Source organism: Nocardia sp. NPDC050799 (assembly GCF_040654015.1).
In the GTDB taxonomy this organism is placed as follows: Bacteria; Actinomycetota; Actinomycetes; order Mycobacteriales; family Mycobacteriaceae; genus Nocardia.
The window spans coordinates 1-57326 of sequence record NZ_JBFAHF010000030.1 but is presented as its reverse complement, the minus strand read 5'-3'; the positions used below and the strand labels follow the sequence as shown (position 1 = coordinate 57326).

Genomic DNA, 57326 nt, shown 5'->3' with positions numbered 1-57326 from the left:
AACGGCTGCGGCAGGCTTGGATCGTTCGGCACTCCAGCCCGGACCATCGAACCCAACTCGGCGCGCTCCTGCCCAGTTTGATCAAAGATGCCCAGGATGCCGCACGGGCCCGGGGGGACGGCCGCAGGCAGGCCCGCCGCGTACTCGCCGGCGTTTATCAACTGGCCGATTTCTATGTGGCGTATCAACCAGCCACGGAACTGGTCTGGATGGTCGCCGACCGCGCCCTGTCCGAGGGATACGCCGCGGACGACCCCTATGTGATTGCGTGCGGAGCTTGGGCGATGACCCAGGCGTTGCGTGACTCGGGCCGCTGGGAGGAGGCGATTGCGCTGGCCCGCGACGCTGCCGAGCAGTTGGTCCCGTACCTGGATCGTGACGGCACTCCGGATGATTGGCGCGGAATCCACGGCGCGCTGTACGCCGAAGTCGCTTATGTGCACGCCCGGCGCGGTCGGCACGGTGACGCCTGGGCGAACTGGGAGAAAGCCGATCAGACGGCAAGAGCACTCGGTCCGCGCTATCGGCATGTGCAGACCTCCTTTTCCATGCCAGTGATGGCTGCGCACGCGACGACTCTGGGGGTCGAATTGCGCAGGCCGGGCGAGGCAGTGCGGTCCGCACATTCGTTCGATGCCGACCGGATCGCCTCCGTTCCCCGTCGCAGCAGGCATTTCATCGAGGTTGCCCGAGCCCACTTCCAGCGAGAGGAGCCGGTCGCCGCACTGGCCTTACTGGACAAGTCGGCACGCACTGCTCCAGAAACCATTCGCTACAACGGGTATGCACGCCAGATCCTGCACTCGCTGGTGGAGAAGCCGCCGTCGGGTATGCGCGCCGATGTGAACGATCTGTGCGAACGGGTCGGGGTCACCCCCGCGGCGTGAGGGACCGGCCACCATCGTCCGACCTACGCGTTGACGGTGGATGAATTCGGTGCACCGGCGGCGGTAACCGCCCAGGTCATCTCGGATTCGAAACGCATACCACTCGCGCGATCCGGGCCGATCGGCAACCATTGGACAGGTGATCTGCCCGCACTGCGCGAAGAGTCTGCTGCGCCGCGAGCGCACCGGACGGCGGTGTCCGGCGTGCCGGCGGGAATTCGCGCTGGAGCCGAAGGAGAGCCCGGCGCGGATGCACGATCTGCGGATGCGTCGCCTGACCGAAAAGCTGAGCGACGAAGGCAATCTGCGCTACACCCCCACCCAGCTGTGGTACGCGGCCACGCGCCGGGATGTGCCGAGTGTGGACCGCGGTTACCACGCGGCGCTCGGTTGGATGTGCGGAATCATCGTGGTGGGCGGGTTCATCTGTGTGGTCAGCGGTTTCGTTCCGGTGCGACCGGGCATCGGCGCCGGGCTGCTGCTGCTGATCGTGATCCCGCTGCTGCTGATCTTCGCGAAACCGTGGTTCCGGCAGCGGACGACGGTGCGTATACCGGTGACGCGGCGGGAATTTCGCACGGGAGTGTTCGATCGCTGGGCACAGATCTACGGCGGGCCGCCGGCCGGAATGGTGGCCGAGGACATCCCGTTGCCCACGGTGCCGACACCGCGACTGGCCCTGCTGTGCGCAGACCGTTCGGTACTCGCCTGTCTCGCCGCGAACAACGCCGCCGAGCTATGGGAGATGGCACTGGCCGATCGAGTGGACCGGTTGCCGCCGGAGGTGCCGGTCCTCGTCCTGCACGACGCCGGTCTGCCCGGTGTCGGATTCGGAGCGCGCGCCCGCAATGCCTTGGGCGCCCGCGTGGTCCTGCTCGGACTGTCCGCGAAATCGGCGCTCGCGGCCCGCTCGGCGGTGCGGTTACGGGAGCGGCCGGATCCGGCGGCGCCGCCTGTGCCGGAGTGGGCCGCCGGGTCGGCGGCAGAACGCGACTGGCTGGCCGCCGGCTGGTGGTCACCGGTCGGGGCGCTGTCGCCCGCGGCACTGCTGGGCGTGGTGGCGCGCGGGGTCGAGCGGGTACAGGAGGCCGGTGACCCGGACCGGCAGCGCGCCCGGGAGATAGGTTTCCTGACGTGGCCGAGCAGTTGACACCGGCCCGGTGGACACAGCGGGTATTCGATCGGCTGCTGCCGATCGCGGCGTCCCGGGCCGCCGCGCCCAGCGGGATCCGGTTCACCGAACGCCAGCTCTACTACGAACTCTGCCGGCTGCTCGCCCCGGTGCCCCCGCTCCCGCGCCGGGTCGCGTTCACCGTCCCGGCGCCGCTGTCCTTCGCCACTTTCCGCACCGCGCTCGCCCGGCACGGCGAGATTTCCGGCCTGCTCACACCGGCACCACCGCGGACGGCGACCCCGGGAGCGCACACTCCCGAACCCGACCTGTTCGACTACGGCCTGCCGCGCCTGCTGATCTGCGAATCGCACACCGTCGCGCATATGCTGCGCGCCAACGGTCTGCCGATGGAATCGGCGACACCGGTGCTCAGCGCGGCCGAACTGCCGCTACACCCCGGTGTGACGGCGATGCTCGCCCGCGGCTCGGGTGACGTCTACGTCCTGCACGAAGCGAGCGCGGCGGGTCTCGCGTTTCCCACCCGGCCGGCCGAACTCACCGGGATTCCCGCGGGGCTGCGCGTGCTGCCGCTCGGCCTGCGGCCCCGGCAGGCCATGGGACTGCACCTGTTCCACATCGACCCCACCGTCGATTCGGGACGACCACCGGACACCTCCTCGCCGCCGGATGCGTCGCGACCGACATTCGATGGCCGAGGATCGGTGCCGCTGGGTCCGGAGGTCGCACCGCCGGAAGCGACCGGCGTAGAACCGCCGACTCGGCTGCTCGCCGAGGATCACCCGGACAACGAGCCGGGCCCCGGTTTTCTGGACGAGCGGGAACAAGCCTGGCTGCGTCGCGGCCGGACAGTCGAACTCGACGCGGTCCGGCCGGCTGTCCTGCTGCGCTCGGTGCATCGGCTGGTCCGCGGCGTACGCACCCCGCCACCGCCGCTGGTGGAGCTGCGGCGTGCCCGCCGCAGCGGGTTCCTGACCTGGCCCGCCGCCTGAGCACCCGCCGCACGAGAGGAGGCCACTGTGTCCCGATACCAGCAGCTCGCCTATACCGATGAGCTGCTCGCCGACGACACTGTGCACCGGCGCTACGCCGACGGCAGGCAGGAGTGGCGGCGACGCGGCCCGGGCGCCACGGTCACCTGGCGGGACGACCGGGGTGATTCCGGGGTCGACGAACCGCTGGGCCGAAAGATCGTCAAACGCACCCTGCGCGACGGCTCGGTCCGCTACGGACGCGAATCCGGTTACGGCCGGACCCTGTGGAGCGACGGCGTATTGACGGTCAACCGCTCCTCCTTCGGCGGCAGGCTCGGCGCGATCCTCGCCGGCGTCGCCGGTGGCGCTCTGCTCGGCGCGCTGGTACTGCCCCCGATGTCGCTGACTCCGGAGGAGGAAGGGGAACTACGCAACCAGGCGGCGCAATCCAGCAGCGGTAGCGGTGAAACGGGCGGCGACTACGGCGATTGGGACGACGGATACGGTGACGACGACGATTTCGGGTGAGTACTGAATGTCTCGATGGTGTGCGTTCCTGACCGGCGACGACCCGTCCACTCATCTGCGGGCCGTCGGTGGTGAGCCGGTCACGGCCCGCGGCGGGCACGCCCTGGGCCTGCTCGACGGGCCGGGCACCGCGCGCGGGCCCTTCGTCGCCGGCGAGCTGAGCGCGGTCGGTGAGGTCACGCTGTTCAACGCCGACCGGCTACGGGCCCGCCTCGGCGCGGCGGCCCCACCGCCCGGCCGGTCCGACGGTGACCTGCTCCTGCGCTACTACGCCCGGTTCGGCGCCGCGGGCCTCGCCGCCGCCGAGGGTATGTTCGCCCTCGCCATCGCCGACGGGCCCGATCTGGTGCTCGCGCGCGATCATCTGGGCGCCCGCACCCTCTTCCACGCCCGCGCGGCGGCGGGCTGGGCCGCCGCGACCTCGTTACGTGCCCTGAGCCGCTGGCCCGCGTTGCGCACCGGTCTGCACCTGCCCGCGGTGCGGTCCTTCCTCACCTTCGCGTACCTGCCCGGGCGCGAGACCCTCCTGCGCGATATCCACGAGGTGCTTCCGGGTCGCTGTGTACGGTTGCGCCCGGACGGCACCTCCGACGAGTACACGTTCTGGGAGCCGCGCGAGACCGCGGACGAGCGGTCCGTCGACGAGCACATTCTGGCGTTACGTGCTCTCCTCGAGGATGCCGTCGCCCGGCGGCTGCCCCCGGGTGAACCCGTCGGCGTGCTGCTGTCCGGCGGAATCGACAGCAGTCTGGTCACCGCGCTCGCCGCGAAATCGCACGATCAGGCCGTGCGCACCTATTCGATCGGTTTCGGCGGCACCGCCCCGGACGAACTCGGCTACTCCGGGCTCGTCGCGGCGCACTGCGGTACCGAGCACCGGGTGCTCACAGTGCCCGGCGAGACGATCGCCGCCCGGCTGGCGGATACGGTGGGCCTGCTCGACTGCCCGGTCGGTGATCCGCTCACCGTGCCGAATCTGATGCTCGCCGAAGCGGTTGCCGCGGACGGTATCCGCGTCGCGCTCAACGGCGAGGGCGGCGATCCGGTGTTCGGCGGCCCCAAGAACCTGGCGATGTTGATCTTCGAGCTGTCCCGTGACGACCCCGATCCCGACGCCCGCGCCCGCGCGTATCTGGACAGCTACCGCAAATGCTACGGCGACCTGCCCACCCTGCTGACCCCGGAGACACTCGCCGCGCTGGAGGGGGCGCCGTCTCCGGCCGAGCACATCGCTTCCTACCTGCGCCAGGGCCGGATGACCAGCCTGCTCAACCAATTACTGCACACCAACCTGCGCACCAAGGGCGCCCACCACATCCTGACCAAGGTGGAGCGGCTCACCGCCGCCAGCGGGATCGAAGGCCGGGCACCGCTGTTCGACCGCGCCGTCGTCGACCACTCCTTCGCCGTCCCGCCCACCGCGAAGCTCGCGGGCAGCAGCGAGAAATGGATCCTCAAAGAGGCCGTACGCGATCTGCTGCCGCCCACGATCGTCGACCGTCCCAAGAGCGGTATGCGAGTACCGGTGCAGCAATGGCTGGACGGCCCGCTCCGCGATCTCGGCAACGACCTGCTGCTCGGCCGCGCCGCTCGCGCCCGCGGACTCTTCCGGCAGGACACCGTGCGCGCCTGGCTACGCGGCGAGGGAGCACTGCTCCCCCGGCAGGGCGGCAAACTGTGGCTGGTGCTGTCGCTGGAATTATGGCTTCGTTCGTTCGACGTGGGGCCGTGACCGCCGTCCGCACGTCCGGTACCGAGGAGTCAGCCCGATGACCGAGCCGCGCATCAAGAATCATGCCGACGACGAGAACGAGATCCACGATCTCACCGAATTCCAGGACGCGGGCCGCAATGTCGTGACACCAGTAGCGCGGTTCGCGCCCGAGGTGGCCGGGGTGGTGGTGGACGCCTTCGCGCAGATCGTCCGGACCGCCCGGGCCACCCGGGCGGCGAACACCCCCGACGCCCAGGGCATCGTGCGCGCGCAGACTTTCGAAGAAGGTGATGTCTACCTGCTGGAAACCCCCTTCGAAGGGTTCTTCGCCGACCGCTACCTCATGGATTTCTACGACGCCGCCGAACGCGGCATCTGCTCGCGGATGCACCTGCACACCGGACTGCGCTTCGTCCGCATGATGACCGGCCCCGGCACCCATATCCGGGTCGGCGCGCTGTCGCCCTTCGTCGTCACCGACGTTCCCGGAGTGACGCCTTTCCGGCCCGAGTGTTTCACCGACGACCTGCCCGACACCCCGCCCGGCGTGCACCGCACCCGTTACAACCTGATCGTGCCGCCGTGCTCGTTCGTCGATATGCAGATCCCCCGCGGGGTCAGCCACCAATTCAATGCCGTCGGCCCGCACGCGGTGATCGATTCGGTGCACCCGGAGGAGTCCCTCGAGGTCCTGCGCGAGGGTATGGCGGGCTACAAGATGATGGCGCAGACCGTATTCCTGGCCCGGGAGCTACCGGATGCCTCGACCTGCACCGAACTCGTAGCCGGCGATTCCTGAGCCGGACCCGGGCCGCGGCGGGTGCCGAATTCCGAACCGGCGGGTCGTTCCGGCGCTCAGGTTTCGTGCCATCCGGCAGGTATTTCTACTACCTGATCACCGCCTCAGCACCAGAAACCTACATTCCAACAACACAACCCAAGCCGCTCGACATCCATTGGGGCATCTACTCAGTCCACAAACGGGTTGATGTGAGGGCGTGGTTGGCAGCCAACGCAGTCGAGTTGGTGTTTCTACCCACGTACTCGTCATGGCGCAACCGGATCGAGTGTGAGTTCGCCGCGCTGCGGTAATTAGCTCTCAACGGCACCGACCACCGCAGCCACGGCGAACAGGACGCCGCGATCGGCAACTACGTCCGCTGGCGCAACCAACACACCGGCCTATCCGCGACTTCGCAGTCGGTTCCAAGATCCGGCACCCGGATCACCTAACCAACGTTGCCTGAAGCGGCACCAGCGCCGGATTTCGTTGCGATGTTCCCGGCCCCTGCCTCTGAGCGACTGTAGTGCTTTGAGGAGTTGCCGGGAACACCCGTTCTATCGCACGGATATGTCCGGGTCACCCAGGGACATCCGGGTGGCCGGACAAACCCCTCATAGACATGTCATGCTCCACAATGTAGCTCACGAAGTCTCGTTGACTCATCGTGAGCGCACGCAGATCGATATCGTGTGGGAAAACCGGGACCCGGCCCAGATGATATTCGGCGGCACCGGCGAGAAAGGTTCTGGTCACCGCATCGGATCCCGCGTACATCTGGGGTCCCTGGAAGAGCTTGTAGGCGACATCCGCCCACGCTTCCGTTGTGAACTCGCCGGGTCCGGCGAGTTGTCGAAAAGCGTCCTGGATTATCCGTGATCGATCGGTCTCGGTAGCCGTGCTGGTGATAACGTCCCCGGGACGCGACGAATACTGCCATGCACTGATATCAAAGCCCCGTGCGGCATACCGCTCCGCCATCTCACGGCTGATTTGTTCAAGGCGCTCTTTGCGGGCGATCCGGTTCCCGTCGACAAATGATCCGTCGGATAGACGGACCGTGTTCTGAAAATCGTTTCCGGTGACGCCCTCGGTCTCGAATCGTGCCAGAGCTCGCTCACCGGCCTCTGCATAAGCTCTACCCAGGGGCGTCGGTTGCCCCCCGACCCACTGCCCTGTCAGTGGCTCCCGCACACCTCCTTCGGGGGGAATATTGAGTCCGAACCAGTCACGGTTCGGCTCGTCATCGGTGATCGGTTTTTTCAGCCTGTCATTATCGGGAAACAGCGGGCTCCTCTTCGACCGTTCCTCTACCAGGCGCCAGTACTCCGCCGACCAGTCATTCGGTGTCGGCCGTCTGCCCAACGCGCGCAGGTTGCCCACCATAATGTTTGCGGCGTCGGCTTGCCATCTGCTGAACTTTTGCCGCTCCGCCACCTTGGCGGCCGCCTCTTCGGTGAAAGGCGAGGCGAAGTCCTGTACACGGCCCGGCAATGGAAAATCCTTCTCCGAGACGCCGCCACCGCGGACCGCTGCGTTCGTAGGTGTGGGGCCGTGCCGCTTCGGGTCGAATGCGTGTTTTAGTCGTGCGACCCCCGATCTGTCGGCATTGTCGTGTGTCCCGCTCGCGGTGGTGAGGGCTTTCGCGCCGATGCGGTCGCCTCGGAGAGTATCGGCGAGGTGCCCCGTTACGCGCTGTACCTGGAAGTCCAAATGATCGGTTGCTCGGAGAAGGGCGCGAATGATATTCGTGTTCCGCACGCGGTACTCATGCTTTCATTGCTCGCCGGTGATCGTCACCGCTACGGGGAAACCGCGGTCAGATTACTATGCACTGCGGCAGAAGTTGACTAAAGACAACAACTTTCGCTGATGGCGTGGTGCTGCCCGAGGTGCCCCCGAAGGAGGGGCGCCGGTTGCAGAAGATCGCCAAAACCAGCAAGCAACCGATCAGGACCCGCCGCGCAATGCGGCCGCGGTTTGCCCGGGCCGAGCCTTTCCCACACCTGTTCGAATGGACTCGGGCGAGATCCCCTGTCCGGAGTTTCGATGCTATCGGCGCCTTTCATTCGGTGCTGGCGAAGTGACGCTCGAAACCGGCCGCCGGTTCCGAACATCGCCCAACAGCACCAGCGAACCACTCCCACACTTGCGCAAGGCGCGGCACAGCAAGCAACCTCCCGGTCCTGCCGGAAACACCGAGATTTGCGTCCCCGGCCGACGAATCCGACGATTCTGGCGCAACCTGTCCCTGTGTGCCACGCTCCCGATCGCGGGCTGCGGAGCCCAGCACTGCTGGTGGCAACAGGCCGAACAGGCGCCGTCCGGATCAGCAGGAGCGATCGGTGACCTGATGGGTCGGTTGCGACGTGTCGGTGCCGGTGCGCCATGCGGTTTCGAGGGCGCGCAGGAAGTCCTGCGAGGTCCGGCCGCCGCTCAGCAGGAGTCGCCTGTCGAAGACGAACGAGGGGACGCCGCCGATACCGAGGCGGAAAGCTTCCGCCCGGTCATCGTGTACGGCTTGCGCGAAATTGTTGCCACGCAGCATCTCTCGCGTCCGATCGGGGTCCAGTCCCGCTTCACCGCCGAGCCGGACCAGGGTCTCGAAGTCGCTGAGAACAGCCCCCTCCGCGGTGTAGGCGCGCATGAGGCGTTCGAGCACGGACTCGCCGCGGCCGACGGTCTCACCCAGTTTGACCAGGCGGTGCGCGTCGAAGCTGTTGACCGGCAAGGCCCGCTCGAGGCGGTAGTCCAAGCCTGCCCCTGCCGCGAGCTCACTGACGCCCTTCAAACGCTCAGCGGCCTGCTCGCTGGTCCCACCCAGATCCTGCCGCGACCGTTCGAGCAGGGTGAGGCCCGGCTCGCGCGACAGCCCGGGGTCGAGTTCGAAGGCATGCCAGTGAATCGCTACCCGCGCGCGGTGGCCGAACTGGGACAGCGCCGTCTCCAAGTTGCGCTTGCCGATGTAGCACCACGGGCACACGAGATCCGACCACACATCTATCTCCAGCACGTCCTCTTCCATCTTCATGTTGTGAGAATAGGTAAGTGACCTACTCGAAGTAAGTAGCCACTTCTGGGTAAGCTCAGGTCATGGAGGTAAGTTCGCAGGTGGATCATGCTTCAGAGGACTCCGTCTTCCGCCGCGACTGCCCGAGCCGCGACGTTTTCGAACATCTCACCGGCCGGTGGGCGCTGCTGGTGCCGGCGGCCCTGCGCCCGGGCTCGGTACACCCGGTGGAGTCGATCGAGGTCCTGTGTGAAGGGATGGCGGGCTACAAGATGATGGCCCAGACCGTGTTCCTCGCCCGGGAACTACCGGAAGCCGCCACCTGCACCGACCTTACGCCCGGTGGGTCCTGAGCGGGTTCCGGAATCGGTGCCGTATCAGGAAGAAACCGGATCCGACCGGCACCGGCGCTGCGCTACGCCCGCTGGGCCGACGCGGGGAATCGACCCCGGCGTATCACCTGATCACGATAGCCGGTCGCTCGATTCTCGGACCTGATCGCCGTACGCGGACGATCTCGGGACTCTGCGCTTCCGATGTGGTGCCGTATGTTCGGTCGGGATATGACGACTCTTCTGCTGGCGATGGCGGGGCTGGCGTTCCTCGACTCGCTCGACGTGCTGCTGATCGGAGTCACCACCGCCGTCATCATCGACAGCCGGCTCGCCCGGCGTTCGCCACTACCGGGCGGACTGGCCTTCCTCGGCGGTGTGTTCGTGCTCACCACCACCTTCGGCCTGGCCACGGTCCTGGGACTGAACTGGCTCACCGAACTCCTCGACTTCCGGCTCACCCCCACCCTGCGCTTCTGGGGTGAACTCGCCGCCGGCACTGTGCTGCTCGCCCTGGCCTGCGTGCGCACCACCGGCACCGCCGACCCACCGGAGTGGACGATCACCCTGCGCCGGCGCCCGGCGATGCTCGCGCTGGCCGGAATGGCGATCGGCTTCGCCCAGGCCCCGACCGCCATCCCCTATCTGACCGCGCTGGCGATGCTGTCCTCGCACCGGCCGCCCCCTTCGGGCTGGCCGGTCATCGTGCTCGTCTACTGTGCCCTGGCTCTGATTCCACCGCTGCTGGTCCTCGCGCTGGCACTGCGGCGCACGCCGCGTGCCCAACGGATCTACCGGCGGGTGGTGCGTGCCCTGGCCCGCTTCGGCCCCCTCACCGTCCGGATCCTGTTCGCCGTGCTCGGCGCCGCCCTGATCATCTACGCCCTCGTCTACGCCAGAGCGGAACTACCGCACTGAGCTCGCTCCGCACCTCACCGGGCCGTGCTTCGCCGCCGTATTCTCGTACCCCCGGCCGAGCGGCGGAAAGACATTGCTCCGGTACAGAGCGGGCGCACGCCGATCACCGCACCCGCGGACTGCCGGACCCCGTCGACCCCGGGCCGGGCCGGGCCGGCTCGACGACCGGGAAGGATGTGCGGGTGAGGTGCTCGGAGATCTCCCAGATACGGTCCGCGTCGTCCGCACCGCGCAGCCGGGAATAGAGGACCTGTTCGGCGGGTGGGCCGGACAGGTGCCGGAAACCGCTGGGACCGTACAGGCGGGCGCCGCCCGCGTCCGGTGCGGTCGCGGCCACCAGAGCCGGGAGCAGGGCTGTTTCGACCGTCCCGAAGAGAACGCCGCGCCGGGACAGCGCACGGATGGCACGGACCGCGACGGTGTCCTGTGCCCGCCCGACCTCGGGACGCGCGGCCAGGAGACTGGTGGGAACGACGCCGGGATGCGACAAATTGCTGATGATCCCCCACCCCGCGGCCCGGCTCCGCCGATCCAGTTCGAGCCCGAACAGGCCGAAAGCGATCTTGGACTGGCTGTACGCGCGGCGGCCGTTGTAGGAGCGTTCCCAGTTCAGGTCGCCCCAGTTGATGGCGTTCTCGTTTGCGGCGACACTGATCTGCGAGGTCACGCGCGCGCCTCCCGCGCGCAGCAGGGGCAGCAGATGGGCGACCAGGGCGAAATGCCCCAGGTGGTTGCTGCCGAACTGCAGCTCGAAGCCGTCGGTGGTGGTCTGCCGATCCGGTGGGGTCATCACGCCGGCGTTGTTGACCAGGATGTGGATCGGCCGGTTCTCGCCGCGCAGGGTGTCTCCGAGCGCGGCCACCGAGTCCAAGGACGACAGGTCGAGGTCCCGCAGGGATACCGCCGCGTCCGGATGCCGCCGCTCGATCTTCGCGATCGCCGCGTCGCCTTTGCGCCGGTTGCGGACGGGCATGACGACTTCGGCGCCTGCGGCGACGAGGCGGGTGGTAAGGGCCAGCCCGACGCCGTCGCTGGCGCCGGTGACGACGGCGAGCTTCCCGGAGAGGTCGGGAACGGTGATGTCCGGTCGTGTGCGTGCCATGTGCTGCTCCTGATTTCGGTGGTGGATGTGAACTCAGGTTGCGCGCGCACCACGGTAATATCCACGGCCTCCCGATCCCAGGCAGACGAGGCCGGTACGCCGTCACTCGAAGGGGGGATCGACGATCCCAGGTAGCGATGCGGCACCGAGGGCAGACTGAACAACACCGGATCGGAGGAGGAAAAAGTCGTGATCGATCGAGCGGGGCTCGCCGAGTTCCTCCGCCGCCGCCGGGAATCACTCCAACCAGAAGACGTCGGTCTCCCACGCGGGCAACGGCGTCGAACCGCCGGTCTGCGCCGCGAGGAAGTCGCCACGCTCTGCCACATCTCCACCGACTATTACAGCCGGCTCGAGCGGGCACGCGGACCGCACCCGTCCGAGCAGATGATCGCCTCGATCGCGCAGGGCCTGTATCTGTCCCTCGACGAACGCGACCACCTCTTCCGCCTCGCCGGGCACAACCCACCCGCGCGCGGCGCCACCAGCGAACACATCAGTCCCGGCCTGCTCCGCATCTTCGACCGGCTCCCCGATACCCCCGCCGAGATCGTCACCGAGCTCGGCGAGACCCTCCGGCAGACCCCGCTCGGCGTCGCGCTCACCGGCGACACCACCCGATACACCGGCCCGGCCCGCAGCATCGGCTACCGGTGGTTCACCGACCCCGCCACCCGGGCCCTCTACCACCCGGACGACCACGCGCTGCACTCTCGTGTCTTCGCCGCCGGGCTACGCAAGATGGTCACGCTCCGGGGGCCCGGATCACGGGCCGCTCACCTCATGGACCTTCTGCTCGACCGCAGCGACGAATTCCGCACCGTCTGGAACCGGCACGAAATCGGCATCCACTACAACGGCGTCAAACGCTACGCGCACCCCGAGGTCGGCGCCCTGGAACTCACCTGCCAGACACTTCTGGACCCCGAGCAGTCCCACCTGCTCCTCGTCTACACCGCCGTCCCCGGCAGCGAGAGCTACGAGAAACTTCGGCTTCTCTCCGTCATCGGCGCCCAGCAGATCATCCCGGGAACGCCTCCGGCCGGGTGACCGACCGGAACAGCGGGATACGCGGTGCGTCCGCCGGCTGCTCGGTTCGCGTTCTGTCCAGAAATCGCAGAAAGCGGATATGTTCGGCGAACAATTCGCCGACCATGTTCTCGCCCCGCGCAGGCATACAGGAGAATGAGCGGGTGCGGAAGGAAAGTGTTTCACAGGGGCCGGGGCCGATAGCGCCGGCGCCGCGGCGAACTGGCAGTTTCCGGTTCTGGCTGGCCGAACAGCGCTGGGAGTGGTCCGACGAGGTCTCGGCCCTGCACGGCTACGCCCCCGGCGAGGTGGAACCGACTACCGAGTTGCTGCTGGCGCACAAGCATCCCGAGGACCGCGGGGGAGTCGCCGACACGTTGGCGATGGTGGTGAGCGCCGGTGCGCCGTTCAGCAGCCGCCACCGCATCATCGATACCGCCGGCGAGGTGCGCCACGTACTGGTCGTCGGGGATCAGATGCTCGACGCCACCGGCGCGGTGACCGGTACCACCGGCTATTACATCGATATCACCGACACCCTCGGCGAAGAGCGCCAAGACGCCCTCGACGCCGCGATACCCGGGATGGTCGCGGCCCGGGAACTGATCGAGCAGGCCAAGGGCGCGGTGATGATGATCTACGGGATCTCGGCCGAACAGGCCTTCCGGGTGCTGATCTGGCGGTCGCAGGAGACCAACACCAAACTCCGCGATCTGGCCGCCAAACTGGTCGCCGCGGTGGGCGAGTTCGGCGGCGCCGAAACGCCCACCCGCACCCGCTTCGACCACCTCCTGCTCACCGTCCACGAACGGCCCGAGCCGTGACCGAGGGTGGAAGTCGCGCCGGGGTTCGGCAGTGGAACACCCGCTGAGCGGCGTCCGGACGCGAAACGGCCCCCACCGGAGTGGGGGCCGTTTTCCCTCGGGTCGGGGTCGCTACTAGTCGCTCTGGAAGTAGCTCAGCAGACGCAGGATCTCGACGTAGAGCCAGACCAGGGTGACCGTGAGGCCCAGGGCCACACCCCAGGCGGCCTTCGGCGGGGCCTGGGCGCGGATGAGCTGGTCGGCGGCGTCGAAGTCCAGCAGGAAGCTGAACGCCGCGATGGCGATGACGACCAGGCTGAAGATGATGGCGATGGGGCCGCCGTCACGCAGGCCGAAGCCGCCGTCGGTGAAGAAGCTCGCGATCAGGTTGCCGACCACCAGGACCAGGATGCCGATCATGGCGCCGATCAGCATCCGGGTGAAGCGCGGGGTGACCCGGATGGCACCGGTCTTGTAGACGACGAGCATGCCGGCGAACACACCGAAGGTGCCCAGGATGGCCTGGCCGATCATGCCCGCGCCGCCCGCGCCACCGAAACTGATATCGGTGAACATGAACGACAGGGCGCCGACGAAGACGCCTTCGGCGACCGCGTAGGAGAGCACCAGCGCCGGGTTGTCGGCCTTGTTGCCGAAGGTGGCGACCAGCACCAGAACCAGGCCGATGAGGCCACCGCCGATGACGAACAGCGGCGCGAGGCCACTGTTCGCGCTGGTCAGCAGGTAGGTGACCAACGCGGACAACGCGAGGACACCCAGCGTGATACCGGTCTTGGTGACCACATCGTCGATGGTCAGCGACCGGGTCGGCGCCTGCGGGTAGGGCTGCTGATACTGCTGCGGGTACTGCTGCTGGTTGCCGTACTGGTAGCCCAGCTGTCCCGCGCCGGCGGCAGCCGAGCCGAAGCCCGCGTAGCCGGTTTCCTGCCGCGGCAGATTCTTGAATACCGGATTGCTTGTGGCGCGCACCGCAAATCCCTTTCTCGGAGTTCGTTGGCCATACCGGAGCACGACCGTCGGCTCGAGCTGTTACTCGATATCCAACTGTCCGTCCAACGATCACGACCCCCGGTGGAGTTCCCGGGCGGGACGACAAGACAGACAAACCGGACCTTACCGCCGGTCGGGCCCGGATGGACCACGGACCGGAATACCGGCCGACCGACGGATGCCGCACACGACCTCGCCGAATACCGATACCGGCTGCTCACAGCGTGTCGAACCCCATTACGCGGGGTCTCACCTATCACCGGCACGCCGTACCGGTGGCGTACGTCTCCGCCGTGGCGGCGCGCTACATCACCATCACGAGGATCACAATGATGATGAGCAGCCCGATCAACAGCCCGATGGTGACGGCCACGGTCGGACTGAGTTGCCGCGAAGCGGGCCGCGGGGCAGGCGCCGCGACCGCGGCGGGCCGTGGCGGCTGCGGCTGCGCGCGCCGGGGCAGGGGGCCGGAGCGAGGGCTGCGCAGGCCGGCGGCGGAGTTGCGGGCCGCCCAGGCCGGAATGGTGCCGTCCTCGGTGCGCACCGGCGCACCGAGGATATTGCCGGCGGCGCCCGGCCCGAAAGCGGCGGCGAGGATCTCGTCACGCGCCTCGGCCATGGTGGGGCGGCGCTGCGGGGCCGGTTCCATCATGTGCAGCAGCGCCCGGGTGAGCACGCCGCTGCGACTCGGCGGAATGATCTGCGCCATGGCGGCGCGCTCCACGATGGCGCCGGTGTCGTCGTCCATCCCGAACGGCGGCTGCCCCTCGATGGCGGTGTAGAGGGTGGCACCGAGGGAGAACACATCGCTGGCCGCGGTGGGCTGGGCGCCGCGCGCGACCTCGGGCGGCAGATAGGCGGGCGTACCGGTGATCATTCCGTCCGGTTCGTCGGCGGCCTCGGCGATATTTCGGGAGATACCGAAATCGCTCAGCTTCGCCATCCCGACCCCGGGGCCGCGATCGGCGACGAGAATATTGCCCGGTTTGATATCGCGGTGCACGATGCCGACATGGTGCGCGGCGGCCAGCGCATCGGCGACCTGGGCGCCGATCTGGGCCACCTCGATCACCGGGAGGGCGTTCACCAGTCCGAGCGCCCGGGCGACACTGCGCGAGGGCAGATGCTCCATCACCAGCCAGGGTTCACCGGCCTCGATCACCACGTCGTAGACGGCGATGGCGTGCTCGTGGGACAGCTTCGCCGCGACCCGCCCCTCGTGCACGATCTGATCGCGGACCCGCCGGGCCTGGGCCTCGTCCATACCGGCGGTGGACAGCACCTGCTTGATGGCGACCTCGCGGTCCAGCAGCCGGTCACGGGCCTCCCATACGGCTCCCATACCGCCACCGCCCAGCTTGGACTGCAGGCGGTATCGGCCGGCCACCAGATAGTCGGGGCCGACGATGGGACGGGGACGATCGATCATGGGTGTGAGACTAGCCGAATTCGGTGGTAGCTGGCCGGATTCGGAGCCGGACCGCGCCACACGTGGCTTCGTTCACCCCGGTGGGGTCGCCGCGGTGCCGGAGGTACTTCCGGGGGCGGGTTTCAGCCGATAGTCTGTCGAATGTATGTTCGAACCAGGAGTTAGCTGGATCGGTGCCGGCCACTTCGGTGCGACCGGCCGTCCGTCCGGCGTCCGTCGCGGAAGTGGGTGAAAGTATGACGGCACGGCCACCGAAGGCGAGCGGCGCCCAACTGCGGCAACTGGCCCAGTTGCGGCGCGCCCGGGCGGCGGGCGGCGGCTGCGTACCCGGTCCCCCGGCCGCGCCACGCGGCGAGCACGGCCTGTCCGCACCGGTGGCGCCGGCGACGGGCCTGCGGCGGGAGACCCTGCCCGTGCCCCCGGCCCTGGCGCCCCTGCTGCCCGAGGGCGGCCTGGTCAAGGGCAGCGTGGTGGCCTACACCGGCGCCGGATCGTTGCTGGCCGGATTACTCGCCGCCATCACCGGACCGGGCGGGCACGCGGCCACCGTCGGGCTGCCCGGGCTCGGTCTGCTCGCCGCCGCGGAGATGGGTGCCCGGCTGGATCGGATCGCGGTGGTCGCCGACGCCGGCCGGGATCCGGCGGAAGTGGCGGCGGTATTGCTCGACGGTATGGAACTGGTGGTGCTCGGCCTCGGCGGCGCCGCGGTCCCCCCGGCCCGCGCCCGGGTGCTCACCGCGAAGGCCCGCGGAAAGAACGCCACCCTGATCGTCACCGGCGGCTCCTGGCCGGCTCCGGACCTGAACCTGGAAGCGAAGGTATCCGGCTACACCGGTCTCGGGACGGGCAGCGGGCGTATCCGTTCCATCAGCCTCGACGTCGAGGTCCGCGCCAAAGACGGTGTACCGCACCGGGGCCGGTTGGCCGCCCGCCCACTCGCCGGCCGGGTGGAGTGGATCGCGCCGGCCGGCACGGAAGCCGGCGAGGGCCGCGCCCCGGAACGGCAGGAGCGGTCGGTTGCCTCCTGACCGGCCCGCACCGGGCACCGCCCGCGGCGGTCCCCGGGTCCTGGCGGTGTGGTGCCCGGACTGGCCGGCGGTCGCGGCGGCGGCGAGCGCGGGGTTGCCACCGGAACTACCGGTGGCGGTACTCCACGCGAACCGGGTGGTCACCTGCTCGGCGGCCGCCCGCGAGGCGGGAGTGCGCCGCGGTATGCGCAAACGCGAAGCCCAGGGCCGCTGCCCGGAACTCGTGGTGGCGCAACAGGACCCGGACCGTGATGCCCGGCTGTTCGAACCGGTCGCCGCGACCGTGGACACCCTCGCCTCCGGCGTGGAAGTGCTGCGCCCCGGCCTGCTGGCCCTGTCCGCCCGCGGTGTCGTCCGCTACTTCGGTTCGGCCGAGGCCGCGACCCGCCGTGTGCTCACCGCGCTGGCCGCCGCCGGGGTGGAGGCGCGGGTGGGTATCGCCGACGAATTACCCACCGCGATCGTCGCCGCCCGGCACGGGACCCTCGTGGCCCCGGGGGGCGACGCCCGGTTCCTGGCCCCGCTGCCGATCACGGAGCTGGCGGCCGAACCGGACCCGGCGGCCGCGGAACGGGCCGCACTCATAGATCTGCTGCACCGGCTGGGCCTGCGCCGGATCGGGGATTTCGCCGAGCTGACACCGGCCCAGGTGACCTCCCGGTTCGGCACGGACGCGATCCTCGCGCATCGCGCCGCCCGCGCCCTACCGGAACGGCCACCGGCGCCGCGCCGGCCCGCACCGGATCTGGAGGTCCGGCTCCTCTGCGATCCGCCCATCGACCGGGTCGACCGGGCCGCGTTCGCCGGCCGGCTACTGGCCACCCGGCTCACCGCGGCGCTGTCGGCCGCCGCGCTGGCCTGTACCCGGCTCGAGATCCGCGCCGAAACCGAGACAGGGGAAAACCTGTCCCGGGTCTGGCGCTGCGCCGAACCGCTGACCGCCGACGGCGTCGCCGACCGGGTGCGCTGGCAGCTGGACGGCTGGCTGACCCGTCCCCCGGACGGCCGCCCCACCGGCCCGATCATCCTGCTGCATCTGGTGCCGGTGGAGGTGGTGCCGGCCGGCGCCCTGCAACTGGGTCTGTGGGGCGATACCGGATCGGGTGACGAACGCGCGCTGCGCGCCCTGGTCCGCGTCCAGGGCCTGCTCGGTGGCGACGCGGTGCAGGTGGGCGTGCTCAGCGGCGGACGCGGACCGGCCGAACGGGTCACCATGGTCGCGTTCGGTGACGAACGCGCCCCGCACACCGATCCGGCGCCGCCCTGGCCGGGCCGGATCCCCGAACCCGCCCCCGCCGTGATCATGCTCGACCGTCCACCGGTCACCCTGGAGTCCGCCGACGGCGCCCCGGTACGGATCACCGAGCGCGGCGGGTTCAGCGGACCACCGGCGCGGCTGCGCTGGGGACGATCCAGTTGGCGGCTCACCGCCTGGGCCGGTCCCTGGCTCCTGGACGAACTGTGGTGGTCGCCCGGATCGGCGCCCAGCGCCCGCGCGCAAGTCGAACTACCCGGTCCGCACAGTCTGCTGCTGTTCGCCCAGAACGACCGGTGGTATGTGGAAGGGCTCTACGATTGACTTCCTCCCGGCCCTGAAGGACGGGGCTTCCACGCTACGGAGATTCGGTAACCGCCGCGCTCAGTACCCGTCGCAGGCGTCGAACGCCGCGTCCTTGTCCGCGTTGAACGTATCGATCTGCCCGTTGACCTCGTCTACCGAGGCATTGCGTTCCAGCAGGTCGGCCAGTGACCTCAGATTGTCGCGGTAGGTGCGCATCGGAGTGGAGACATCGTTGGGCACATCGGGGTTCAGGCTCTGATCGATCTTGTCGGCGGTATTGCGCAACGCGGTGACCGCGGCCTGTTTCTTGGGCTCGAGATCGGGCGCCTTCGCGTCACTGGCGTCGATATAGGCGTTGAACGCGTCGACCGCGGGATTGTTGTTGTCGCGCAGCGCCTCGCACACATCGGTGGCGGCGGCCGCCGCGGCGGCGGCTCGCGACGAGGAGGCCGCGGCCGACGACGATTTGACCTCGGAGGTGTACAGCTGCAACTCGGACTGGTTCACCTGGGCGGTACCGGTCACGGTGTTCGAGCAGGCAGCGATGAAACCACCCGCGATGAGCACGGTCACAGCGGTGGCGAGACCGGCTCGTTCGAGTCGTCGCATAGGTGTTGAACTCCCCTCGGATGCCCACGACCCCGTATTTTCGCCCCGGCGCGCCGGACATCTGAGCCGCCGGTGCTGTCAACCGTACTGCGTGGGGTCGTATTTCGACCGCCCAGCCTCGTCATTGATCATCAACCGATACCCGGGCGCAGCACACGCTACCCGGTGGCGATATCGATGACCAGGCGATTCGGCATGGTGGCGGTGGATACCGTGAAGCCCGGCCGGTCGCCGGCAACCCCGACGAACGATTGCGTGACCCCCTCGAAAACCGTGGTCCGGTACACCCCGGCGATCCCGGGCACCGCCGGATCGGTGGCCGGGTCGGGACCGGAGTAGGGCGCCACCCGGCTGTCGAAGGGATAGGCCGACCCGGTGATCCGCACCTCGAGCACCGATTCGCCCGCCACCTCCAGTTCCCGGCCGCTACCGTCCTGGACCGCCCGGCCGGTGTACCACACGCTCCAGCCCGGAGTGCCCTCCCCGCCGAGGTCGTATTCCACGCGATCGAACCCCGCATGCCTGCTCAACCGGATATCGGTCACGGTCAGCGCGGCCCCCGGCGAGGCCTCGGCCTGTTTGGGGACCGTATCGTCGGGCGCGGGCACCGGCTCACCCGGTAACGGCACGGGTGGCGGCGGCACACCGGGGGTGGCCACTTCCGCACTCGGCACCGCCGGTACCAGCTCCGGAGAGCTAACCGGTGGTGTGGAGCCGGAGTGGGCACATCCCGCGAGAAAACCCAGCATTGCCACCACTACCAGAACACGCCCGGTACGCATGCGGCCGATGCTAACCGGCGTAACCGCTGTCCTGCGGGAATACGCCCTCTCCCGGTGTGCCACCCCGACCGGCCCGCGGGGGCGCGCGCAGCGGGTCCACCGGCCATCCGACGGGGCGGCCGGCGGGCCGCGGCAACGATCTAGCACACTTGACCTGTGCGAGATGTGGAGGACCTACTGGAACGGTTGCGCCGCTATCCGGATGTGGAGGCCGTCAACCTGTACGCCGTCGATGCCGCCGACCGCCTGATTCTCGACGTAGCCGCGGAAGCGCTCACCGAAGCCGCCGCCGCCCGGGCAACGGTCGCGGTGATCGGTGACGGTTACGGCGCCCTCACCCTCGGCGCCGCCGCCGCCCACGACCTGCACGGAATCCGGGTCCACCAGGATCTGCTCACCGGCGAACTCGCCCTGGCCGCCAACGCCCGGGCCCTCGGTCTCGCCGACCGCTACACCTCCCATCCGCTGGACGAGACCCTGCTCCGCGGTGCGACCGTCATCCTGCTGCGGCTACCGCGCGTCCTGGCCGGTCTGGCCGAAATCGCCGAGGCCATCGCCCGTTACGCCCATCCCGCGGTCCGCGTCTTCGCCGGCGGCCGCGACAAATACCTGACCAAGGCCATGAACGAGGTACTGGCCGAATCGTTTTCCGAGGTGCGGGCCAGCCGCGGGCGGCAGAAATCGCGCACCCTGCTGGTCCGCGGCCCGAAACCGGTGGGCGCGCCCCGATTCCCGGTGCACGAGCACATCGGTGAGTTCGGCATCGAAGTGGTCGCGCACGGCGCGGCGTTCTCCGGCACCCGCCTCGATATCGGCACGCGGTTCCTGCTCGAACATCTGCGCGCGATGAAACCCGACGCCCGCGACGCCGTCGACCTCGGCTGCGGCACCGGGATACTGGCCGTGGCACTGGCCAGGTCCCGGCCCGGGCTGGCGGTGGTCGGCACCGACCAGTCCGCCGCCGCCGTGGCCTCCGCCACGGCCACCGCTGCCGCCAATCAGCTCACCGACCGGGTCCGGGTGGTCCGCGACGACGCCATGTCCGGCGCCCCCGACAACAGCGCCGACCTGGTCGTATGTAATCCGCCGTTCCATGTCGGCGCCGCCGTGCACACCGGATCGGCGATCAAGATGTTCGCCCAGACCGGCCGGGTACTGCGCCCCGGCGGCGAGCTGTGGACGGTCTACAACAACCACCTCAACCATCGCACGGTGGTCGAACGCATGGTGGGACGCACCGAAGTGATGGGCCGCAACCGGAAATTCACCGTCACCCGCTCGGTACGCGGTCTGCACGACCCGACCCGCCCCTGACGCCGCCGCTCAGTCGATCCGCCGCCGATGCGCCCAGCGAGTGAGCGCGTTCCGGTTGGACTGCTGGGTTTTACGCAGCACGTTCGACGCGTGGGTCTCCACCGTCTTCACCGAGATGAACAGTTTCTCGGCGATCTCCCGATAGGTGTAACCGCGCGCCAGCAGACGCAATACCTCCAGCTCACGCGGAGTCAGCGAATCAAGCTCCGGATCCAGCGGCGGCTCGGGCACCGGAGACTTCCCCGTGAACGAATCCAGGACGAAACCGGCGAGCCTGGGACTGAACACCGCGTCACCGCCGGCCACCCGGCGGATCCCGTCGGCCAGTTCGGCACCGGAAATCGTCTTGGTCACATAACCCCGGGCACCGGCCCGGATCACCGCGATCACATCCTCGGCGGCATCGGACACACTCAACGCCAGACACACCGGACCGCTGTCGATACCGTGCAACACCGCTACTCCGCCCCCCTCGGGCATATGCACATCCAGCAGCACCACATCGGGTTTCGCGCTGTTGATCCCCGCCACGGCCTCGGCCACCCCACCGGCCTCCCCGACCACCTCCATATCCGTCTCCCGGCTCAACTCGGCCCGCACTCCGGAACGGAAAACGGCGTGATCATCCACCAAGAAAACCCGCACGCCCACCCTCTCTGTGTTTATTCGCGGCGCCTTCGGCGCCGCGGGGTCGAGGCCCCCGAAGGTCCCGCCGTTCAGGCCTCGAGACTCGAGCCTTCGGCTCCTGCGCTTTCGAGGCCTGAACGGCGGGACGGGCCTCGACCCTTTGGGGGCCTCGCTGGACTCGGCGCCGACTGAGGCGGCCGGGTGGTGCGGGGCACCACTGCTGATCATCGTGCGATACATGGTTTCAGGTGGGTAGCGAGGAAGGGATTCGGGGGCAGCCGACCCGGCTTGTGGCCGTGCCGGGTGCCGTGTGGTCCCCGGGCGCACGGCCACTCCGTCGGCGGATGTTTCGGCCGCAGTCCCGGACGGTCGACCGGATGTGCCCTGGTCCGCACCGCGGGCACGGACCGGGCACGCGCCGGTATGTACAACCGCTGACGGCCACTGAAAGGTACCGAGTTCGAAGTCGAACCGGCCCGGGCGCCCGAGCGTATCCACGCTGCGGGCGGCGGGCAGCGGGGTCGGTGCGGATGCGGTCGGGCACCGGGCCCGTGAGCAGGCCCGTCACCGCGGAGTCCATCAGCGGTGACCGTTCGGGCGCGCCGGATCGGCGGCGGCCCGGTGCGGTCGGGTGAGGCCGGCGGTCACGACCTCGGTGGAGTCCGCTCGGGACGGATCCTGCGGTTCGGGGGCAGGGGTGGGCGTGGCGGCCCGGCGGAAGGCTTCCGCGGCGGCGGACCCCACGGTTTCGCCCGGGACTTCGTCGACTCGCTCTTCCGCTTCCGAAGACCCGGAATCGGTTCGCGGCATGATGATGCGGACCTCGGTGCCCCGGCCGGGCTCCGAGACGATCTCCACCGTCCCCCCGCGGCGCTCCACCCGGGCGCGGATCGAACGGGCCAGGCCGTGGCGGTCCTCGGGGACCGAATCGGCGTCGAAACCGGTCCCGCGGTCGCGGACGAACACGCTGACCTGGTGCGGTTCGGCCTCGGCGAACAGGTCGATATCGGAGACCCCGGCATGTTTGGCGGCGTTCACCAGGGCTTCCCGGGTGGCGCCGAGCACCGCGGTGAAATGCTCTTTCGGCAGGCCGGCGCCGCTCTCCGTACCGTCCATCGCCACATCCCCCACCGTCACGGGGGTTACCTTCACTCCGTGCTGGTCCTCCACTTCGCCGGCGATGGTGCGCAGCGCGGCGGCGAGGCTGGATTCGGCCGGACCCGAATCGGCGAACAACCAGCGGCGCAACTCTCGTTCCTGACTGCGCGCCAGCCGCAGCACCTCCTGCGGGTCACCGGCCTGCCGCTGGATCAGGGCCAGCGTCTGCAGTACCGAATCGTGCAGGTGGGAGGCGATCTCCTCACGTTCCTCGTTGCGGATCCGCGCGGCGCGCTCGGCATTCAGCGAATGCATGAGCCGCAGGCCGAGCGGAACGGTCAGCAGGCCCACCCCGATCAGGGTCGCGGCCACCGCCAGCAGCGCCGAACCGAGCGAACCCCAGTCCAGCTGGGACAGCACCACCACCGCCAGTCCGGTGACCACCAGCGTCACGCCCGCGATGATGCGCGACCAGGTCACCACCGACGGTTTCGCCGGTATCCCGATCAGCGACCGCGGACCGTCGGCGTCGTATTCGCGCCACACCAGTGCCGCGCCCACCGCGATCACCACGATCGGCGCGATCACCCGCGCCGCCGCGCCACTGAACGCCCACGACACCGCCACCGACAGACCCAGCCCGAGCAGTGCCAGCCCGATCGCCTGACGCCGCTCGGCACCCGACGGGCGTCCCGAATCGGTGCCGTCGGGAGTGAAGATCCACAACAGGCTGTAGGCGACTATCCCGGCCCCGGCCAGCGCGGACAGCAGGACAAAGGCCATCCGCACCTTGAGTACGTCGATCCCCAGATGGTCGGCGACACCGCCGGCCACCCCGCCGACGATCCGGCCGCCGGAACGGCGCACCAGGCGCGGGGTATCGGCACCGGGAACCGCCCCGGACCCGGCAGCGGCCCCCCGCGTGTAGAAGGCAGGTCCGAACGGGCACATACCCTCGATACTGGCACGAGAGCCGCATCGGCGGCCATGGGGAAACACCCTGATATCGGTCTCGGGTCGCCCCATCGACGGTGCTCAGGAGGTTTTCCGGTCCAACTTCAGGGTTCACCCGGATGCGCGCGCGGGCGCCCCGAGCGGACCATGGGGTCCATGACGAGAACGAGCTTCGGCGATCAGCTGCAGCAGATGTGGCAGACCCGGCCGGTTCGGCTGCCCCGGCGGGGCCCGATCGCCGGGGTCGCGGCGGGTTTCGGCCATCGCTACGGCATCGATCCGGTGCTGGTCCGGGTGGCGTTCGTGGTGTCCACTATTTTCGGTGGCGCCGGAATCGTGCTCTACCTGGCGGGATGGCTACTGTTCCCGGAACCCGGGGGCCGCGGTTCCATGGCGGAGTCGCTCACCCGTAAGGACCGGGAAGCACCGAATCAGACCAAGACCATCGTGCTGATCGTGGCGCTGGCGATCGCGGTGAGCACCATGGGCCCGGTGGGGGTCGGGCTCGGCGGCTCCGGTGTCATCGCGCTGGCGCTGATGCTCGCGGGCTGGTGGATGCTGCATATGCGTTCCCCCGAACCACCACCGCTGCCACCCGGTACCGTCGAACCGGAGTCGCTGGGCGCCCCCGGCACCACCGGCTATCCCGGCGCCATGTTCCCGCAGGGCGGGGCCGACCTCTACGGGCCCCCGTCCGATGTGTACACGCCGTACACGAGGCTGCCGGACCGCTACATCCCCGATCCGCCGGCCGACGTCGCGCAGCCCCCGGTGGACTCGATCGGCGACGCCGCCGGATCCGCCGGCGATACCCCGCAACCGACGCGCCCACTACTCACCAAGAGCGGTGACGCCGCGCCCACGCGGGTTACGGGGACCAAGCGGAGCGGCCGAGCCGGCGATTCCGCGACCACCGCGTCCGGCGGTCCCGCGCAGACCGAGAATTCCCCCGGCGGGTCGGCGGCTGCCGCCGAACCGGCCGGGGACCGGCCCACCCCGGGTACGGGTACCTTCCGGCCCACGATCGATATGAGCAAACCCGGCACCGCGGAGTTCGCACACCGCACCCCGCCCTCCTGGGATCCGCTGGGTGTCGCGCCGCTGGCCTGGGATCTGCCCGAACCCGCACCGGCCCGCACGATAACCGCACCGGCCGTCGAGCCGCGTCCCCGTTCCCGCTTCACCCCGGTCGTCCTCGGTCTCGCGGTGCTGGCGGCGGCCGCCGCGGGTGCCACCGCCGTGGCGGGCAGCGAATGGATGACCCCGGGGCGGATCGGCGCGATCGCCCTGGCGGTGATCGGGCTGGGGCTGGTGTTCGGTTCGTTCCGGCGCCGCGGTCACGGCCTGCTGCTGGTCACCGCTCCCCTGGCGGCCTTCGTGCTGTTCGCCGCGGTGATAGGACCGGTCGACCTGCAGAGCCCGACCATGGGAGACCGCATCTGGGCACCGGCCGCGGCCACCGAAATACGGCCGGAGTACACAGTCACCATGGGGTCGGGCACCCTCGACCTGCGCGGTATCGACCTCACCGCGGACAGAACCGTCGATGTCGACGTGCAGATGGGTGAGGCGATGGTCCTGTTACCCGAAAACATGAACGTGCGCACCGAATGCACCGTCCGGATGGGCGAGGCGACCTGCCCCGATGGGCTGACCGGGCCCGGCGGGGACGCGCCGGTGCTGAACTTGAACGTGCACGTGCGGATGGGCGATGCGGAGGTACGCCGTGGCTGACCAGCAGACAGATAAGCGAACCGATCGGCGCACGGCCTGCGGGCACACCCGGCGCGGTCTTTTCTCTCCCGGATTGTTCTTCGTGGGCCTGCTGGCGCTCGGCCTGAGCGCCTGGGCACTGGCCGGCCCCACCCAGTGGGGCCTCACCACGATCGTCCCGATCGGCTGGATCGTCGTCGCCGTGGCGATAGTGGTCGGTCTGGCCTTGGTCGTATCGCCCCGGCGCCGCCGCTGAGCAGCGAACGCCTCGTACGACGAACCGGCCGGACCTGTACAGGTCCGGCCGGTTCGTCGTCACTCCCACTCGATGGTGCCCGGGGGCTTGCTCGTCACATCCAGTACCACCCGGTTGACCTCCGCTACCTCGTTGGTGATCCGGGTGGAGATACGTTCCAGCACCTCGTAGGGCAACCGGGTCCAGTCCGCGGTCATCGCGTCCTCACTCGATACCGGCCGCAGCACGATGGGATGCCCGTAGGTGCGGCCGTCGCCCTGCACACCGACACTGCGCACATCCGCGAGCAGCACCACCGGACACTGCCAGATCTGCCCGTCCAGACCGGCCGCGGTCAGTTCCTCGCGCGCGATGGCGTCGGCCTGCCGCAGGGTGCGCAACCGGTCCTCGGTGACCTCACCGATGATCCGGATCGCCAGACCCGGGCCCGGGAACGGCTGGCGGGCCACGATCTCCTCCGGCAGCCCGAGCTCCCGGCCGACCGCCCGGACTTCGTCCTTGAACAGCAGCCGCAGCGGTTCGACCAGCTCGAACTCCAAGTCTTCGGGCAGCCCGCCCACATTGTGATGCGATTTGATGTTCGCCGTGCCGCTGCCCCCACCGGACTCCACCACGTCCGGGTACAGCGTCCCCTGGACCAGGTACTCCACCGTCGGGGCCGTATCGCCGGCCGCCTGTTCGCCCACGACCTCGCCCACCGCGTCCTCGAAGGACCGGATGAACTCGCGGCCGATGATCTTGCGCTTCTCCTCCGGGTCGGTGACGCCCTTCAGCTCGCCCAGGAACTTGTCCACCGCGTCCACGGTGACCAGCCGAGCCCCGGTGGCCGCCACGAAATCCCGCTGCACCTGCTCGCGTTCTCCCGCGCGCAGCAGCCCGTGATCGACGAACACGCAGGTCAGCCTGTCGCCGATAGCGCGCTGCACCAGGGCGCCCGCCACCGCGCTGTCCACTCCGCCGGAGAGTCCGCAGATCGCGTGCCCGTCGCCGATCTGCTCCCGCACCTGCTCGATCATGACCTCGGCGATATTGGCCGGTGTCCAGGTCGGCGCGATCCCGGCCATCTCGTGCAGGAAGCGGCTCAGCACCTGCTGGCCGTGCGGCGAATGCAGCACCTCGGGGTGGTACTGCACGCCCGCCAACCGGCGCGCCCGGTGCTCGAACGCCGCGACCGGCGCGCCCACCGTCGTACCGGTGACCGTGAAGCCCTCCGGTGCGTCGGTGACCGCGTCGCCGTGGCTCATCCACACCGGCTGTACGCCCGGCAGACCCTCGTGCAGCAGGCCGCCGTCGATATCGAGTTCGGTGCGCCCGTACTCACGGGTCCCGGTGTGGGTCACGGTACCGCCGAGCGCCTGCGCCATCGCCTGGAATCCGTAACAGATCCCGAAAACCGGCACGTCGATATCGAACAGCCGCGGATCGAGCGAGGGCGCCCCCTCGGCGTACACACTGGCCGGGCCGCCGGACAGGATCACCGCGAGAGGCTGCTTGTCCGCGATCTCGGCGACCGTGGCGGTATGCGGCACCACCTCGGAGTACACCTTCGCCTCCCGGACCCGGCGGGCGATCAACTGCGCGTATTGCGCACCGAAGTCGACAACGAGTACGGGTCTCTGGGAATGCGTCACCCGCATGATTCTAGTGATGGCTTCGTGGGCCCTCGAGGTCGGTCACCTCGGGGCCCGGCCCGCGCCGACCTGCCGTTTCATGGAGGCGCCGCGGTGACTCACCGAGACGGGCGGGAAGCGGCCGCCGGGCGGCGATCGAAATCCCGGGCGCGCCGGGGCCCGGGCCCGCCGGACGGCCGTCCACCGACCGTCCGTCCCGCTCGGACCCGACGAACGCACCGCTCAGGCGCGGACGCTCAACCCGACCTTCTGGAACTCCTTGAGGTCGGAGTAGCCGGCCTTGGCCATGGACCGGCGCAGGCCGCCGACCAGGTTGAGAGAACCGAACGGATCATCGGAAGGCCCGGTGAGGACCTGCTCGAGGCTGGGGCGCACCACGGCGGGACGGGCCGCGGGCCCGCTGAGCAGTTCGTCGGCGAGGTCCCACGGTTCGTCCAGCGACAGCAGCGAGCCGCGCGGCACCGACGGGTGGGCGGCCGCGGACGGCCAGTACCAGCCCCGGCCCGGGGCCTCGGTGGCCAGGGCCAGCGGCGCGCCGAGCATGACGGCGTCCGCACCGCAGGCGATGGCCTTGGCCAGATCGCCGGAGGTGTGGATATCGCCGTCGGCGATGACGTGCACGTAGCGGCCACCGGTTTCGTCGAGATAGTCCCGGCGGGCCGCGGCGGCGTCGGCGATGGCGGTGGCCATCGGCACCCCGATACCGAGGACTTCGCCGGTGGTGGTCGCGCCCTCCTGCGATCCGTAGCCGACGATCACACCGGCGGCACCGGTCCGCATGAGGTGCAGCGCGGTGCGGTGATCGCTCACCCCGCCGGCCACCACCGGCACATCGAGTTCGGCGATGAACGTCTTCAGGTTCAGCGGTTCGCCGTCACCGACGTGTTCGGCGGAGATGATGGTGCCCTGCACCACCAGCAGGTCGATTCCGGCCTGCAGCAGACCCGGGGTCAGGCTCTGGGCGTTCTGCGGGCTGACCCGCACCGCGACGGTGACCCCGCCGGCCCGTACCTGCGCCACCGCGGCGGCGAGAAGGTCGGGCTGCATGGGGGCGGCGTGCAGTTCCTGAAGGAAGGCCACGGCCCGCTGATAGCTGCCCTTGTCCGCGAGCTCCAGCAGCTGCTCGATCTTGGCGGCCACATCCGCGTGCCGCGCCCACAGACCTTCACCGTTGATGACGCCCAGCCCGCCGCGCCGGCCCATCTCGATGGCGAATTCCGGGGAGACCAGGGCATCGGTGGGGTGGGTGAGGAACGGGATATCGAATCGGTACGCGTCGAGCTGCCAGGCCAGCGAGACCTGGCTCGCCGAACGGGTCCGGCGCGACGGAACGATATCGACATCGTCCAGTTCGTAGGTCCGGCGAGCCGTCCTACCCATTCCGATCTCGACCATATCGCGCACGAAATAACTCCTGTGTCGGTGGCGCGCTGCCGCGCGTGGGCTCTCGGCCCCCTCGCCTCACGTTCCCCGCTCGCGAGACCACGCCTGCCGCGTCTACGTTTCGAGAGCGAAAACGCGGAACGGGCAGCGACCCGGTGTGGGCCTCGCGAAACGAGGCGCCGATGTCATGGTTTCACCTGGTGAACCGCGTAATTACACGTAGACCTTACAGTGTTGTCCGGCGCGCCTTCGGCGCACGGGGGCCGAGGCCCCGCGGGCGCGCCGTTCCGGCCCCGCGACCCGCACCCGGCCGGAGTAGGTGCGCCGTCGCCGAAGGTGCTCAACATCACATTCCGCGCATGGCCGACCACACGTCGCATGCCATGTGTGGTCGGACGAACGCGGGATACCGGCCATCGAGCGCCTTCGGCCAAGGGCCGGGCCTCGTCCCCTTCCGGGGCCTCGCTGCACTCGGCGCAAGGCGTGACCGGGTCTCACCCGCGCCCCGGCATCCGGTCGGGGCCGGACGGCCCGCACCGCGCCCGCGGTGCGGGTGCGCGACCCCGGCCCGGCCTCACCTACCGGTGTAGTTGGGCGCCTCGACGGTCATCGTGATGTCGTGCGGGTGGCTTTCCTTCAACCCCGCGGCGGTGATCTGCACGAACTGCGCTTCCTGCAGGTCGGTGATCGACTGGGCACCGGTATAACCCATGGCGGCACGCAGGCCGCCGACCAGCTGGTGGATCACCTGGTTGACCGGGCCGCGGAAGGGCACCCGCCCTTCGATGCCCTCCGGGACGAGCTTGTCCTCGGCCAGGACGTCGTCCTGGAAGTAGCGGTCCTTGGAGAAGGATTTCGCCTGCCCTCGGCCCTGCATGGCGCCCAGCGAACCCATTCCGCGGTAGCTCTTGAACTGTTTACCGCCGACGAGGATCAATTCGCCCGGGGATTCGGCGGTACCGGCCAGCAGCGAGCCGAGCATCACGGTGGAGGCGCCCGCGGCGATGGCCTTGGCGATATCACCGGAGAACTGGATACCGCCGTCGGCGATGACCGGGACCCCGGCGGGTTTACAGGCGGAGACGGCTTCGAGGATGGCGGTGATCTGCGGGGCGCCGACACCGGCGACCACGCGGGTGGTGCAGATGGAGCCCGGTCCGACGCCGACCTTCACCGCGTCGGCACCCGCTTCGACCAGTGCCGCGGCACCGGCCCGGGTGGCGATATTGCCGCCGATGACCTGGATGCGGTCACCGACTTCGGCCTTCACCTTGCTCACCATGCTGAGCACCTGACGCTGGTGACCGTGCGCGGTATCGACCACGAGGACATCGGCTCCGGCGTCGGCCAGGGTCATGGCGCGCGACCAGGCGTCGTCTCCGACACCGACCGCGGCACCCACCAGCAGGCGGCCGTCACGGTCCTTGGTGGCGTCGGGGAACTGATCGGTCTTGACGAAATCCTTCACGGTGATGAGCCCACGCAGCCGGCCCTCGCCGTCCACGATCGGCAACTTCTCCACCTTGTGCCGGCGCAGCAGGCCGAGCGCGGCCTCGGCGGTGACGCCCTCCTGGGCGGTGATGAGCGGCACCTTGGTCATCACATCGGCGACGCGCCGGTTCTGGTCGACCTCGAAGCGCATATCCCGGTTGGTGATGATGCCCACCAGCGCGCCGGTCTCGTCGACCACCGGCAGCCCGGAGATCCGGAACCGGGCGCACATGGCGTCGACCTCGGCGAGGGTATCGGTGGGGCGGCAGGTCACCGGATCGGTGACCATCCCCGCCTCGGACCGTTTGACGGTTTCCACCTGGCTCGCCTGGTCGGCGACGGACAGATTGCGATGCAGAACACCCATGCCTCCGGCCCGGGCCATGGCGATGGCCATCCGGGCTTCGGTGACGGTGTCCATGGCGGAGCTCACCAGCGGGGTCCGCAGGCGGATCTCCCGCGTCAGCCGACTGGATGTCTCGACCGAGCTGGGGATCAGATCCGAAGCGGCGGGGAGCAGCAGTACATCGTCGAAGGTGAGGCCGAGCATGGCGATCTTGTCCGGATCGTCACCACCCGTATGAGGGCGGACTACGGTGCGCTCGCCCGGTACGGGATTACTCATTCGGATCGACCCCTCCTGGACGTCGGCAGAGCTAGCGGGGTGCGGCGTCCCGATAGCGAACTGTTACTGGGATTGGACTACGGCACCGGTTCGGTTCTGACCGGTGGTGGCCGGGTGATCGGTACTCGTCGGCGCCGTGTCACCATGGTATCGGTCCGCCTGGACCGTGGATCAACTGAGGGCATCGGCGAAACTGACGGCGCGGACGGCTGGCGCAGACCGCCCTGTTCTGCGTACCGTGGGGATGTGCGTGACCATCTACCACCTGGCTTGCCGCCGGATCCGTTCGCCGGAGACCCCGCCGACCCGTCCGCCGCGCTCGATGCCATCGAGCCGGGGGAACCGCTGGATCCTCACGAGCGCCTTGCGGTCGAGGAGGATCTTGCCGATCTCGCAGTCTACGAGGCGCTACTGGCGCACCGCGGTATCCGCGGGCTGGTGGTGAGCTGCGAGGATTGTCGGCAGGATCACTATCACGACTGGGACATGCTGCGCGCCAATTTGTTACAGCTCCTCGTCGACGGCACGGTCCGCCCGCACGAGCCCGCCTACGACCCGACTCCGGAAGCCTACGTCACCTGGGATTACTGTCGCGGATACGCGGACGCCTCGATGAACGAGGCGTTTCACGGCGACGGGTTCGACGCCTTCGACAGCTGACTTCGGAGTAGCCGGTTCGCCCGGCAGATCGGCCGCACCAGCGGCCGATCGATTTTTCATGGCTACGCCCGGTTCCCGGCACTCACACCGACTGTGGCCGAACACACCGATGGCCATCCACAATTTCCAGGTGGATGGCCATCGGTGTGTTCGGCGTTCAGCTGGTGGCGCCTCCCGGCAGCGGCACCGTGGTCGGAGCCTGCTGGGGAACCGACGGGGCCGGCACGACGGTCTGCGGCACCGGCAGGGTCGACGGCTCGGCCGGGCCGGGTGTGCTGATCGTGGACGGCGGTGCCTGAGTGGACGGCTCCACCGAGTCCACACCCGGTCCGTTCGGAGTGGTGGTACCCGGAACGCCCGGGACGGTGGTGCCGTCCGGGGCGATATCCGGAGCCGGCGTGTCCGGAGTGTGGGTGCCTGGTGCCTGCGTGTCCGGCCGGTCGGTGCCGGGCCCCGGCCGATCGGGTGCCTGGACGTCCGGAGCGGTCGGCTTGTCACTGCCACCCGGACCGCTCGGCCGATCGAACGGCAGTTCGCTGCCCGGGCCCGGAGTGGTGGTCACCGTGCTACCGGGCCGTTCCGTGGTCCCACCGGGACGCGACGGCACCGGTGCGCCCGGATCGGGCGAGGGAGCGATCTGCTCCAACTGTGCGGCGACGTCCGGCGGTATCACCTTCCGGACCTCCTCGAACAGCTGATTCCAGCGTTCGACCAGTTCGTTGCGCTTGGTCGGGTCGTTGACCTGGGTCGTATTGGCCGAAGCCTGCTCGAGCCGTTCCCGCGCCTCGTCGGGCCGACCCTGGTCGAGCAGGGTCTGCGCGGCGGCCAGATCGTCACCGGCGTACTGCACGACGGTGCTCTGGGCCTGTTCGCTGAACACCACCTCTTTGACGCGCCACAGCGCGTCGCCGGGTTCGGCCTGATACGAGAACGCGGAGAGCCCACCGAATACGAGGGCCAGCGCGGCGGCGGTGGTCGCGATCGGGCGGAGCAGCCGCAAGCGGCCTCCCGATTGCGCGCCGATCCGCGCCTGCCGCGCACCGATCTCCTGGTTGACCGCCGCGACCACGGTATCGAGGTCGGGCGCGTCGGGTAGCGGCGGTGCCACGATCTCGGCCCGCCAATCCGCCAGCAATGCCGCCAGCTGGAGTTCCTCGGTGCTCTCGGTGGGGACGGGTCCGCCACGGGCGATAGCGTCGATCAGTTCGTCATCACGACGAACCGCCACGATATCCACCGGTTCGGATCCGGCACCGGAGCCCTCGGCATAGGGATCGGTGTTCCGCGATGCACGCCGCGCCCATTTGTCGCCCCGACCGCGCCCGCCATCCCTAGCCATACATTTCACCTGCCCTCGCCACTTGTGCCTTCAATTTTGCGAGCGCCCTGTGCTGGGCCACCCGAATCGCGCCCGCCGTACTGCCCACGGCGGTTGCGGTTTCTTCTGCTGACAGACCCATGACCAGGCGCAGGATCAAGATCTCTCGATGCTTCTCCGGAAGAGTGGCCAGCAGAGCGTTCATCTGCCGGCTGGTTTCCGATTCGAGAGCTCGTTGCTCCGGGCCGTGGTCGGTGGATATGACATCTGGTACTTCGGCCATCGCCTCCGCCTTGTTACGGGAGGCGTTGCGATGGGCGTCGGCAACCTTGTGCGATGCGATTCCGTATACGAAGGCCATGAACGGCCTACCCTGGTCCTGATACCTGGGTAGCGCGGTCATGACCGCTAGACAGACCTCCTGCGCGACATCGTCCGCGGAGAGTTGTCCACGCTCCGCGACACCGATCCGCGCGCGGCAATAGCGCATCACCAGCGGGCGGACCATTTCCAGTACCTGAGCTAGAGCAGACCTGTCGCCCTGCGCAGCGGCGGCGACGGCGCGGTCCAACTCTTCGCCCATGTGCGTCATCGTCAGCGGAATTCCTGGCGTTACAAAGTGGCACGGTCTGGGATGACCGGTGCTTCCGCCGGTCCAGCGGAACGGGTCCACAATAGGACACCGGCGGCGGTACGGGTCGAGACGGTGGAACTCGGGTTACCCACGCGCATCGCGAAATCGCCCGCCACGCCGGGAGATGAGTGCGCGACACGCCTCCGCGTCGGCGGCCGCCGTGTCACGGTCGCCCGGTCCGGCTGCCAAGCCGCCGCGCAACATGGCGCAGGCCCACCGCAGCGGAACCGAACCGCTGACACGGCATTCCTCATCGATATGGTCCGCCAGCGCGAGGGCGCGGGCCGTCTGTCCCGCGGCGCTCGCGGCCGCGGCGACCAGCAATCGCGATTTGATCCGATGCCGGACCGAGGGACCCTGTTCGGCCAGCGTGAGCCCGGCCTCCGCCGCGGCCAGCGCCGGCGCGCCGTGACCGTCGGCCAGCGCGGTTTCGGCGCGGACCCAGTGCATCCGCACCCGGGTTCGCGACCGCTCCGGCGTACCGGCATCGAGCGCGCCGTATTCGGGCGCCGGACGATCCAGCAGGGCCGCGCAGCGATCCAGCAGCCGGGCGGACAGGGCGGTCCGGCCGAGACCCAGGGCGTCGGCCGCCAGACCGATCAGCGCGTCGGCCGCGGCGTCGACCGCATCGGGCCGGCGGCCGTAATCGCCCAGCCCGGCCGCCGCAGCCTTCGCCGGGCGCGGGGACCGGGAACCCGGGCCGGATCCACGGCCGGCGGCCGGAATCGTCGACTGCGGCGCGGCCGGAGAGGTGGCCACCGCCGGGAGAACGAGCCCCGCGGCCCGCCCGTCGTACTCGGCGGCCCGCTGGTGCCAGCCGAGCTGACGCAACAGCGACCCCTGTGTCGAGGCCGTGAGTGAGAGCAACACCGGATCGGTGGTCGCCGCGGACAGGCGGCGCAGCGCGGTGTGGGCGGCGGCGTAGTGACCCGCACCACCCAGAGCGACCGCTCGCCACCACATTTCGAGGGGCTCTGCCGGTTCCGGCAACTCGGCAGCGGTGCGGCCCGTGCGCGCACCGAACGCGGCGTCGGCGGCCGAGCGGGAATCGGATTCGAGGCGGGTGCCGGGGGCGATCACCGACGCACTGTACCGGCCATCGGATTCACCGCCGGGTGGAACGGGCGGGCCACCGCGGACCACCGGTGACCCAGCTATCTTTCAGCAGTAATCCGAACGGGCAGTGTTTCCATCGGGTTAATCTCCGCCCATCAATCCATGAGCAACCGCGCATCGAATTCGAAGACGTTTCGCTTAATTAACCTGACAGCCCCCCACCGGCCATCTGTGATCGTATCGAGATCGGGGCACCTTAACCCACCGGGACGGTCCACGGGGCGGAATTCGGTCCGGACCTATCGAGAGCCCCCGAAATGGTCGCGCCCACCTGCGGATACGTCGACCAGCACGGACACGTCGGTAGCATCGGCAACAGGCCAACCTCACAGTATCGCCGGGCGATTAGCGAAAGTAAACAGTCATCGAGGTTAAATTCAGCGCGCAAAAGACCCGATAAATCAGGGCGTCAAACTGTTGACGGAATTTCCTCGGTACCCCTAACGTAACTCATCGCCACGGACGGCGCCGGACGAAAACGCAACGGATGCCGACGGCAGCGGTGCACATCGGCCGACGCATGTGGCCCCGCGCGCTCGCCTGAACGCCCGGGCACCGCCGGACAGCTGTACTCATCACTCGCTCGACAATGCCGACGAGCTCGCGTCTACGAGGAGTTCCCCCATGCCCATGCCCACCCACCTTCCCGGACCGAACGCCGATGTCTGGGACTGGCAGATGCGCGGTTCCTGCCGGGGTGTGGACTCGGCGGTGTTCTTCCATCCCGACGGTGAACGCGGCAGAGCGCGGGCGGCACGCGAACTGCGCGCGAAGGAGATCTGCAGGTCGTGCCCCGTGCTGATGCAGTGCCGTTCGCATGCGCTGAAGGTGAGTGAGCCCTACGGCATCTGGGGCGGAATGTCGGAAACCGAACGGGAGATGCACGCCCGGCGCAACCGGCGCCGGATGGCGGTCTGATGGATCGCGGGTAGCGGCTCCGTGCCGCTACCCGGCGGTGCGACACCGCGTGTTCCACGGGGCCGCATGCGCTCTCGGTTATAGCTTGCGGTTATTGTTATGACCGATGACACAGGAGAGTAGCGAGCTCTCAGCGCTCTTGCAGCGCTGCGGCCACTCGGATGCCGAGGCTTTCGCCGAACTGTATGACCGGACCCGCACCCGGGTCTTCGGTCTGGTGTTGCGTGTCCTCCAGGATTCCGGGTTCGCCGAGGAGACCACTCAAGAGGTCTACCTGCAGACTTGGCGCACGGCGGCGAGTTTCGATCCGGCGCGCGGCTCGGCGGTGACCTGGCTGATGACACTTGCCCATCGCCGCGCGGTCGACCGGGTGCGTGCCGAGCAGGCCCACACCCAGCGCGAGATCGCCTATGGTGCCCGGGTACTCGGGCACGAATACGACGAGGTCATCGAGGAGGTCGAGCGCATACTCGACCATCAGGCCGTGGTCGTCGGGCTACGCACCCTGACCGAGACCCAGCGCGAGGCGATCTCACTCGCCTACTACGACGGCCGGACCTACGCCGAGGTGGCTCGTCACCTGGATATCGGGCTACCTACCGTCAAATCCCGTATCCGCGACGGCCTGATGAGGCTGAAGAAGAGCATGGGAGGGCCGGCTTCCCTCGGCGACCGGCGACCGATACGAGAACGGGCCGTTCACATTCCACAGCGGATGTGAACGGCCCGTTCCGGTTCGGCGGCCGGTTCTCACCGGAGCGGCGGGAACCGGCGAACCGGATCGCGATCAGTGGGCGTGGCCGTGCCCGTGGTCGTTCTCCTCTTCGGCGGGCTTCTCCACCACGGCGCTCTCGGTGGTCAGCACCATTCGCGCCACCGACGCCGCGTTGATCACGGCCGACCGGGTCACCTTGACCGGGTCCACGACACCGTCGGCGAGCAGATCACCGTAGGTGAGGGTGGCGGCGTTGAAGCCTTCCTTGCCCTCCCCGACCTTGCTGACGACGACGGCACCGTCGAGACCGGCATTGGTGGCGATCCAGTACAGCGGGGCCCGCAGCGCGCCGCGCAGCACCTCGGCACCCACGGCCTCGTCCCCGGACAGACCGGAGATCAGCCCGTCGAGCTTGGTGCCCGCCTGGACCAGCGCGGTACCGCCACCCGGGACGATGCCCTCCTCGACAGCGGCCTTGGCCGCGCTGACCGCGTCCTCGACCCGGTACTTGCGCTCCTTGAGCGCGGTTTCGGTGGCCGCGCCGACCTGGATCACCGCGACACCGCCGGCCAGTTTGGCCAGCCGCTCTTCCAGCTTCTCGCGGTCCCAGTCGGAATCGGTGGCCTCGATCTCGCGGCGCAGCTGGGCGCTGCGGGCCGCGATATCGTCGGCGCTGCCTCCGCCGTCGATAATCGTGGTGGTGTCCTTGGTGACCACCACGCGCCGGGCCGAGCCCAGCACCTCCAGGCCGGAGTCGCGCAGATTGATGCCGAGATCCGGGTTGACGACCGTGCCCGCGGTGACCACGGCCAGATCGTCGAGGAATGCCTTGCGGCGGTCGCCGAAGAACGGCGCCTTGACCGCAACGGCCTTGAGAGTCTTGCGGATCGAATTGACGACCAGGGTGGACAGCGCCTCACCCTCGACGTCCTCGGCGATGATCAGCACCGGCTTACCGGATTCGGCGATCTTCTCCAGCAGCGGCAGCAGGTCCGGCAGGGAGCTGATCTTCTCGCGATGCAGCAGGATCTGCGTATCCTCCAGCACGGCTTCCTGGCTGTCACCGTCGGTGATGAAGTACGGCGACAGGTAGCCCTTGTCGAACTGCACGCCCTCGGTGACCACGAGTTCGGTCTGCAGGGTCGAGGATTCCTCGACGGTGACCACGCCGTCCTTGCCGACGGTGGTCAGCGCCTTGCCGACCATTTCGCCGATGACCTCGTCCCGCGAGGAGACGGTGGCGACCTGGGCGATGGCCTGTTCGCCGCTGACCGGGGTGGCCGCGGCCAGCAGGGCCTCCGACACCGCGTCCGCGGCCTTGGCCAGGCCCACGCCGATCGCGATCGGGTTGGCGCCCGCCGCGATGTTCTTCAGTCCGCCGCGCACCAGGGCCTGGGCCAGCACGGTCGCGGTGGTGGTGCCGTCACCGGCGACATCGTTGGTCTTGGTGGCGACGCTTTTGACCAGCTGGGCGCCGAGGTTCTCGAACGGGTCCTCGAGATCGATATCACGCGCGATGGTGACACCGTCGTTGGTGACGGTGGGGCCGCCGAACGATTTGGCCAGCACCACATGCCGGCCCCGCGGGCCGAGAGTGACCTTGACCGCATCGGCGAGCTTGTCGACACCGCGCTCCAGCGCCCGGCGAGCCTGCTCGTCGAACTGGATCTGCTTTGCCATATGTCTTCGCTCCTGTATCTGGTGCGCTTCGAGTTGTGTGGCACAAAGCACTCCGCCCCGGGTCACCGTGCGACACCGGGGCGGAACGCATGCGCGGCAGTCGATTACTTGCCGACGACAGCCAGCACGTCGCGCGCGGACAGGATCAGGTATTCCTCACCCTGGTACTTGATCTCGGTACCGCCGTACTTGCTGTAGATGACGGTGTCGCCCTCCTGGACATCCAGCGGGATGCGCTTCTCACCTTCGTCGTCCCACCGGCCGGGGCCGACGGCGACAACGGTGCCCTCCTGCGGCTTCTCCTTGGCCGTATCGGGAATGACCAGGCCGGAGGCGGTCGTCGTCTCGGCCTCGTTGGCCTGGACGAGGATCTTGTCCTCGAGCGGCTTGATGTTCACGCTCGCCACGTTGAGCCCTCCACTTTCAGGGGATAACGGTCGTCCGGAACTGTTGTCCCGGACCATCGATTCGGTCACGATGCTGACCCTGCGCAAAGCCCCGTCGTCGCGGGTGCCGGGACCGCCTGCTCAGTGGTCAAGCCTGGCACCGGGCAACAATCGGTGCCGACTAGCACTCTATACATGAGAGTGCCAGCGCTCAAGGGCGGGCGCTGCCAATGCGGGACCGATTCGACACGATTCGGTCTCGCTGTCACCAAGACGCCATCCGCCGTGCTCGCTGGTCGCCGGGTTAGGAGCCCGAAAGCCGGGTAGACCAAGGGAAGAGGGCTTCCCAATAATTCTCCGACTCTGTAACGTTCGGATAACAGATCGTGACACCATGTGTGATGGTTGTTCGCGAAACCACCGTTCACCGCAGACGACGGCGGTTTCGCGAACACCTTCAGGCATGCCCGGACCTCACCATCCGGCACGGCCGCCGCGTCCACTCGAAGGGAGGTGAAGAGAGTATGCGCACATCGCTCGGCATCTCCGCCGGGAACGAAGTGGTGTGCTCCGCCCTGGTCACCACCGCGGCCAACGGCGCCCGCACCTTCGATTACCGGGTGGTCTCCGCGGACGCGCATTCCGATCTGGGGGATCTGGTCGCCTCCTCCATCGAGCTGATGACCACTCAGCTCCCCGCGAGCCATTCCCACGAGGCGGTTTTCGGCACCCAGCTGCCCGCGACACAGACTTCCGGGCTCGACGTGATGGCCGACCGCCCACCCACCGGTGTCGCGGTCGCCTACCGGAGCCAGGAGCAGGCGCACGCGATCCGGCTCGCCACCGGTAAACAGCGCGAACCACAACTGGTTCCGGAGACCACCGCGGCGCTCACCTTCCTGCGCGACACCGGCCTGCTCGACCGCTACGGCACGGTGGCCGTAGTCGACCTGGGCGCCTCCGGCTGTACCGTCTCGGTGGCCGACCCGGCCGACGGCGCCGTGCTGCACACCGCGCGGTCCACCACGGTCAGCGGCCGCGCGATCGACGACCTGCTGTACCGGCATCTGGTCGATCAGCACTACGCCCGGCGCGGCACCCGGCCCAATCGCAGTGTCCTGGTGAACCGGGCCCGCACCGCCAAGGAGCACCTGTCGGTGACCCAGGCCGTCACCATCGACCACATCGCGGGCAAACCGCTCAAACTCACCCGCGCCGATTTCGAATCGCTCACCGCCGGCGTGTGGCGCGAGATGGCGCGGTTCGCGTCGAGGACCTTCGGCCTGGCCGATCGCGCCCCGGAAGCGGTGGTGGTGATCGGCGGCGGCGCGAACATCCCGGCGGTACTGGAAATCCTGCGCGGCGAACTGGAGCTTCCGGTGCTGACGGTGCCGGACCCGGACGCGGTGATCGCCAAAGGCGCTGCGCTGCTCGCCGATACCGCCCGCTCCAGCGCGCCGATCGGCGCGCTGACCCCGGACAAGTCCGGTAACACCCTGCTCAAGGCGTTCGGCACAGTAGCCGGCGCCATCGTGGTGGTGGGGCTGATCGTCGGGTACGGCGTCAACACCATGGCCCCGAGTTCCGACGAAGAGGTCTCCCCGGCCGGTACCACCAGCAGCGCTCAGCTGCCGACCACCGCCACCATCGCGCCGACAACCACCACCACTGTGGTGCCCGGCACCACCGAGGACATCCCCCAGCAGCCCGTCGAGGAGCCCGCCGACGCCGGTGAGCCGAGTACGACGCTCGCCGAGCCCCCGGTGACCGGCGACCCCGGCACCGGCGAGTACCCGTCGACGAACGAGATCCCCTCCACCTCGGGCGAACCGTCCACGAGCACCACGCCGAGCACCGAGCCGTCCCCGCCCACCCTGCGGCCGGATCCGAACCTGCCGCATATCCCGTTCCCGGAGGGAATCGGTCCGGGCACACCGGTCCCCCCGTCCTCGCCGGGTGAGTTGCCGACGGATCAGCCGTCCACCTCGGACGTGCCGCCCCCGTCCGGATCGCGGCAAACCCAGACAACACTGGAGGTTCCGCCTCCACAACCCCCTCGATTGCCCAATTCGGGTTCGGCGGGATAGCCGTCCACCGCTGCGCGGTGCCCGCAGATACGCGATACCACCGGACTCCACCGGCGGCTCGGACAACGTCCGGTAAGCCTCCGGGTGGCTCCCGGTACGGCGGCGTGCCCGTCGAGGAAGTCGACGACTCCGCCCGGCTACCGGGTCGGGTCGGTGGCCGCCGGTCAGCCCACCTGACTGACCGATACCGGCAGCCCGGGATCGGAGGCCACGGACAGCGGTGACGGCGCCGCGCCGCCGCCGATCACATGCGCGCCCAACGCCGCGATCATCACGCCGTTGTCCGTGCAGAGCCGGGGTTCCGGGATGCGCAGTGTCAAACCGGCCGCGGCGCACCGTTCCTCGGCCAGCGAGCGGATCCGCGTATTGGCGGTCGCGCCGCCGCCCAGTACCAGGGTGTCCACACCCACATCCTGCGCCGCGCGCACCGCTTTCATGGTGAGCACATCGGCGACCGACTCCTGGAACGAGGCCGCGATATCGGGAATCGGCAGCTGCTCCGGCTCGACACCCTGACGGGCCTGCGCCTCCACATAGCGTGCGACCGCGGTCTTCAACCCGGAGAACGAGAAGTCGTAGCGCGGGTCCCGCGGTCCGGTCATACCCCGTGGGAAGGCGATCGCCGCCGGGTCACCGGTGACCGCGGCCGCGTCCAGCGCGGGACCGCCCGGATAGCCGAGACCCAGTAGCCGGGCGACCTTGTCGAACGCCTCGCCGGCGGCATCGTCGACCGTGCTGCCCAATTCGATCAGCGGCTTCGACAGATCCTCGACGTGCAGCAGATGGGTATGACCTCCGGAGACCAGCAGTGCCACACAGGGCGGCATCGGGCCGTGTTCGAGGGTGTCCACCGCCACATGTCCGCCGAGGTGGTTCAGCGCGTAGAACGGGATATCCCAGGCCGCCGCATAGGCTTTGGCGGCCGCGACACCGACCAGCAGCGCTCCCGCCAGACCGGGGCCGATCGTCACCGCCAGGGCATCGGGCGCGGCGATCCCCGCCGCGGCGAGCGCGCGCCGCATGGCGGGCACGATCGCCTCGAGATGAGCCCGCGAGGCGATCTCGGGCACCACCCCGCCGAACCGGGCGTGCTCGGCCACACTGGAGGCGACCTCGTCGGCCAGCAGTTCACAGCTACCGTCGGGACGGCGGCGCACGATGCCCACCCCGGTCTCGTCACAGGAGCTCTCGATGCCCATGACGATCACGACAGCACCCCGTCCGGTGTCCGGGCACCGAAGACCACCGGGACATCCTCCAACGCCGGACGGCGCATTGTGTACGCGTCCGCGCCGCTGGGGTGGTAGTAGTTCTTGCGCAGGCCGATGATGTGGAACCCGTGCTTGGCATACATGGAGATCGCGGCGGTGTTGTCGGTGCGCACCTCGAGGAACACCGGCCCGCCCCGCCGTCCGGCCTCGGTGAGCAGCGCCTCCAGCAGCAGCGTGCCGATACCGGCCCGGTGACAGGTCGGGTCCACCCCGATAGTGTGCACCTCGGCCTCCGGGTGCTCGGCGTCACCGAGCAGCGCGATTCCCGCGTAGCCCACCATGTTCCCGGCGTCGTCGCGGGCGGTGATGTAGCGGTTGTATCCCGCGGCCAGCTCGGAGCGGAATGCCACGGCCTGCCACGGATCGTCTTCCGGGAACAGCACCTGTTCCAATTCCACGCAGCCCGCGATATCGGTCGGCTCCATGGGTTCGATACGAATTCCCGTGGTACGAACTCCCATTGTCACGCTCCCATCCGGTCGAGAGTGCGGTAGCTGCGTTCGACCGCGTCGGGGCGGCGCAAATACAGCGGGACCAGCGGTTCGGGGATCACGCCCGACCGCAGCGCGGCCGCCGCCACCTGCACGAGCGCGGTCGGCGAGGGTGTCTGCACGGCCAGCGCGGGAAGTGCGAACAGCGCGGTGTGCGCGGCCGATCCGGCGATCTTGGTCGCACCGGCCACCGGCAGTTCGCCGGGTTTGCACACCTCGGGTCCGGCGACCCGGGTGCGGCCACGGTCGCGATAACGCGCGGCATAGACCTCGCGCCGGCGGGCATCGGTGACCACGAGCAATTCGTCGTCGGGCCCGAGTTCGGGCGCGCACTCGGCGGCGATCGCATCCAGACTGCACACACCGTGCACCGGAATACCCAGCGCATCACCGAACGCGGCCGCGGTGGCCATCCCGACCCGCAGCCCGGTGAACGGTCCCGGGCCGATCCCGGTGACCACCGCCCCGATATCGGCACGCGACACCCCGGCCTCGGCCAGGCATTCCAAGATCTGTGGGGTGAGCGCCTCGGCGTGCGCGCGGGCGTCGACCAGTACGCGGGCGGCAAGAGTGCGCGGTGCGGCGGCGTCCGAGGTGTTCGCACCGGCGGCCGCCTGCTCCAGTTCGACGAGACCCGCCGTGACGGCAGGCGTCGCGGTGTCGACAGCAAGTGCAAGCATGGTCTGGTCAACGATACCGGGTGACCCGCTTCACACGGCGGTGGCGCACGGCGCCCCAGCAGCGAGGTTGCCGATTTCGTGCGACCTAGTGCGCCGCCCCGGTGTGCACCCACTCCCAAGATGCCGTGCGGACTTCGGATTCCGGCTCCCGCGACATTCGCACCAGCAGATGCCGGCCGGTCAGCCGCTCCGCCATCCCGCCACCCCACTCGACCACCACGACCGCGTCGTCGAGTTCGGTATCCAGATCGAGCGCGTCGAGTTCGTCGAGGCTGCCGCCGAGCCGATAGGCGTCGACATGGACCAGCGGCACCGGCGGGCCGTCGGCGCGTTCACCCGCCGGATGCCGGCGCGCGATGACGAAGGTCGGCGAGCTCACCCGCCCCCCGACCCCGAGGCCGGACGCGATACCGCGGGTCAGGGCCGTTTTACCGGCACCCAGCGGTCCGTCGAGCACCACCAGGTCGCCGGCCCGCAGCCCACCGGCCAGTTCCCGCCCGAGCGCCTCGGTATCGGTGACCTCCGGCAGCAGGCGTTCGCCGCGGTCAGCCACCGGTGGCCTCCCACCGGTCGTCCTCGCCGACCACTCCGGCCCGCACCAGCAACCGGTCCAGCGCGGCGTTGGTCTCCTCCGGGTACTGCAGCTGCGGCATATGTGCCGCCTCGGGGAGCCGGACGAGTTCGCAATCGGCCAATTCGCGTGCCAGCACACGGGAATTGCGAAAGGGAATGACCAGGTCCCGGGTGCCGCCGAGGACCAGCGTCGGGGTATCGCGCAGCACCGGCAGGGCCGCCGCCTCGTCGTGCAGTTCGATGGCCTTCAGGAACTTCACCACGGTTTCCACCGGGGTGCGGTCGATCATCATGGTGGTGAACCGCGACAGCGTCGGACTGACCGGCCCGTGGAACGAACTCACGTGCAGGATCGGCGTGATCACATGGCGAGCGGTGGCCCGTCCGGCCTGTACCAGCGCCGGAGCGGTGTGCACGGCCAACCGGAATCCGTCGATCGCGGGGTTGCGCAGCAACTGCCCGATACCGGAGGAGGCGACCTCGGCGGCCGCGGTGGACAGCAGCGCGACACCGTGCACCCGTTGCGCGAAGAGACCGCCGGCATGGGCGGCCGCGGCGAGTACCGCCATCCCGCCCAGCGAATGCCCGACCAGAATCAACGGCCCGCGCGGCGCGCGCGCGTCGATCACGGTGAGCAGGTCGCGACCGAGCTGGGACACCGTGCAGCTGTCGGTTTGCGGCGTTCCCGAACGGCCGTGGCCGCGCAGATCGAACAGCACCAGCCGCAACCGTGAACCCCAGCGCTGCGCCAGGTGCCGACGCTGGAAATGGAACGACTCCATGCTGTTGCAGAAACCGTGCACGAAAACGACTGTGGCGTCCGCGTCGCCGGAACCCCACTCCCGGGTGGCCAGGCACACACCGTCGTCGGCGAGTACCTCACCGGCCCGGTCGAGATCGATCAGGGCGAAGTTCTCGTCCCGGTACTCGTCGCGGACGGGCGGCCACAGTACTTTCGCGCCGGCCCGGCGCAGCGCGTGCACGCCGGCCATGGCGCCGACCACCCCGGCGGTGGCCAGCCCACCGCGCAACAGGGTCGTTCGTCGTTTCATCGGGTACCCCCTCGATACCGCCGGTGTACCCGGCCACGGGGCGCGCACACCACTTCGTAGTGGATGGTGCCGAGCAGATCGGCCCAATCCTGGGCCCGCGGTTCACCGTGGGAGCCCGGGCCGAACAAGATCGCGGTATCGCCTTCGGCCACACCCTCGGCATTGTCACCCAGGTCCACCACCAGCTGATCCATGCACACCCGGCCGCGGTTGGGACGGTTGCGTCCACCGACCCACACCTGCATCCGTCCACCCAGGGTACGGAACACACCGTCGGCGTATCCGGCGGGAATCAGCGCGGCGGTGGTGTCGGCCGGGGCGACCCATTCGTGCCCGTAGGACACCCCTTCACCCTTGGGGACTTGTTTGACGAGCGCCACTTCGGCCTGGAAGGTCATCGCGGGTCGCAGCTCGAATTCGCCGATATCGGGTACCGGGGTGAGCCCGTACACGGCGATACCGGGGCGCACCATATCGAAGGCCAGGTCGGGCCGGGTCAGTGTGGCCGCGGAATTGGCCAGGTGCACTAGTTCGGGCTCCAGACCGTATTCTTTGGCCGCCGCGATGGCGTCGAGGAACCGGTCGCGTTGCAGGTCGATGGTCGGGTGATAGGGCTCGTCGGCGTGTGCGAGATGGGAGAAGATCGCCCGGAAACGCACCACCCCCTCGTCGACCAGCTTCCGCAGGGCCGCGAGAACCACGGGATAGACCCCCTGCTCGATCCCGTTGCGATTGAGCCCGGTGTCGACCTTGAGACTCACGACAGCCTGTTCGCCCAGGTCGCGGGCGGCCGCGGCGACGACGTCCAACTGCTCCGCCGAGGAGATACCGATCTCGATTTCGGCGGCGACGGCCGCGGCGTAATCCGCGTCACAGATATTGAGCCAGCACAGGATCGGCGCCTCGATTCCGGCCTCGCGCAGCGCCACCGCCTCGGCCACCGTGGTGACCCCCAGTTCGGCCGCGCCCGCGGCCAGCGCCGTCCGGGCGACCTCGACGGCGCCGTGGTTGTAGCCGTCCGCCTTGACGACCACCATCACCGCGGCGTCGCCTGCGTGCGCACGCAGCACCTTGACGTTGTGTGCGATGGCGTCCAGGTCGACAACTGCTTCCACTTGACCGTTCACACCTGCCGATACTGCCATCCCGGTGCGCGGAGGCGACGGCGGCCACCCGCGGGGCCGGGCGTGCGTATCTCAGGCAGACAGCGCGCGCAGCGTCGCGATGGCGGCGGGGATATGACGCAGCAGCGGGGTCGCCGAGACGGGGGCGGCGGCCCCGCCCGGAGTGTCATGGGCGGCGAGGCCCGCGGCGAGTGCGTGCACGCGGGCCGCGGCGGCCGCGGCGGGGAGCGGATCGCGGCCCGCGGCGAGCAGCGCCCCGATCACCCCGGAGAGCACGTCACCGGCACCGGCGGTGGCGGCCCAGGAACCGCCGGCCTCGTTGACCAGCACCTGCCGCCCGGGGGCGGCGACCAGGGTCGCCCGGCCTTTCAGCAGCACGGTGACCTGCCACGATTCGGCGAAATTCCGGACCGCGGCGACCCGGTCGGGTGCCGGCTCCGCACCGGTGAGCCGGCGGAACTCACCGGCGTGCGGAGTGAGCACGGTGGGAGCCCGGCGACCCCGGACCAGCTCCGGTTCACTCGCCAGCAGGGTCAGACCGTCGGCATCGACGACGACCGGCAGGTCGGTGGCCAGGATCTCGGCCAGGTGATCGCGCGCGCCGGGATCGGTCCCGGAGCCCGGACCGAAGACCCAGGACTGCACCCGGCCCGCATCCGCCGGATCGGCTACCGCGATCACCTCCGGATACTGCGCGAGCACCGCGGACGCGGCGGTACCCGCGTAGCGCACCATCCCGGAGGTCGCGGCCACCGCCGCACCCGTACAGAGCACGGCCGCGCCCGGGTAGGTCGCGCTCCCGGCCTGCACCCCGGTGACACCCTGCGTGTACTTGTCGTCCGCGGCTCCCGGCACCGGCCAGGCCGCGCCCACCGCGGCGGGAGCCAACGCGGCCAGGCCGGGCTCGGACAGCCGTAAACCGATGGGTATCAGCTCGATCCGGCCGCACCGGTCCGCGGCCAGCGCGTGCACGGGTTTACGGGCGCCGAAGGTGACGGTGACCGCCGCCCGGACCGCGGGCCCGGACACCGCGCCGGTATCCGGGTCGACTCCACTGGGCAGATCGGCCGCGATGATCGGAACATCGACTTCACGAATAATTCTCGCCGCATCCGGGCGCAGCGGACCGCGGCCGGAGATACCGACGATCCCGTCGATCACCAGATCGGCGTCGGCGATTTCCCCGACCGCCGTCACCGGGTCGGCGCACACCCGTCCGCCGGCGCGGCGCAGGGCGGCCAGCCCGGCCGTATGCGCCCGCGCCGGATTCAGCAGTACCGCGGTCACCGCGACACCCCGCCGGCGTAACGTCACGCCCGCCCACAGCGCGTCCCCGCCGTTATCGCCCGAGCCCACCAGCAACGCCACCGTCCGCCCCGCGACCCCGCCGCGACGCGCCCGCAACTCGGCCGCGACCACCGTGGCCAGGCCGTACGCGGCTCGGCGCATGGGCACTCCGTCAGGAACTCTGGTGAACAGTTCGGCCTCGGCGAGGCGCACCTGGTCGGCGGTGTAATAGCCGAGCGGCTGGGTCACCGAACACACCTCCGTGGACGGACGGGCAGCGATGCCAGCAGACTACGCTTGACCTCCATGTCCAGAGTTCACCGCGCCGTACTCGTCCCGGCCGCCGGATTCGCCCTCGTCACGGCACTGCTGTCCGGCTGCGGCTCCGGTGATGCGGCAGAAGAGGTAGCGAAAACCGATACCTCCGGCGCACATTCGCGCCACGACCCGGAGGCCACCGTCACCGTCGAGGTCGAAGACGACCACTTCTCGCCGGGCGATATCACCATCTCCGCCGGCGATACGGTGTCCTGGCATTTCGACGGCGACCTGCCACACGGTGTCCAGGGCATCGGCGACAAGGCGATGAGCATCAACAGCCCGTTGTTCGAGGTGGGCGATTGGAGCCACACCTTCACCCAGCCGGGCGAATACCGCTACCTGTGCCCGATCCACCCGGATATGCGCGGCACCATCACGGTCGAGGAGTAGACGGGGCAACCGGGGCACCGGTTACCCCGTCGGCTATTCCACGGTGACGGATTTCGCCAGGTTCCGCGGTTTGTCCACGTCGTAGCCGCGGGCCTGCGCCACCTCCGCGGCGAAGATCTGCAGCGGCACCGTCGACAGCAGCGGTTGGTAGAGGGTCGGCGCGGACGGAATCTCGATCAGATCGTCGGCGAACGGGCGCACCAGATCGTCACCTTCCTCGGCGATCACGATCGTGCGCGCCCCGCGAGCCTGGATCTCCCGAATATTGCTCAGCAGTTTGGAGTGCAGCACCCCGCGCCCCTTGGGCGAGGGCATGACCACGATCACCGGCAGCCCGCCCTCGATCAGCGCGATCGGGCCGTGCTTGAGCTCACCCGCGGCAAAACCCTCCGCGTGCATATACGCCAGTTCCTTGAGTTTGAGTGCACCTTCGAGCGCCACCGGGTATCCGACATGGCGGCCGAGGAACAGGATGGTGCGTTCGCGCGCCAGTTCCCGGGCGATCGCCCGCACCTGCGGCGCCGTTTCCAGCACCTGCTCCACCAGCTTCGGCATGGCCTCCAGCTCGGCGAACTCACGTGCCACCTCGTCGGGGTACTTGGTACCGCGCGCCTGGGCCAGCGCCAGCCCGACCAGCAGGTTCGCCGTCACCTGCGCGAGGAACGCCTTGGTGGAGGCGACCCCGATCTCCGGCCCGGCCCGGGTGTAGAGCACCGCGTCGGATTCACGCGGGATCTGCGCGCCGTTGGTATTGCAGACCGCCAGCACCCGGGCCTTCTGGCTCTTGGCGTGCCGGACGGCTTCCAGTGTGTCGGCCGTCTCACCGGACTGGGAGACCGCCACCACCAGGGTCGAGCGGTCCAGTACCGGGTCCCGATAGCGGAACTCGCTGGCCAGCTCCACTTCCACCGGCAGCCGCGTCCAGTGCTCGATGGCGTACTTGGCGACCAGGCCGGAGTGGTAGGCGCTACCGCAGGCCACCACGAAAACCTTCTCGACATCGCGCAACTCCTGGTCGGAGAGGCGCTGCTCGTCCAGCACGATCCGACCGGCCCGGCCGGGGGTCTGATCGAAGTGACCGATGAGCGTATCGGCGACCGCGCCGGGCTGCTCGTCGATCTCCTTGAGCATGAAGTAGTCGTGACCGCCCTTTTCGGCGGCGGCCAGATCCCAGTCGATGGTGAACGGCCGGGTGCTCACGCCTTCGGTGGAACCGTCGAAGTCGGTGACGCGGTAGCCGTCGGCGGTGATCACCACGGCCTGGCCCTCGCCGAGCTCGACCGCCTCGCGGGTGTGCTCGATGAACGCGGTCAGATCGGAGGCGATGAACATCTCGTTCTCGCCCACACCGACGACCAGCGGAGTCGAATGACGTGCCGCAATGACCTTTCCCGGATGGTCGGCATGCGTGAACACCAGCGTGAACGCACCCTCGAGCCGCCGGAGTACCGAAAGCGTGCTGGCCTCGAAGTCGCCCGCGGTCGGCCCCGCGGCGTAGGCCCGGGCGACCAGGTGCACGGCGACCTCGGTATCGGTCTCACTGCGCAGTTCGACACCGGCGTCCTCGAGTTCACGCCGCAGCTGGGCGAAGTTCTCGATGATGCCGTTGTGCACGACCGCGACCTTGCCGCTCACATCCTGGTGCGGATGGGCGTTGCGGTCGGTCGGCGCGCCGTGGGTGGCCCACCGCGTATGTCCCATACCGGTGGTGCCGGCGAATTCGTCCGGGGCCGCGGTGTCCAATGCCGCTTCCAGGTTGCTCAGCCGCCCGGCGCGCCGTTCGATCGCCGCGCCACCGGCGCCGTCGAGAATCGCCACGCCCGCCGAGTCGTAACCTCGGTACTCCATGCGGCGCAAGGCAGCGACGACGACGCCCAACGCGTCCCGGTACCCGACGTACCCCACGATTCCGCACATGGCTCCCCAGCCTACTTATCGGCTAACGTTCTCGTCGTGTCGGCGTCTGTGAAATCACTTCTGAGCACTCTGACCGGCCGCGGCCCGCATCGGGTGCTCCGCGGCAATCTTGCCATCGCGGGTCAGCCCGGGGTGGTGTACACGCCCGAGACCGGCCGCGATCTACCCGCGGTCGCGTTCGGGCACGGCTGGCTGAACGGCGCCGGCAACTACCGCACGCTGCTCGAGCACCTCGCGTCCTGGGGCATCGTGGCGGCCGCCCCCGATACCGAGCGCGGCCCGCTGCCGTCGCATCTGAACCTCGCCACCGACTTACTCACCACCCTCGATATCTGCACCGGAGTCCGGCTCGGCGACGGCACCCTCACCGTGCACCCCGAACGCCTGGCGCTGGCCGGCCACGGGATGGGCGCGGGCGCGGCCGTACTCGCCGCCGCCCAGCGCCCGGTGGCCGCGGTGGCCCCGCTGTTCCCGGCGCCCACCGCCCCCGCCGCCACCTCGGTGGCCGGTGACCTCACCACCCCGGCACTGATCCTGGCCGGGGTGAGCGATTTCGATTCGCCGAACTCCGACGCGGTCTCCCTCGCCGCGACCTGGGGTGGTCCGGTGATCCTGCGCACTCTCGACGGCGCGGGTCACAACGGGCTCGCCGAAGGCCGCCGGCTACTGGCCGCACTCGGCGGCGGCAAGCACGAGGAGAAGACGGCCCGCACCACCCGCGCTCTGCTCACCGGGTATCTGCTGCACACCCTGCTCGGCGACAAGACCTATAAGCCGTTCGCCGACCCGGAGACCTCGATCCGCCACACTCACGTCATCGACCCGGCAGTGGCCCTTCTGAACCAGGAGGAGAGCCGGAAAGCCGCCGCGACCCCCGACCCGGCCGCGGTCGGCAAACTCGTCCGGACACTCCGTAAGTAACGCCGACACCCCACCGGAGAAGAACCGTCCGGTCGTGGTCCGCCGGCAGAGGCTTGGCCGGCACCGAACAGACCAGGACGGGTCCGCCCCGCGACTCTGCGGGACCTGGGTGACTCCGCGGCCGGGAAACACCGGCGCATTCGAAACCTGCCGCGGTTCGCTCGTTTTCGACTTATCGATCGTGTCGGGACGACCATGAGCGGTATCGGCCCCACCGCCGAGGTCGGTCGTAGGAAATTCCATATATCGGCACCGTGATCTCAGCTGATAGTGATGCCCATCACACACTGTCAGGATTTCCGGAGCTGCGGTGTCTTGTACTCGAACCCCTCGAGACGAAGGAGACACCGTGAACAAGAACATCGACGTGGTGGTGATCGGCGGCGGGTATGCGGGAGTGATGGCGGCCAATCGCCTGACGCAGCGCGACGACGTGACGGTGACCGTGATCAATCCGCGCGAAGCCTTCGTCCCACGGCTGCGATTGCACCAGTTGGTGAGCGGGACCCACGATGCGATCGTCGACTATCGGGATGTCCTGGCCGACGGCGTCCGGCTGGTCGTCGGCAGTGTGACCCGGATCGATGCCGCCGGACGCAACGTGACGCTGACCGACGGCAGCACGATCGGCTACGACTACCTTGTATACGCCGTGGGCAGCGCCGCCGCCGGGCCGCGGGTGCCGGGTGCGGCCGAATTCGCCCACCCGGTCGCCACATTGGAAGCGGCGCAGAAACTGCGGTCGGAACTGTTCGATACACCGTCGACGGCGGCGGTAACGGTCGTCGGAGGAGGACCGACCGGTATCGAGACCGCCGCGGAGCTGGCCGAGCGGGGCCGCCCGGTCACCTTGGTCTGCGGCGGTGTTCTCGGTCCGTACCTGCACCCCAAGGCTCGGCGTACAGCCCGCAAGTATTTTGCCGGGCTGGGAGCGACCGTTATCGAAGGGCCCGACGCGAAGGTCACCGCGGTCACGCGGGACGCCGTAGAGCTCGGCGACGGCCGGACGTTGGCGAGTGCGGTCACGATCTGGACGGTGGGTTTCGGCGTACCCGACCTCGCCGGCCGCAGCGGGCTGAGCACCGATGCCGCCGGGCGTCTACTCACCGACGAGACACTGACCAGCGTCGACGACGAGCGCATTGTCGCGGCAGGTGACTCATCGGCTCCGTCGGATCTGCCGTTCCGGATGAGCGCCTACACCGCGTACTGCCTCGGAGCGCACGCTGCCGACACACTGCTGCACCGCATCGCGGGTGAACAGCCTTCCCCCATCGACCTGGCTTTCCCCGCCATGTGCCTCAGTTTCGGCCGGGAAGCCGGGATCTACCAGCTCGGCCACAAAGACGAGACCGCCATGCGGCTGTACTTCAGCGGCTTCGTGGGCAAGAAACTCAAGGAATTCGCCTGCGAGGCAGGCATCAAGCATCTGGCGACCGAGGCGCACAAGCCGGGTTCACACCACTGGTTCAAAGACGGCAAACACCGGCCGCAGCTGCTGCAGGCCCAGCGCGACAACGCGGCGGCACCGGTCGCATAGGACACTGCGCGGCGGCGCCCACCGGACGCCGCCGCGCACATATCGCCGGCGAGAGCTGAGCATTTCGTACGCGACGGTGAACAGCGGCAATGTGCACGACGGGCTGCCCCGCCCCACCTATCGATCCGTTCAGCGGCCGCGACCTCGGATATCGCAGCGGCGGACGGCCACGATATTCGGCACGCCATCGTGCCCCGGCGCACGTCCTGACAACAGCTCGCTCCAGCCGGGCCACGCCCCGTCACGACCCCGAATCGCCACCAGTCCGAATATCAACTCCCCGGCACTCGCATGCACCCATTTCCGCAGCAGGACCCGGTTCCCGCCGATGATGGCAAGTGGTATCGGCACCAGCACATAGCTGTACGTTCTCGGCATATCCACCGCGATCACCAGCATGCCCAATACAAGAGCCGGGCCGAACAGCAGGATCAGGTCGATCAACGCGGCACCCATCGAGCGCAGCTTGCGTGGTGACGGATACCGCCTATCTCCCTCGGACCCGTGGTATCCCGGTAGAAACTGAGGCGTACTCGTCAACCCGAAGGCATCCCCCGAACTCATCGGATGATGGTGACACACCCGGCGAATTCTCTTTCGACAGGATGACCGGTTCCACCAGAAATTGAATGGTTCCGACACCCGACGTAGGATGCCGGAGCGATTCGCGCCCAAGTCCTTTCGTTGGCGGATCGGGCGAGCTGGATGTTCTTGTCAGGGGAAGGTGTCGATGGCCGCCGAGATGGATCTGGACCGCGCGATAGCGGGGTTCGCGCAGATGGCCGCCGATGCGGAGCGCAGAGCTCAGCGGTTCGCCGAGTTACAGGAGCGGATGACAGCTCTGACGGCGACCGAATCGGGCGCCGGCGGTCGAGTCGGCGTCACTGTGGACAGTAGCGGCGTTCCGACCGCGATCGATCTGGCACCGGGTGTGCGGGACATGGATTCGCGTGTGCTGTCCGCCGAGATCCTGGCGTGTATGCGGCGGGCGCAGGGAAAGCTCCGGCCGGGCATTGCCGGACTGGTGCACGATATCGTCGGCGAAGATCCGGCCGGTGCCGCACTCGTCGACGGTTTCGACCGGCGCTTCCCGGAGCCGGAGCCAAGTGCGACGACGGCGCCGGATCTCGATCCGCCGCAGACCCGCCGTTCATCGCCGCCGGCTGCCGTCCCGCCGTCCCCTCGGGATGTTCCGGCGCCACCCGCGTGGGACTCCACACCACCTTCGGCACCACGCACATCCGGCAAGGATCAGGTCGTCACTCCGGAGGAACCCGACGAAGAGACCGAGTACTACCGCCGGAAATCGTGGTTGGAGTGATCGATGACCGACAATCCTGACAGTGTCTCGGTCGATCCCGAGGAAGTGCGAAATCACGCGGACAACGTCGAGGCGCTCATGGGCAGCCTGGACAAATGCCTGGAAGCCGCCAACTACCTCGCATCGGCAGATGACGGGTACGGGAACTGGCTACGGCCGGCGATAAGAGGGCTGTTCGAGGACAACCACCGGTCGACCATCGAAGTGATTCGCGCGGCCGGTGAGCGCACCGCCCAGGTGCCGGAGAAGCTGAAGGCGACTGCCACCTCCTTCGAAGACGCGGACGGGTCGTTCGCCACGACGCTACAGGGACTGCAGGCGGCAATAGGGGAATCCGAATGAGCTTCGACGATGCCGCGCCACCCGACAACGATCTCATCGAGGACGAATCCCACTACAGCAATGCCTACTTCCAGGAGGATGTCTCCTGGCTTTCCAATGTCGGGCTCGAAGGCGACGAAGAGACCGGCGGCCTGGGTGTACTCAAAGGCACCGCCGCCGGTGACGCGTGGGATATCTACGGGAATCTACGAAACGACAACACCGGTGAGGCGGTCTTCGGTGCAGCCGGGGTCGTAGCGACCGCGGTCGAGGCGGTCAAGGATCCATTCGGTTTTGCGGGCACCCAGATCGCGAAATGGATGTTGGAGCATATCGAACCGCTCAGGCAGGCCTACGAGGAACTCACCGGCAACCCCACGATCGTTGAGGCATATTCGACTTCCTGGCACGCCATTTCGACCGAACTGTCCACGACGAAGGCCCAATGGCAGCGCACCATCGAGACGGACATCAACACCTGGTCCGGCAGCGCGGGCGACGCATACCGCAAACATGCCGGAGAGGTTCTCACCGCGATCGACACCGCCGCGGCCGCAGCGGCTGCTCTCGGCGATTTGATGGACAAAGCATCCAAAGTCATCGCCATAGTCCGGGATCTGGTGCGCGATATCATCGCTGCCCTGCTCGGCGCGGCCATCGGATATACGATCGAGCTCGCGGTGACCGCAGGCGCGGCTGCCGGGCATGTCATTGCCTCGTTCCTGGCGAAGCTCGCGAAGAGCAGCCTGGACACAATGACTTATCTGAAGAAACTCAACGACGTGATCTGGTCATGGGGGACGTACACCGAACCACTCACGAGAATCCTGCAGAACTATATGAGTTGGCGGAATTCCGGTGATACGGCAACCGGGCAACCCGCGGCGACGTAGTCGGGTTCGGTTCGCATAGTGAGAACCCGACTGTTCGCTACGCGGCCCTCCAGCGCCCTGGGTCGGCGCCCATCGAGGTTGCGCGAATAAGCCCGCACAGTTCGCGATTGCTCAGACCAGCCAGCTGTTACGCCGGTAGTACTGGGCTTCGTCGTCTCCGTCGTCGTCCACGGGTGCGACGACCCGCTGATTGCGCCGCGCCGCCGCCGATCGCGCTATCGCCTCCCGGCGAGTGCGTAGTTCCTCATCGTCGAGCCGCGCCGTACCGGCTTCCCGTACCCGGCCGGACTCCGTTCCGGGCTGCCGCCCGGTAACGCGCGACTGCTCGTCCACCGGTATCACCTGCTCGTTCGAGCCGGATTGCCCGCCTTGTTCTCGGGCTGCTGCGTCTTCTCGGGCTGCTGTGTCGTCGACGCGTTCCGCCGGTTCCCGCCGGAACTGCCGCATCTCGGCGGCTGCCTGCTCGGTCAATTCACGGCTGCGTGCCTCGGACCGCCGCTTGGCCTCCGCCATCCGTTCCACCATGTGGTCGGCGTATCGCCGGCATTCCTCACCGATCCGTTCGACTTCACTCGCCATGCCCACCTCGCCGATCGTGCCGTGGAACCGTCAACCATGCCCCGCCCGTGGTCACAGCGGGCCCGCCTCGGCCAGCTGCGCACCCGTATCCACCGCGGGTGCCGGCGGCGGCGCGGGTTCCTCGGGTTCGGCGGCGTCCTCTTCGGGCTGCTGCACCGGGTAGCTCTGCGGCTGATGCTCGCCGTCTTCCTGTTTCGTTCCGGCCGGGGCGCCGGGCACCCCCGCCGGGCGGCCGGCGGGCTGCTGTTCCTCGGTCGCGGGCGGAGCCGTGGCACCGGGCTGATTCTCGCCGACGATCACCGGGGTGCCGTCCGGCCCGACCTCCACCTTGTAGGTGACCGGCTCGCCCTCCGCATCGTCCACCACGAGGTTCAACCGACCGTCGGAACCGACTTCGAGCTTGTAGTTCTTACCGTTGAACTCGACACCCTTATCGGTATCCGGCCTCCCGTCACCGTCGGTATCCGCGTCCGGCTTGCCGTCACCGTCCACATCGGCGTCCGGCCTGCCGTCGCCGTTCAGATCCTTGTCGGGCTTGCCGTCACCGTCCGCATCGGCGTCCGGCCTGCCGTCGCCGTCCAGATCCTTGTCGGGCTTTCCGTCACCGTCGGCATCCTGATCCGGCTTTCCGTCACCATCGAGATCTTTCTCGGGCCCGTCCTCGCCGTCCGGATCGAGCACCTGCTCGGCCTGTTCCCGCAACTGCTCGAGTGTGCTGCCGACCTGCTCGCTCGCCGCACTCACCAGGCTGCTCAGTCCCTCGGCCAGCTGGGTCCCGATACCGGACGACGCGAGCTGGGTGCCGAGTTGCGCGATGGTGGACAACGGGTTATCGGTAGTGGCCGCCGGGTTCGTCGAGGGTGTACCGGTCGTGGACGGGGTGGTGGTTGTCGACGGGGTATTCGTGGTCGACGGGGTATTCGTGGTCGACGGGGTATTCGTGGTCGACGGAGTAGTGCTGGTGGACGGGGTCCCCGTGCTGCTGGGCTGGTTGGTACCGGCGGGGCTAATGGGTTGCGACGGGGAGGTCGTCGAAACCCTGGGGCACGGATACTTCGTCACGTTCAGGCCGGTGAACGCCTTGACCAGTTCGTCGTAGATACCCGAGACCTTGTCATTCGTCTGGTTGCAGGCATCTACGAATTCTTTGAGGTTCGACTCGTATTCGACCCGGAAGGTCTCATCGAGCCATTTATGACAGAAGTCGCTTATCTTCTTCTGCTTGGTGTCGCCCGAGGCGATAATCAGATTATCCCACGCGCTGATTTCGAGCTCCGGGAATATGTTTTTTATCTTCCCCACCAGGCTATCGTCGCTGGCGACGTTACTCCAGCCCCATCCCCGGGCGGCGGTGATGATGCTGTCTATATCTTGGGCGGTCTTACCCTGCACCTTGGGATCACCGTCCAGCAGAATGCCCTCGGCAGCCTTCGCTTTGATCGCCACCGCCTGCCGCAGAGCCTGCGGCGCCGGGTCCATTTCCTCGTGGACCTTGCGTACGATATTGATATCGGCCTCGGACAGCTGGAGTTGCGTGGCGATCATGCTCGCCGCCCGGGTCGCCGCTTCTCCCGACCACACCACAGGGAGAGTCCGGGCGAGAACAGCCTGCTGATTGCGCTCCGTGGCGACCCGGTCGAGAACGGTCTTCAGCGTATCGGCGCCTCGCCGGAAGGCATCCTCGTTCAAGCCGTTCTGGTGATAAAAGAGTTTGTGCAGGTCCGCATAACGCTTGAAATCGAGCGGGGTCGCGTCACCCACCCATCGGAGGTATCGGACCTCCAATATCTCGAAATAGCGCAGCGCCTTCGATCCGATTTCGAGTAGTTCGGTGCAGCCGCGATTCTCCGCCGCGGGCGCGCTCGGGTTGTCGGCCATTGCTCAGCTCGCCGCCTGCTGCGTATTTACGGCGTTTTCCTTGTCCACCGTGGAGAAATCGATCACGGCCTGCCCCATCGCATCACCGGTGAGCTGGGTGGCCTCGGCCCAATCGTTGAGCCATTGCTGTACCGCCTCGAGACCGGCGTGAACGGCATCCCCCTGCTTCTTGTACTCGGCACCGGTATCGGCGGGAGCGATCATGCTGCCGGCGACGCCTCCTGCCTGCCCCTTCACCACATCGGCACTGGTACGCATATTGTTCGCCAGACCCACCAGGGCGTCCCCCTGCATCCCGACGGTCTGATCACCCGTACTCATGGGTCTCCCTCCGTATCCCCGCCCCTCCCGGGTGACCCCCGATCGGCCCTGCGGTGCTCGTCCTACCCGGTTCGACGCGCCGGCTCGGGCGGCGGTTCCATCCCGCTCCGCGCGTCCGGCGCCCCGATCACTCCCCCACTGTCCCCTGATCGGTCTGCCGCCACTCGCCCGTCCCATCCGGATTGCGGTGATATTCCCAAGCCGAATAAT

The 57326-nt window shown here is 68.7% G+C and carries 55 protein-coding genes (1 of these 55 running past the window's edge); 25 read left to right on the top strand and 30 right to left on the bottom strand.

Annotation, left to right across the window (positions count from 1 at the left end; translation table 11 throughout):
• From AB0H42_RS26510 to AB0H42_RS26485, 6 genes are all read left to right on the top strand, one after another.
• Positions 1-887: the 3' portion of a helix-turn-helix transcriptional regulator gene (locus AB0H42_RS26510; protein ID WP_357060615.1), read on the top strand. Its footprint begins 349 nt before the window's first position; the window shows 887 of its 1236 coding nt (coding positions 350-1236); its start codon lies off the left edge, out of view; the stop codon is at positions 885-887.
• Between the two features lie 139 nt (positions 888-1026).
• Complete coding sequence (locus AB0H42_RS26505; protein ID WP_357060613.1) at positions 1027-2037, top strand: hypothetical protein; 1011 nt, start codon at positions 1027-1029, stop codon at positions 2035-2037.
• A complete protein-coding gene (locus AB0H42_RS26500; protein ID WP_357060610.1) occupies positions 2022-3011 on the top strand; it encodes a hypothetical protein in 990 nt (329 codons plus the stop codon). Before AB0H42_RS26505 ends, AB0H42_RS26500 begins: the two co-directional genes overlap by 16 nt.
• A 27-nt stretch (positions 3012-3038) precedes the next feature.
• Positions 3039-3521: a hypothetical protein gene (locus tag AB0H42_RS26495; protein WP_357060607.1), complete on the top strand. Its 483-nt coding sequence runs from the start codon at positions 3039-3041 to the stop codon at positions 3519-3521.
• A 7-nt stretch (positions 3522-3528) separates the two neighbouring features.
• Positions 3529-5253, top strand: a complete 1725-nt coding sequence (locus AB0H42_RS26490) for an asparagine synthetase B family protein (protein ID WP_357060605.1) — start codon at positions 3529-3531, stop codon at positions 5251-5253.
• Positions 5254-5290: 37 nt separating this feature from the next.
• The gene (locus AB0H42_RS26485; protein WP_357060602.1) at positions 5291-6034 is read left to right on the top strand and encodes a hypothetical protein; all 744 of its coding nucleotides are present in this window, start codon (positions 5291-5293) and stop codon (positions 6032-6034) included.
• Positions 6035-6595: 561 nt separating this feature from the next.
• Here the strand turns inward: AB0H42_RS26485 and AB0H42_RS26480 are convergent.
• Entirely contained in the window at positions 6596-7777 is a 1182-nt protein-coding gene (locus tag AB0H42_RS26480; protein WP_357060600.1) for a hypothetical protein, read from the bottom strand.
• Between the two features lie 568 nt (positions 7778-8345).
• A complete protein-coding gene (locus AB0H42_RS26475) occupies positions 8346-9047 on the bottom strand; it encodes a DsbA family oxidoreductase (RefSeq protein WP_357060597.1) in 702 nt (233 codons plus the stop codon).
• Positions 9048-9109: 62 nt separating this feature from the next.
• On the opposite strand from AB0H42_RS26475, the gene AB0H42_RS26470 reads away from it, so the two are divergent.
• Together AB0H42_RS26470 and AB0H42_RS26465 are read left to right on the top strand one after the other, a co-directional pair.
• Positions 9110-9379, top strand: a complete 270-nt coding sequence (locus AB0H42_RS26470) for a hypothetical protein (RefSeq protein WP_357060594.1) — start codon at positions 9110-9112, stop codon at positions 9377-9379.
• Positions 9380-9589: 210 nt separating this feature from the next.
• On the top strand, positions 9590-10276 hold the full coding sequence (locus AB0H42_RS26465) for a GAP family protein (RefSeq protein ID WP_357060593.1): 687 nt from the start codon (positions 9590-9592) through the stop codon (positions 10274-10276).
• Between the two features lie 103 nt (positions 10277-10379).
• Here AB0H42_RS26465 and AB0H42_RS26460 read toward each other — a convergent pair whose 3' ends face one another.
• Complete coding sequence (locus AB0H42_RS26460; protein ID WP_357060591.1) at positions 10380-11378, bottom strand: SDR family oxidoreductase; 999 nt, start codon at positions 11376-11378, stop codon at positions 10380-10382.
• Between the two features lie 189 nt (positions 11379-11567).
• On the opposite strand from AB0H42_RS26460, the gene AB0H42_RS26455 reads away from it, so the two are divergent.
• Positions 11568-12428: a helix-turn-helix transcriptional regulator gene (locus AB0H42_RS26455; protein WP_357060588.1), complete on the top strand. Its 861-nt coding sequence runs from the start codon at positions 11568-11570 to the stop codon at positions 12426-12428.
• A 143-nt stretch (positions 12429-12571) separates the two neighbouring features.
• The gene (locus AB0H42_RS26450; RefSeq protein WP_357060585.1) at positions 12572-13231 is read left to right on the top strand and encodes a PAS and ANTAR domain-containing protein; all 660 of its coding nucleotides are present in this window, start codon (positions 12572-12574) and stop codon (positions 13229-13231) included.
• A 114-nt stretch (positions 13232-13345) separates the two neighbouring features.
• On the opposite strand, the gene AB0H42_RS26445 is transcribed toward AB0H42_RS26450, so the two are convergent.
• The gene (locus tag AB0H42_RS26445) at positions 13346-14200 is read right to left on the bottom strand and encodes a Bax inhibitor-1/YccA family protein (protein ID WP_357060582.1); all 855 of its coding nucleotides are present in this window, start codon (positions 14198-14200) and stop codon (positions 13346-13348) included.
• A 325-nt stretch (positions 14201-14525) separates the two neighbouring features.
• The gene (locus AB0H42_RS26440; protein WP_357060579.1) at positions 14526-15650 is read right to left on the bottom strand and encodes a serine/threonine-protein kinase; all 1125 of its coding nucleotides are present in this window, start codon (positions 15648-15650) and stop codon (positions 14526-14528) included.
• Between the two features lie 236 nt (positions 15651-15886).
• Between AB0H42_RS26440 and AB0H42_RS26435 the strand changes: the two genes are divergently transcribed.
• Positions 15887-16678, top strand: a complete 792-nt coding sequence (locus AB0H42_RS26435; RefSeq protein WP_357060576.1) for a hypothetical protein — start codon at positions 15887-15889, stop codon at positions 16676-16678.
• Complete coding sequence (locus AB0H42_RS26430; protein ID WP_357060574.1) at positions 16668-18257, top strand: DNA polymerase Y family protein; 1590 nt, start codon at positions 16668-16670, stop codon at positions 18255-18257. Before AB0H42_RS26435 ends, AB0H42_RS26430 begins: the two co-directional genes overlap by 11 nt.
• Positions 18258-18317: 60 nt before the next feature.
• On the opposite strand, the gene AB0H42_RS26425 is transcribed toward AB0H42_RS26430, so the two are convergent.
• A complete protein-coding gene (locus AB0H42_RS26425) occupies positions 18318-18848 on the bottom strand; it encodes a hypothetical protein (protein ID WP_357060571.1) in 531 nt (176 codons plus the stop codon).
• Positions 18849-19006: 158 nt separating this feature from the next.
• Complete coding sequence (locus tag AB0H42_RS26420; RefSeq protein WP_357060568.1) at positions 19007-19630, bottom strand: hypothetical protein; 624 nt, start codon at positions 19628-19630, stop codon at positions 19007-19009.
• Positions 19631-19786: 156 nt separating this feature from the next.
• On the opposite strand from AB0H42_RS26420, the gene AB0H42_RS26415 reads away from it, so the two are divergent.
• On the top strand, positions 19787-20944 hold the full coding sequence (locus tag AB0H42_RS26415; protein WP_357060565.1) for a methyltransferase: 1158 nt from the start codon (positions 19787-19789) through the stop codon (positions 20942-20944).
• Between the two features lie 9 nt (positions 20945-20953).
• Here AB0H42_RS26415 and AB0H42_RS26410 read toward each other — a convergent pair whose 3' ends face one another.
• Positions 20954-21589 (bottom strand): response regulator transcription factor, encoded by a 636-nt coding sequence (locus AB0H42_RS26410; RefSeq protein WP_063045376.1) that lies wholly within the window; start codon positions 21587-21589, stop codon positions 20954-20956.
• 561 nt (positions 21590-22150) lie between these two features.
• Entirely contained in the window at positions 22151-23620 is a 1470-nt protein-coding gene (locus AB0H42_RS26405) for a PspC domain-containing protein (protein ID WP_357060562.1), read from the bottom strand.
• 159 nt (positions 23621-23779) lie between these two features.
• Here AB0H42_RS26405 and AB0H42_RS26400 point away from each other — a divergent pair, with 159 nt between their 5' ends.
• Entirely contained in the window at positions 23780-25357 is a 1578-nt protein-coding gene (locus AB0H42_RS26400) for a PspC domain-containing protein (protein ID WP_357060560.1), read from the top strand.
• Positions 25350-25592 carry a hypothetical protein gene (locus AB0H42_RS26395; protein WP_357060558.1) on the top strand — a complete coding sequence of 81 codons (243 nt, stop codon included), beginning with the start codon at positions 25350-25352 and terminating at the stop codon, positions 25590-25592. Before AB0H42_RS26400 ends, AB0H42_RS26395 begins: the two co-directional genes overlap by 8 nt.
• A gap of 59 nt (positions 25593-25651) precedes the next feature.
• Here the strand turns inward: AB0H42_RS26395 and guaA are convergent, their stop codons facing one another.
• The 3 genes from guaA to guaB all read right to left on the bottom strand — a co-directional run bounded on the left by guaA (position 25652) and on the right by guaB (position 30722).
• Positions 25652-27229 (bottom strand): glutamine-hydrolyzing GMP synthase, encoded by a 1578-nt coding sequence (guaA, locus tag AB0H42_RS26390; protein WP_357060555.1) that lies wholly within the window; start codon positions 27227-27229, stop codon positions 25652-25654.
• Positions 27230-27445: 216 nt separating this feature from the next.
• Entirely contained in the window at positions 27446-28627 is a 1182-nt protein-coding gene (locus tag AB0H42_RS26385) for a GuaB3 family IMP dehydrogenase-related protein (RefSeq protein WP_357060552.1), read from the bottom strand.
• Between the two features lie 553 nt (positions 28628-29180).
• Positions 29181-30722, bottom strand: a complete 1542-nt coding sequence (gene guaB, locus AB0H42_RS26380) for an IMP dehydrogenase (protein ID WP_357060549.1) — start codon at positions 30720-30722, stop codon at positions 29181-29183.
• Between the two features lie 246 nt (positions 30723-30968).
• On the opposite strand from guaB, the gene AB0H42_RS26375 reads away from it, so the two are divergent.
• Positions 30969-31382 carry a DUF5319 domain-containing protein gene (locus AB0H42_RS26375; protein ID WP_030522220.1) on the top strand — a complete coding sequence of 138 codons (414 nt, stop codon included), beginning with the start codon at positions 30969-30971 and terminating at the stop codon, positions 31380-31382.
• Between the two features lie 157 nt (positions 31383-31539).
• Here AB0H42_RS26375 and AB0H42_RS26370 read toward each other — a convergent pair whose 3' ends face one another.
• The 3 genes from AB0H42_RS26370 to AB0H42_RS26360 form a co-directional block, all read right to left on the bottom strand.
• Positions 31540-32721, bottom strand: coding sequence for an anti-sigma-D factor RsdA (locus tag AB0H42_RS26370; protein WP_357060546.1), 1182 nt, complete (start codon positions 32719-32721; stop codon positions 31540-31542).
• Positions 32714-33292, bottom strand: a complete 579-nt coding sequence (locus AB0H42_RS26365; RefSeq protein ID WP_063128200.1) for a sigma-70 family RNA polymerase sigma factor — start codon at positions 33290-33292, stop codon at positions 32714-32716. Before AB0H42_RS26365 ends, AB0H42_RS26370 begins: the two co-directional genes overlap by 8 nt.
• 126 nt (positions 33293-33418) lie before the next feature.
• Complete coding sequence (locus AB0H42_RS26360; RefSeq protein WP_357060542.1) at positions 33419-34414, bottom strand: hypothetical protein; 996 nt, start codon at positions 34412-34414, stop codon at positions 33419-33421.
• A 660-nt stretch (positions 34415-35074) separates the two neighbouring features.
• Between AB0H42_RS26360 and AB0H42_RS26355 the strand changes: the two genes are divergently transcribed.
• Both AB0H42_RS26355 and sigK read left to right on the top strand, forming a co-directional pair.
• Positions 35075-35368, top strand: coding sequence for a WhiB family transcriptional regulator (locus tag AB0H42_RS26355; RefSeq protein ID WP_030522224.1), 294 nt, complete (start codon positions 35075-35077; stop codon positions 35366-35368).
• Between the two features lie 106 nt (positions 35369-35474).
• Complete coding sequence (sigK, locus tag AB0H42_RS26350) at positions 35475-36089, top strand: ECF RNA polymerase sigma factor SigK (protein WP_357060540.1); 615 nt, start codon at positions 35475-35477, stop codon at positions 36087-36089.
• 66 nt (positions 36090-36155) lie between these two features.
• Here the strand turns inward: sigK and groL are convergent, their stop codons facing one another.
• On the bottom strand, positions 36156-37763 hold the full coding sequence (gene groL / locus AB0H42_RS26345) for a chaperonin GroEL (RefSeq protein ID WP_357060537.1): 1608 nt from the start codon (positions 37761-37763) through the stop codon (positions 36156-36158).
• A 104-nt stretch (positions 37764-37867) separates the two neighbouring features.
• Positions 37868-38170, bottom strand: a complete 303-nt coding sequence (groES, locus tag AB0H42_RS26340) for a co-chaperone GroES (protein ID WP_030522227.1) — start codon at positions 38168-38170, stop codon at positions 37868-37870.
• A gap of 503 nt (positions 38171-38673) precedes the next feature.
• Here groES and AB0H42_RS26335 point away from each other — a divergent pair.
• The gene (locus tag AB0H42_RS26335) at positions 38674-40236 is read left to right on the top strand and encodes an Hsp70 family protein (RefSeq protein ID WP_357060534.1); all 1563 of its coding nucleotides are present in this window, start codon (positions 38674-38676) and stop codon (positions 40234-40236) included.
• 164 nt (positions 40237-40400) lie between these two features.
• Here AB0H42_RS26335 and tsaD read toward each other — a convergent pair whose 3' ends face one another.
• The 7 genes from tsaD to AB0H42_RS26300 form a co-directional block, all read right to left on the bottom strand.
• A complete protein-coding gene (tsaD, locus tag AB0H42_RS26330) occupies positions 40401-41444 on the bottom strand; it encodes a tRNA (adenosine(37)-N6)-threonylcarbamoyltransferase complex transferase subunit TsaD (RefSeq protein WP_357060532.1) in 1044 nt (347 codons plus the stop codon).
• Positions 41441-41968 carry a ribosomal protein S18-alanine N-acetyltransferase gene (gene rimI, locus AB0H42_RS26325; RefSeq protein WP_265803753.1) on the bottom strand — a complete coding sequence of 176 codons (528 nt, stop codon included), beginning with the start codon at positions 41966-41968 and terminating at the stop codon, positions 41441-41443. Before rimI ends, tsaD begins: the two co-directional genes overlap by 4 nt.
• Positions 41969-41970: 2 nt before the next feature.
• A complete protein-coding gene (gene tsaB, locus AB0H42_RS26320; RefSeq protein WP_357060529.1) occupies positions 41971-42678 on the bottom strand; it encodes a tRNA (adenosine(37)-N6)-threonylcarbamoyltransferase complex dimerization subunit type 1 TsaB in 708 nt (235 codons plus the stop codon).
• 85 nt (positions 42679-42763) lie between these two features.
• On the bottom strand, positions 42764-43231 hold the full coding sequence (tsaE, locus tag AB0H42_RS26315; RefSeq protein WP_030522232.1) for a tRNA (adenosine(37)-N6)-threonylcarbamoyltransferase complex ATPase subunit type 1 TsaE: 468 nt from the start codon (positions 43229-43231) through the stop codon (positions 42764-42766).
• Positions 43224-44303: an alpha/beta hydrolase gene (locus tag AB0H42_RS26310; protein ID WP_357060527.1), complete on the bottom strand. Its 1080-nt coding sequence runs from the start codon at positions 44301-44303 to the stop codon at positions 43224-43226. Before AB0H42_RS26310 ends, tsaE begins: the two co-directional genes overlap by 8 nt.
• Positions 44300-45448, bottom strand: a complete 1149-nt coding sequence (alr, locus tag AB0H42_RS26305; RefSeq protein ID WP_357060524.1) for an alanine racemase — start codon at positions 45446-45448, stop codon at positions 44300-44302. The genes AB0H42_RS26310 and alr overlap by 4 nt, the downstream gene beginning before the upstream one ends.
• Before the next feature lie 51 nt (positions 45449-45499).
• Positions 45500-46963: an NAD(P)H-hydrate dehydratase gene (locus AB0H42_RS26300; protein ID WP_357060521.1), complete on the bottom strand. Its 1464-nt coding sequence runs from the start codon at positions 46961-46963 to the stop codon at positions 45500-45502.
• Between the two features lie 57 nt (positions 46964-47020).
• Between AB0H42_RS26300 and AB0H42_RS26295 the strand changes: the two genes are divergently transcribed.
• Positions 47021-47425: a cupredoxin domain-containing protein gene (locus AB0H42_RS26295; protein ID WP_357060519.1), complete on the top strand. Its 405-nt coding sequence runs from the start codon at positions 47021-47023 to the stop codon at positions 47423-47425.
• A 33-nt stretch (positions 47426-47458) separates the two neighbouring features.
• Here the strand turns inward: AB0H42_RS26295 and glmS are convergent, their stop codons facing one another.
• Positions 47459-49342, bottom strand: coding sequence for a glutamine--fructose-6-phosphate transaminase (isomerizing) (gene glmS, locus AB0H42_RS26290; protein WP_357060516.1), 1884 nt, complete (start codon positions 49340-49342; stop codon positions 47459-47461).
• A 36-nt stretch (positions 49343-49378) separates the two neighbouring features.
• Here glmS and AB0H42_RS26285 point away from each other — a divergent pair, with 36 nt between their 5' ends.
• Both AB0H42_RS26285 and AB0H42_RS26280 read left to right on the top strand, forming a co-directional pair.
• The gene (locus tag AB0H42_RS26285) at positions 49379-50263 is read left to right on the top strand and encodes a hypothetical protein (protein WP_357060513.1); all 885 of its coding nucleotides are present in this window, start codon (positions 49379-49381) and stop codon (positions 50261-50263) included.
• 349 nt (positions 50264-50612) lie between these two features.
• Positions 50613-51803 (top strand): FAD-dependent oxidoreductase, encoded by a 1191-nt coding sequence (locus AB0H42_RS26280; RefSeq protein WP_357060510.1) that lies wholly within the window; start codon positions 50613-50615, stop codon positions 51801-51803.
• A gap of 129 nt (positions 51804-51932) precedes the next feature.
• On the opposite strand, the gene AB0H42_RS26275 is transcribed toward AB0H42_RS26280, so the two are convergent.
• Positions 51933-52259: a hypothetical protein gene (locus tag AB0H42_RS26275; protein ID WP_357060508.1), complete on the bottom strand. Its 327-nt coding sequence runs from the start codon at positions 52257-52259 to the stop codon at positions 51933-51935.
• A gap of 274 nt (positions 52260-52533) precedes the next feature.
• Between AB0H42_RS26275 and AB0H42_RS26270 the strand changes: the two genes are divergently transcribed.
• The 3 genes from AB0H42_RS26270 to AB0H42_RS26260 are packed head-to-tail and all read left to right on the top strand — an operon-like array spanning position 52534 to position 54338.
• Positions 52534-53124 (top strand): YbaB/EbfC family nucleoid-associated protein, encoded by a 591-nt coding sequence (locus AB0H42_RS26270; RefSeq protein ID WP_357060505.1) that lies wholly within the window; start codon positions 52534-52536, stop codon positions 53122-53124.
• A gap of 3 nt (positions 53125-53127) precedes the next feature.
• Positions 53128-53466 carry a hypothetical protein gene (locus AB0H42_RS26265; protein ID WP_357060503.1) on the top strand — a complete coding sequence of 113 codons (339 nt, stop codon included), beginning with the start codon at positions 53128-53130 and terminating at the stop codon, positions 53464-53466.
• On the top strand, positions 53463-54338 hold the full coding sequence (locus AB0H42_RS26260) for a hypothetical protein (protein WP_357060500.1): 876 nt from the start codon (positions 53463-53465) through the stop codon (positions 54336-54338). Before AB0H42_RS26265 ends, AB0H42_RS26260 begins: the two co-directional genes overlap by 4 nt.
• 111 nt (positions 54339-54449) lie before the next feature.
• Here the strand turns inward: AB0H42_RS26260 and AB0H42_RS26255 are convergent, their stop codons facing one another.
• The 4 genes from AB0H42_RS26255 to AB0H42_RS26240 form a co-directional block, all read right to left on the bottom strand.
• On the bottom strand, positions 54450-54917 hold the full coding sequence (locus AB0H42_RS26255) for a hypothetical protein (protein ID WP_357060497.1): 468 nt from the start codon (positions 54915-54917) through the stop codon (positions 54450-54452).
• 51 nt (positions 54918-54968) lie between these two features.
• Positions 54969-56795: a hypothetical protein gene (locus tag AB0H42_RS26250; RefSeq protein WP_357060494.1), complete on the bottom strand. Its 1827-nt coding sequence runs from the start codon at positions 56793-56795 to the stop codon at positions 54969-54971.
• A gap of 3 nt (positions 56796-56798) precedes the next feature.
• Complete coding sequence (locus AB0H42_RS26245) at positions 56799-57116, bottom strand: hypothetical protein (RefSeq protein ID WP_357060491.1); 318 nt, start codon at positions 57114-57116, stop codon at positions 56799-56801.
• A gap of 127 nt (positions 57117-57243) precedes the next feature.
• Positions 57244-57326 (bottom strand): DUF6802 family protein (locus AB0H42_RS26240; protein WP_357048596.1); only part of this gene is annotated, 83 nt, incomplete at its 5' end.

Bases quoted from the DNA above. Each gene is read 5' to 3' on its own strand.
- AB0H42_RS26425 (WP_357060571.1), bottom strand. From the start codon at position 18,848: ATGCGACGACTCGAACGAGCCGGTCTCGCCACCGCTGTGACCGTGCTC.
- AB0H42_RS26475 (WP_357060597.1), bottom strand. From the start codon at position 9,047: ATGAAGATGGAAGAGGACGTGCTGGAGATAGATGTGTGGTCGGATCTC.
- AB0H42_RS26485 (WP_357060602.1), top strand. From the start codon at position 5,291: ATGACCGAGCCGCGCATCAAGAATCATGCCGACGACGAGAACGAGATC.
- AB0H42_RS26435 (WP_357060576.1), top strand. From the start codon at position 15,887: ATGACGGCACGGCCACCGAAGGCGAGCGGCGCCCAACTGCGGCAACTG.
- AB0H42_RS26295 (WP_357060519.1), top strand. From the start codon at position 47,021: ATGTCCAGAGTTCACCGCGCCGTACTCGTCCCGGCCGCCGGATTCGCC.
- AB0H42_RS26400 (WP_357060560.1), top strand. From the start codon at position 23,780: ATGACGAGAACGAGCTTCGGCGATCAGCTGCAGCAGATGTGGCAGACC.
- AB0H42_RS26460 (WP_357060591.1), bottom strand. From the start codon at position 11,378: ATGGCACGCACACGACCGGACATCACCGTTCCCGACCTCTCCGGGAAG.
- groL (WP_357060537.1), bottom strand. From the start codon at position 37,763: ATGGCAAAGCAGATCCAGTTCGACGAGCAGGCTCGCCGGGCGCTGGAG.
- AB0H42_RS26365 (WP_063128200.1), bottom strand. From the start codon at position 33,292: ATGACGCACATGGGCGAAGAGTTGGACCGCGCCGTCGCCGCCGCTGCG.
- guaA (WP_357060555.1), bottom strand. From the start codon at position 27,229: ATGCGGGTGACGCATTCCCAGAGACCCGTACTCGTTGTCGACTTCGGT.
- AB0H42_RS26440 (WP_357060579.1), bottom strand. From the start codon at position 15,650: ATGATCGATCGTCCCCGTCCCATCGTCGGCCCCGACTATCTGGTGGCC.
- AB0H42_RS26420 (WP_357060568.1), bottom strand. From the start codon at position 19,630: ATGCGTACCGGGCGTGTTCTGGTAGTGGTGGCAATGCTGGGTTTTCTC.
- AB0H42_RS26255 (WP_357060497.1), bottom strand. From the start codon at position 54,917: ATGGCGAGTGAAGTCGAACGGATCGGTGAGGAATGCCGGCGATACGCC.
- AB0H42_RS26270 (WP_357060505.1), top strand. From the start codon at position 52,534: ATGGCCGCCGAGATGGATCTGGACCGCGCGATAGCGGGGTTCGCGCAG.
- AB0H42_RS26370 (WP_357060546.1), bottom strand. From the start codon at position 32,721: ATGGCTAGGGATGGCGGGCGCGGTCGGGGCGACAAATGGGCGCGGCGT.
- AB0H42_RS26245 (WP_357060491.1), bottom strand. From the start codon at position 57,116: ATGAGTACGGGTGATCAGACCGTCGGGATGCAGGGGGACGCCCTGGTG.
- AB0H42_RS26465 (WP_357060593.1), top strand. From the start codon at position 9,590: ATGACGACTCTTCTGCTGGCGATGGCGGGGCTGGCGTTCCTCGACTCG.
- AB0H42_RS26490 (WP_357060605.1), top strand. From the start codon at position 3,529: ATGTCTCGATGGTGTGCGTTCCTGACCGGCGACGACCCGTCCACTCAT.
- AB0H42_RS26250 (WP_357060494.1), bottom strand. From the start codon at position 56,795: ATGGCCGACAACCCGAGCGCGCCCGCGGCGGAGAATCGCGGCTGCACC.
- AB0H42_RS26265 (WP_357060503.1), top strand. From the start codon at position 53,128: ATGACCGACAATCCTGACAGTGTCTCGGTCGATCCCGAGGAAGTGCGA.
- glmS (WP_357060516.1), bottom strand. From the start codon at position 49,342: ATGTGCGGAATCGTGGGGTACGTCGGGTACCGGGACGCGTTGGGCGTC.
- AB0H42_RS26275 (WP_357060508.1), bottom strand. From the start codon at position 52,259: ATGGGTGCCGCGTTGATCGACCTGATCCTGCTGTTCGGCCCGGCTCTT.
- tsaB (WP_357060529.1), bottom strand. From the start codon at position 42,678: ATGCTTGCACTTGCTGTCGACACCGCGACGCCTGCCGTCACGGCGGGT.
- AB0H42_RS26335 (WP_357060534.1), top strand. From the start codon at position 38,674: ATGCGCACATCGCTCGGCATCTCCGCCGGGAACGAAGTGGTGTGCTCC.
- guaB (WP_357060549.1), bottom strand. From the start codon at position 30,722: ATGAGTAATCCCGTACCGGGCGAGCGCACCGTAGTCCGCCCTCATACG.
- rimI (WP_265803753.1), bottom strand. From the start codon at position 41,968: ATGGGAGTTCGTACCACGGGAATTCGTATCGAACCCATGGAGCCGACC.
- AB0H42_RS26405 (WP_357060562.1), bottom strand. From the start codon at position 23,620: ATGTGCCCGTTCGGACCTGCCTTCTACACGCGGGGGGCCGCTGCCGGG.
- AB0H42_RS26355 (WP_030522224.1), top strand. From the start codon at position 35,075: ATGCCCATGCCCACCCACCTTCCCGGACCGAACGCCGATGTCTGGGAC.
- AB0H42_RS26260 (WP_357060500.1), top strand. From the start codon at position 53,463: ATGAGCTTCGACGATGCCGCGCCACCCGACAACGATCTCATCGAGGAC.
- AB0H42_RS26470 (WP_357060594.1), top strand. From the start codon at position 9,110: ATGGAGGTAAGTTCGCAGGTGGATCATGCTTCAGAGGACTCCGTCTTC.
- sigK (WP_357060540.1), top strand. From the start codon at position 35,475: ATGACACAGGAGAGTAGCGAGCTCTCAGCGCTCTTGCAGCGCTGCGGC.
- alr (WP_357060524.1), bottom strand. From the start codon at position 45,448: ATGGCAGTATCGGCAGGTGTGAACGGTCAAGTGGAAGCAGTTGTCGAC.
- AB0H42_RS26310 (WP_357060527.1), bottom strand. From the start codon at position 44,303: ATGAAACGACGAACGACCCTGTTGCGCGGTGGGCTGGCCACCGCCGGG.